This window comes from Stenotrophomonas sp. LC732, assembly GCF_052446685.1.
Taxonomy (GTDB): Bacteria; Pseudomonadota; Gammaproteobacteria; order Xanthomonadales; family Xanthomonadaceae; genus Stenotrophomonas; species Stenotrophomonas muris.
In genome coordinates, this window is sequence record NZ_CP199214.1 from 4,723,011 (window position 1) to 4,777,241 (window position 54,231).

Genomic DNA, 54,231 nt, shown 5'->3' on the forward strand with positions numbered 1-54,231 from the left:
CATGTATCAGATCGCCCGCAATGGCGGTTTCGCTGCCGTGATCGGCGAGAGCGGTGCAGGCAAGTCGACCCTGCGCGAAGACATGGTCGATCGCATCCAGCGCGAGGAGCAGGCTGTCATCGTGATCCAGCCCTATGTGCTGGCCAGCGAGGGCAGCGACAGTGTCGGCAAGACCCTTCGCAGCCACCACATCGCCGAGGCGATCATGGCAGCGGTGTCGCCGCTGGCCAAGCCGAAGAGCAGCCCGGAGGCCCGCTTCCGCCAGCTGCACGAAAGCCTGCGCGATAGCGCCCGCGCTGGCCACAGCCACGTGCTGGTGATCGAAGAGGCGCACAGCCTGCCGTTGCCCACGCTCAAGCACCTCAAGCGCTTCCGTGAATTGAAGGACGGCCTGCGCCCGCTGCTGTCGGTGATCCTGATCGGCCAGCCCGAGCTGGGCGACAAGCTTTCCGAACACAACCCGGAAGTGCGGGAGGTCGTGCAGCGCATTGAAATCATGCACCTGCCCGCGCTCGACGGTGAGCTGGAGAACTACCTCGCGCACCGCTTCCGCCAGCTGAGTGTGCCGCTGGAGAAGATCATGGATCGCTCTGCGATCGAGGCGCTGCGGGTGAAGCTGGTGCCGCCACGCGGTACGGGAACGCTGCTGTATCCGCTGGCGGTCCAGAACACCCTGGCAGCAGCCATGAACCGTGCGGCCAACCTGGGCGTGCCGACCGTCACCGCCGACGTGGTCCGGGGGGTCTGAGCATGGCGATCGCTTCCACCGCCGAAGGCACTCAGTACTTGCGCGGGTTTGCTGTCCAGGTGCTGCGGGATGCGGAGCTGCCGCATCGCCAGGTGACGGTCATGCACCGCGACATCTTCCGCCGCGCAGGCATCGAATGGCGGGACGGCCAGAGCATGGACACCTGCCTGGCCGGCCTGTCCCAGCAGCAGCTGCGCGCCCTTATCGATCAGCTCCGCGATGACGACCAGGACGAGGAGGAATGATGGCCGTGCCCACCCTAAAACGCTGCCTTGGCCAGTTGCGGAATCGCCAGCACCACAGCGCTAAGCATCCTCAGCGGAGGAAAGCCATTGGGGCGCTGGTGCATGCACCTCTGTTCCCAACCGCGTCGCGTGTGGGAACGGTACAGGTCCAGGATCCTGAGACCAGGCGTGATTACACGGTCGAGGTCTGGATTCACAGCGGTGTGATGGTGATTTCGCACGCCACCGACAAGCGCTGGCTGTTGGAACTGGACGAGATCCTCGACCTGGCCATCGCTGCTGGCATCGATAGGGGGGCCGACTGACATGCAGCTGGCCCTGCTACCGCAAGAGCTGTCCCCCGAGGCGGTGCTGGCGGAGCTGCAGGGCCGCCGTGGTGCCGTCAACGGCATCACCGCCCGCGACCTGGTGCACGCCGTCACGCAGCGCTTCAACACCACCGACGAGCGGCGGCTGCGCCAGATCATCGAGAAGCTGCGTCGCGATGGGCATCCCATCTGCGCCCACCCAGCGAACGGCTATCACTTGGCCGCCAGCGCGGAAGAACTGGACCGGTGCTGCGAGTACCTGACCGGTCGCGCCATGACCTCCCTGCAGCAGGTGTGCGCCATGAAGCGCGTAGCCCTGCCGGATCTGTACGGACAACTCGGGCTGACCAAGCCCATCACCGACGAGGACACCAACGATGAACGTTGATCGTAGCTCTGACATGCTTTTCGCTGCCGCCAACACCGCGCGCGAACTGGAAAACGCCGGCATCGACGTGCTGGCCCATTACAGCAACGGGCGCCGCCCGGTGCTGATCATCACCCAGCCGCCGGCTGACATTGAAGGCCATCTCAAGCGCTGGAGCCCCAATGGCAGTGGCGGCCGCGATCGCGTGCTGGCGGCGGAGTACCAGGGCCTGCAGCTGGAATGGACCGAGCGTCCACCGGTGGTCGTCACCATCCGCTCCAGGCGCGACACCTTCGAAAGCCGCGAGGTGGTGCTGTGACCGCGCCGAGCATCCGCCTGCAGGCGGCGTTCGCCTCCGTGCTGGGCACCAGCATCCTCGATTCACGCACGCTGATCGACGGCGTCATGGCCCACGGTTTTGAGTACCGCGGCTACGTTCAGCACGCCCTGACCAAAGCAGTCCAGTGCGGCATGGTCGAGCATGTCGGCGGCCGACTGGCCAGGCGCTACCGCCTGAACCAGGACTGGAAGATCGACCCGAGACAGTTGGCCGCCGCCCAGGCTCAGCACGCAAAGATGGCCAGCAGCGCGCCGAAGCGCTGCGATGGCGAGCGCCGCACACAGGGCGCTCAGCAGTACATCGGCCCGGCGATCAACGAAGGACCGCTGCTGCCTTCGGTCGGCACGCCATGCTTGTCACAGGAGGAGCGCGAGGGCGAGCTGCCGCCGTACCTGGGCGGGCGCATCGTGGATTCCCTGCATTCGCACTTTGACCGAATCCTCGGCGGGGTGGAGTGATGGCTCGCACTGGCCGCCAGCGATACGACCACCTGCGGGCGATGCGGTTTGCCTTGTGGGCCAAGGCGCAGGACCAGCGCTCCCTGACGCCGCTGCGCATCGCGCGTCTGCTCGGCATTTCCCTCGACGCTGCTCGCCGATGGCGAGCCGATTGGTTCACAGCTGTCAGCCCCGTCCACGTCGAGGGCGTCCCTGAGCAGCTTCGCCCCATGTACCTGCATACCGATTCCGCCGTCCAAGGAGGCACCCAATGACCACCAGCACCATTCCCGAAGGCTACCGCGAGGATCGCAAGGGCCGCCTCGTTCAGGAGAACCAGATTGCGGCGATCGATCTTGCCCGCGACCAGCTGGTCGCCGATCTGAGCGATAACGCAAAGAAGCTGCAGCAGCTGCTGATCGACTTCAGGGCCAGCGCCTTCGGCGATATCGCGGCGTTCGTCCAGCTCAGTGCTGAGCAGTACGGCGCCCGCATCGGCGGCGACAAGGGCAACGTCACCCTGATGAGCTACGACGGGCGCTTCAAGATCGTTCGCGCTGTGCAGGATTCGATCCAGTTCGACGAACGTCTGCAGGCGGCCAAGGCTCTGATTGATGAGTGCCTCAACGACTGGACCGAGGGCTCGCGCGCCGAGCTACGCACCCTGGTGAACAACGCTTTCCGCGTCGACAACGATGGCAGTATCAAGACCGGTGAAGTGCTGTCCCTGCGCCGGCTGAAGTTCGACGATCCGCGCTGGACGCAGGCGATGGCGGCGATCAGCGATGCAGTGACCGTGGTGGGCAGCAAGACCTATGTGCGCTTCTACGAGCGCGATGCACAGGGGCAGTACCAGCCCATCAGCCTGGATATTGCGGCGGTGAAGCATGTCTAACCATGCCCTCCACGACGCCTGCTACCTGGCGGTGCTGGCCAGCGACATTGCCGACGCCACCGTGCGTTCCGAGGTCGAGCTGTTCGCCTACGAGCAGCGCGACGAGAACGGCCATCCGATGTTCGACACGCGCCAGGGCGCCAATTCCCCGGCGGACCTGCAGCGCGTCAACAACGCGATCGCCTATATCGAGCGTCGCGGAGCCGCTGCGTTCCCCTGGGACATGAAGCGGCGAATCGACGCGCCAACCCTGGTCCAGTTCTTCGACAAGGAGCATTCCGATGAACGGTGAACAGCGACTTTCCACGTGCTGCCCCAGCTGCGGCGTCGCCGCGCTGTTCGCGAGCCTCGCCACGGTCGAAAACGATCCTGAGCAACTGGTGCTGTATGTGATCTGCCAGGAGCAGGATGGCGGCTGTGGCATCGAGTACTCCTTTATCGAGCGCCTGCAGGCGCCGGGGGTGGCTGCGTGATCGCTTACTGCTGGGCCACCGGCGTGATCGAGTTCGGCGAACACCTGCCGGAAAACGCAATCCTCGTTGCCAGCGGCGATGCCGCGCAGCTGCACAAGGTCGTCAGCGCCCGCGCCCGCCACGGTCAGGGCGAGAGCCAGGGCTGCCTGCTGGTGCCCGGCGTCCCCGAAGCGGCCGACCAGGCCGCGAAGGGGGACGCGCTCGGCCACTGGCTCGCCTGGTGCGCCCAGGTGCCGAAGGGCCTGCGGTGGGGTGGGATGGCCGACGCTCCGGCTCGCCGCGATCCGCTGACCAGGAAGACCCAGGTCATCGCGGTCGTCCGAGACGGCGGCCGGATCGTCGCCGGCTCCCGGCCGGGTATCCGCCGACTGCTCGATTCGCTGGGTGAAGAGGTTCCCGCCTGGCAGACCGCCCTTTCCGCCGCCCAGGCCCAACTGTTGAAGGAGAAGAACTGATGTCTGCGCAAACCAGCCGCTGCCAAGGCATCCGCCGCTATAGGGTGGAGCAGGACTGGGGCGATGCTGAGGTCACCCTCAGTGTCGACCACCGCGTCCTGACCACCGAATTGGCCACGCAGCTGAACAAGTTCTGGACTGGGGCCGAAGAGCGCCTAGAAGCGGCTGATGGTGACGTAGTCATGGCCGTCATCAAGATGGCGGCCGCTGAGTTCCTAGGCTGGGTTCTCGACGTGAACCAGAGCCTCAACGTCGTAGGCATGCAGAAGGAATTCGACGAGTTGGAAGGCTGGTGTGGGGCAAACGGTGCCATTCGCCTTGCTGACTTCGACGGCCGACCGGATCTCGATTCGGAGCTTCTGCGCGTCACGGAGCTGGAGGTCTGATGTTCATCCGGAACGTCACGATGTTCCAGTTCTCACCGGTGATCGACTGGTCGCAGGTGGAGAAGCTGCTGCCGCTGTCCCAGCTGCAGCCGGTGGGGTCGCTGGAACTGTCGTCTCGCGGGTTCATTTCTCCGTATGGGCGTGAGAGCGGAGCGGTGTTGTCGAACCGCTTCGGCGCGTTCCTCTGGCTGGCGATCGGCACGGAGACCAAGATCATTCCGGCCGCGAGCGTCAATGAGATGCTGGAGACCAGGCTGCAGGCGCTGGAAGCGCAGGGCCGGCGTCCAGGTGGCCGCGAGCGGCGGCGTATGAAGGACGACCTGCTGCATGAGCTGCTGCCTCGCGCCCTGGTCAAGTCGGCTCGCGTGGACATGTTCGTGGATACCCAGCGGGGCATTGCATTCGTAGACACCAGCAGCAGCACGGTCGCGAGCGACGCCGTGTCAGAAGTGAGGAGCCTGCTTGGGAGCTTCCCGGCCAGTAGGCTCCGCGCTGCGGTCGCCCCGCGTTCCGTGATGACCGGCTGGGTCGCTGGCGAGCAGCTCCCGGCCGGTCTGTCCTTGGGCGAGGAATGTGAGCTCCGCGACCCGGTCGAAGGCGGTGCCACCATCCGCTGCCAGCACCAGGAACTGCGCTGCGATGAGGTGGAAAAGCATCTTGAGGCAGGGAAGCAGGTCTATCGGCTGGCTTTGGTCATGGAGGACACCCTGTCCTTCGTGATCAGCGACGACCTGGTCATCCGGAAGCTCAAGTTCCTCGACGGCGCCCTTGACTCATTGGCAGAACTGGCCGAGGAGGAGCAACGGCAGGAACTGGACGCCCGCTTCGCGCTGCAGGCCGGCCAGCTCAGCAGGCTGTTCGACGTACTGCAGCTCACCTTCCAACTGGAAGAGGAGGCCTGAGCAATGGCCCGCAGCCGTCCGCCAACCGATCGCCGCAAGCGCACCTTGGCGGCCATCCATGCCGCTGCCAAGGCGCTCGGCCTGGCCGAGGACGTCTACCGCGACCTGGTGCAGCGCGTGTCCGGCCAGAGCGGCCAGCCGCAGCGTAGCGCTGGCAGCTGCGACCAGCGCCAGCTGGACGCGATCGCCAATGAACTGCGCCGCCTGGGTGGCATGCCGGCGCGCGCGGCCCGTGCCGCCGAGCGCTGGGCCGGGCGTCCCAAGGGCGATCTGGCTCCTCAGCTGGCCAAGGTTGAGGCACTCCTCGCCGACGCCGGCCGGCCTTGGGCCTACGCCCACAGCCTGGCATTGCGCATGTGCAAGGTCACCCGCATCGAGTGGTGCAACAAGGAGCAGCTGCAGAAGGTGATCGCCGCTCTCCAGTACGATGCGAACCGTCGCGCACATGCTGTACCGAAGGACGTCCCATGAGCAGGAACCTGATGGAAGCGCGCCGCAGTGAGCTTTTGGCCGATGCCGCCGCCCAGGCGGCTGACGTCGCCAGGGAGCTGGGGCTCGACCAGGACCGCGCCGACCAGGTGGGGGCAGCGGTTGCTGACCGGCTGGCCGAGAACTGGTCCGGCCAGGTGCTTTCGTTCCCCAAGAATCACGCCTTCAAGCTGAGCCAGCGAGAGCGTGAGATACTGGCCGCCCACCGCGACGGGGCCTCCTACGCGGAGCTGGCCAGGAAGTACGACATGACTGAACGTGGCATCCGCAAGCTGATCCGACGCGCCGAGCTGCGCGATCGCGACCTCCGCCAGATGGGGCTTTTCGCTCCCTGAGCCAATTGCACGTAGTGCAATCTCTTTGCGAGGCGGGCTTTCAACTTCCGCCATCTTCCGGGGTCTTCCGGCTAGATATCGCAGCCTCCCCCCTGATATATCTCACCCCTGCACAGCTGGCGTTCCAACATTGCCGGAACATTGCCTGGCCTACCGGGCGGCTTGCGCATTCATCTAGCGGCAGGCGGCATGAAGCAAGGCTGAAAGTGGCTTTTACCGCTCAGCTGGCAGAAAGGGAAAGGGCCGCGCATGGCGCGGCCCCTCCCGGTCTGCAAGGCGCTGCGGGCTCAGACGCCCATGGCCTTCTGCGCCTGGCGGGTCTGTTCCTGCTGCGCGTCCTGCTGCTGGTGCAGCACGTTCGGCGCGCCCTGCACCGCGCCGCTGCTGAGCGCCATGCTCTGCTCGCTGGCGGTGCGGGTTTCCACCGCAACGCGGCTGGCCGCCGGGTCACCGACCGTGCCCTGCACGGCGAACAGGCGCTCACCGTTCGGGCTGGGCACCACCGCGTCGATGCGCTGCAGGCCGGCGGCATGCGCCTCCCTGGTCAGGGCCGCTGCGGCGCTTTCCAGCGCGTGGCGGTCCTTGAAGGTGCCCGCCGGCATCCGCTCCAGGCCTTCGGTGGCCTGCAGGTACATCGGATTGCGCGGGTGCCGCTCGTCGTTCAGCAGCGGGCGCTCGCGGGCCTCCTTGATCGCATCCAGCGTCTTTGCACCGACGATGCCGTCGGCAACCAGCCCGTTGTCCTTCTGCAGCTGGCGTACCGCCGCTTCGGTATTGCGGCCGAAGCGGCCGTCCTCGGCCAGCGGCTTGCCGTCGGCCCCGGCATAGCCGAGGTGGCCCAGCTGCTCCTGCACCTTGCGCACGCCCTCGCTGTGCGCGCCCGGCTTGTACAGCTCGGCGTGCGGGGCGGCAGCGGCCTTGTGTTCGGCCGCAGGCTTGCCCTGGGTCTGCTCATGCGATTGGGTGCGGCTTTCCAGCAGGTCGCGCGCCTTGGACAACGGGTCCGACGCGAACAGCTTCCAGTGCGGGTGGTCCTTCACCTGCTTGAGGTAATCCTCCACCGGCATGGTGTGCACGCCCTTGCTGCCGGTGGACTGGCTGATCAGCAGCTTGTCGGTATTCGGGTCGCGCACCACCATCACGATGTGGTCGATGCCATTCCAGTGCTCGTGGCGGGTCCTGGCCGTATCCAGGCCGATGACCATGCCTTCCTTCAGCGCACCGGGCTTGAGGATGGCGTCGCGCTCGAGCAGCACGCCGGACTGTTCGACGGCCTTGTGCACGATGCCGCCGGAACCGAGGTTGCCCAGGTCGATGCGGTCGGCCTTGCTGAAGACAGCGTGCCCGGCCTTCTGGTTGATCTCGTCCATGGTCCGGTTCTGCAGGGTGCCGACCCAGCCGGAGCAATCGATGTAGCCCTGGTCCACGTTCTTGCCGGTCTTGCCCGGCACGTACAGCGCGTGGCCCGGGATGTTGATGGCGTACTTCACATCGTCGTACTTCACGCCAGCGTCGTACGCGGCGTGCAGTTCGATGCCCGGCTTCGGCGCAGCAGGAGCCGTTGCGGTCGCCGCCAGCGTGGCCGCAGCGGCACCCACTGCGGCGGTCTGCGCAGGTGTGCCTGGAGCCTGGGCCTGGCCCGGTGCCACGGTCTGCGGCGTGATGTGCTTTTCCGGGATGCTGATCGCTGCGTACTTGTGGATGTAGTAGCTGGAGAAGGTCCGCGCCAGGTCGCCGTCGTTCATGCCACGCATTTCGGCCAGGGTGTGGCCGGTCAGCGCCTTGGCATCGGACCCGATCTGGTTGAGCACGTTGCGGCGCATGTTGATCTCTTCGCCATGGCCGTTGCGGACCACGCCGAAGGTGCCGGTGGCGATCGCGGTCTGCACCGAGCCATAGCCGGCGCTGCCCTGCTGGTGGGCCAGGTACAGGTCCAGGCCGGTCGGCGTGTCGCCGCCGGACAGGTACGGGTGGCCGGTGCGCTCATTGCGGCGCGCCATCGAGCCCAGGTTGTCCTGGTACATCTGCGCGGCGGCTTCGGTGTTGCGGGTCGGGTCGAATTCGTGGCCGGTCAGGTGGTATTGGCGGGCCGAGCCGGGCACGAACTGGAACAGGCCTTTGGCGCCGGTCGAGGTGTTGTGGGCGCGCTCGTTGAAGGTGCCGCCGGTCTCGATGTGCGCGAAGCGCATGAAGTCATCGACCGGGATGCCCTTCTGCCGGGCGACCTGCTCGACGATGTCCAGGACTTCCTTTTTGCTGTAGTCATGCTGTGCCATGACGTTTTCCTCGGGGTTGATGGAGCGGCCGATGCCGCGAATCGCCAACCGGACTCATCCGTGAGTCAAGAACATGTCGGTCAACAGGTAACCCGCCTGCGGCGGATGGAAATCAGGGCGCGATGTACTGCTGGGCCTTGCTGTCGAAGCGGTAGTGCACGGTGTCGCCGGCACCCAGCGCGCGGGTCTTGCCCGGGGCTTCGATGGTGGTGCCCTTGAAGGTCACGGTCAGCTGCGGCAGGCCGTTGCCATCGGCCACGAAGGCCAGTTCGCCATCGCTGTCGGTGCACGGCATCACGTTGCCGTCGTCGCAGGCCGCGCTGTTGTCTTCGCCGGTGCGCACCGAGCCGACGTAGCGCCAGACCTTGCTGTCCAGGTCGTCCTCGCTGCGCTTGGGGTTGAACAGCAGCAGGGCGTAGCCGCTGCTGCTGATGCCGCGGTCGAAGCTGCTGGTCGGCACCGCCAGCAGCAGGCGGCCGTCGGCGGTGCGGTGTTCGATCGGCTTGCGCCGGGTATCGACGTCGTCGGCCTTGTCGTAGGCGCCGAGCGCACCGATGGTCCATTCCTGGCCGCGGAACTTCCACGGCTTCTTCGCGTCGCCGCCGGCCAGTACGAAGGTGGCCTCGGCCAGATTGGCGCGGTCGTCGGGGCCGGCCGGCTGCTGTTCGCCCGGCTTGCCGTAATGCTCGCGGGTATCCCAGGAAAAGCCGGTGTAGTAGGTGGTGCCGTCCAGGGTGAAGCGGTGGCCGAACCAGAAGGTCGCCACGCTGCCGTTCTGGACCTCATAGGACGTCGCACCGTCGCCATCCACCTGGTAGATGAAATACATCACGGTCGGCGCGTCGGGCGGGGTGACGGCGGCATCGGGGGAGGGGTTCTGCATCGGGGCAACATCCTGTCGGGGCGCTTTGGCAGCCTGCGCAGGCGCAGGCTGGGAGGACGAGGGGGCCGGATCGGCGGCGCTGCAGGCGGCAGCGGAAAGAGAGACGAGCAGGCATGCCGCGAATGCGCGCAGGGGCCGCAACGGCAGGGTCCAACGTAGCTCGGGGGGGGACTGCATGCGCCTCTCCATGGTCAGCGTTGCCGGGCCAGACGGCCGGCAGGAAGCCGCACCCCATCCACCACGGACGGGAGCGAGGACATGAGCCGGTCGATTCCTTCGACCTCGCATTGAGAACTCATGCCTGCCCATCTTGGCACAGATCCGCAGGCCGTCAAAGAGGGGGGGCGGCAGCCGGGTCTGTGATGTGAAGTGCGTCTCAGATCTTGCCGTCACGCAGGTAGTCGAACAATTCGGCGTCGCCCTTCAGCCCCAGCTTGAGCATGGCGTCGCCCTTCTGCCGGCTGATGGTGCTGACGCTCTTGTGCAGCTGCAGCGAAATCTCCTTCACCGTCATGCCGGTGCCGAGCAGTCGCAGCACCTCCACTTCGCGTGGTGACAACGGCTTGCCGTCGCCCTCGCGCATGCGCCAGCTGCCGGCCGCGTCCACCCGCTCGCGCAGGCTGCGGCTGATGTAGGGCTGGCCGCGGTACACCGACTGGATGGCCTGCGGCAGCTCGTCCATTGACGAACTCTTGTCGACCAGACCGAGCACGCCACTGTCGAGCACCATGCGCAGGATCGCCAGGTTGCTGGAGACGCTGAGCATCAGCACCGGCAGGTCCGGATGCCGGCGGCGGATCATGCCGATCATGGCGAAGCCATCGGCCTGCGGGCTGCCCGGCATGGAGTAGTCGGTGACCAGCAGGTCACAGGGCTGGTTGGCGAGCAGGGTCATCAGCGCCTGCGCGCTGTCGGCCTCGCCGACCACGCGGCCCACGCCGCTCGACTCGATGACGGCGCGGGTACCGATGCGGACCACCGGGTGATCGTCTGCGATGATGATGCGCAAGCTCATGCTCTAGTATGGCCATCGGGCACGCCGGGCCGCGACCATCGCGGTCCCTGGCAGGATTCTAGGAGATCGACGCAGATGCGTAGGTGGGCTGTTCGCGGGCTGCTCCTGCTGCTGGCGGTGCTGGCCCTGCCCGTGGCCCAGGTACAGCCGGCCCCTGGGCTGCTGCCGCTCAGCCCGTTGCAGCGCGAATACCTGGTGGCGCATCCGACCATCGTTGTCGGGCAGTATGACAGCGGTTGGCCGCCCTTCGAGTCCCTCCGTGACGGCCAGCAGGTCGGTCTGGGACCGGACTACCTGTCGCATCTTGCACGCCAGCTCGGCATGAAGGTCGAGGCGCGCCGCTATCCGGACTGGACATCCGTGCTGGATGCGGCATGTCGTGGCGAGATCGACGTGGTGATGAATGTCGGCCTCAGTGCCGACCGCACCCGCTGCATGGTCTATACCGCGGCCTACAGCGAAGCGCCGCTGGCCCTGGTGGGCCGGCCGGACGACCTGCGTGCCTCCGACATGCCCGACCTGGAGGGTCTGCGGGTGGTGATCGAGCAGGATTTCCTGACCGGTCCGCAGGTGCGCGCCCGATTCCCGCGTGCCCGCCAGCTTGTCGTAAACGACACGTTGAGCGCATTGCAGATGGTCAGAGACGACAAGGCCGACGTCTACATCGGCAATGCCTTTGTCGCCACCGAGCTGATTGCCAGCCGGCGCCTGCAGGGCGTGGCGCTGTTGCGGCCCAGCGACCTGCCCCCTGAACGGCTGCACTTCGGCATTCCCAACAGCAAGCAACCCCTGGCTGAAGCCCTGGACCTGGCGCTGGCGGCCACCAGCCAGGCCCAGCGTGATGCCCTCGCACAACGATGGCTGCCACCGCCGCACTGGTCGGCATCGGCGCAGCTGGCGCTGAGCCAGGCCGAGAAGCGCGTGCTGGAGCAGCCGTTGAAGATCGGTTTCGCCCCGAATGCCGCGCCACTGTCGTTCACCGGCGAGGATGGCCGGCCCAGCGGGCTGGCCAGCGAATACCTGCAGCGCCTGATGCAGGCCGGTGCCAACCTGCAGGTCGAGGACAGCCACGACTGGTACGAGGTGCGCGAGAAGGCCCGCCGCGGTGAGCTGCAGGCGGTGATGGGCATTCCTGTCGATTCACGGTACCTGGGCCCGGACTGGGTGTTCAGCCAGCCCTTCATCAGCGTGCCGAACGTGATTGTGGTCAGGAGCGATGGCGAGTCGCTGCTGGGCCTGGCTGACCTGCAGGGCAAGCGCGTGCTGCTGTCCGACCCGGAGCGTGTGCGCGGCTACGTGCTGCAGCAGGCACCGCAGGCGCGGATCATCGCTGCACGCAGCGCCGAACAGTCGCTGCAGCGCCTGCTCGCTGGCGACGCCGATGCGTACATTGGCAACCTTGCCGTGGTCGATCACCTGCTGCGCAGCCGTTTCCCGGGGCGGCTGCAGGTGGCGGCACCGGCCGGCTTCAACGACCAGCTGGTGCTGGCTGTGGACCGCCGCCACGCGGCACTGGCTACCACCTTCGATCGCCTGCTGCTGCAAATGACCCCACGCAAGCGCGAGGCCCTGCGCAATGCCTGGCTGGGGGTGGAGTACCGCAACGGTGTCGACTGGAACAAGGTGCTGCGGTGGGGCGTGCCGGTGCTGCTGGTGCTGCTGACCGCGCTGCTGGTACATGGCGTCGGCCATTGGCGGCTGCGCCGCGAGGTGGCAGGACGTCGCCAGCTGGAGCAGCGTCTGGCCGAGGTGACCGACAACCTGCCTGCAGTGGTCTATCAGGCGCGTCGCGACGCCGATGGCGCGCTCAGCTTCCCGTTCATCGCCGGTGACCTGCCTGCGTTGTTCGGCATTACACGGCAGCAGGCCGAACAGGATGCGAGGGTGTTGCTGGAACGCATCGAGGAAGAGGACCGCGCGCACATCCTGCACTCCATCGAGCAGGCCGCGCGCCAGTTCGCCCCATTGATCCTGGAGTTCCGCCTGCGCAGCGATGGGGAGGGCGTGCGCTGGGTGCGCAGCCAGGCCCACCCCTATGCCGCCGAAGAGGGCGCGGTGATCTGGAGCGGTTACTGGGTGGACGTGAGCGAAGCGCGGATGCAGGCCGATGCCCTGGCGGCGGCGAAGGCGGACGCCGAGCAGGCCGCCGAGGCCAAATCGCGCTTCCTGGCCACGATGAGCCATGAGATCCGCACGCCGATGAGTGGCGTGCTGGGGATGCTGGAGGTGCTGGCGCACTCACCGCTGGACAGCGAACAGCAGCGCATCCTCGGCGTTATCGAGGATTCGGCCCAGATGCTGCGGCAGATCCTCGATGACATCCTCGATTACTCGCGGCTGGAAGCAGGGGCGTTGCGCCTGGAACCGGTGCCGCAACCGCTGCGGCCCCTGCTGGAGAGCGTGTGCCGCCTGCTGTCGGCCCAGGCCAGCGCGCGTGGCCTGGCGCTGCACGTGCAGATCGATCCCGAGCTGGCGCCGGCCCACGAAGTGGACGGCGTGCGGCTGCGCCAGATCGTGTTCAACCTGCTCAGCAATGCCATCAAGTTCACCGCACAGGGCGAGGTGCGCCTGCAGCTGGAGGTGCTGGGGCCGACCAGCGAAGACGGCGTGCAACCGCTGTGCCTGAGCGTTACCGACACCGGCATCGGCATCGCACCGGAACAACTGCAGCACCTGTTCGCGCCCTTTACGCAGGCCGGTGCCTACATCCAGCGTGACCACGGCGGCACTGGCCTGGGCTTGAGCATCTGCCAGCGACTGGTGCAGATGATGCAGGGCGAATTGACCCTGCACAGCACGCTGGGCGAAGGAACCCGCGCCGAAGTGCGGGTATCGCTGGTGGAGGCCGGCAGCGAGGACGCGGCGGCACTGCTGGCCGAGCAGGACCAGTCCGCGCTGCTGCCCGCCGCGCTGCGCCAGGCGCGGGTGCTGGTGATCGAGGACCACCCGACCAACCAGGCGATGATGGCGTGGCGGCTGCAGCAGCTGGGCGTGCCCCATGTGCTGCTGGGCGATGGCCAGCAGGCGCTGGATCGCCTGTCGTCGGAGAGCTTCGACCTGGTGATCACCGACTGCCGCATGCCGGTACTCGATGGATTTGGCTTCACCCGCCTGCTGCGCGAACGCGAGGGCCGTACCGGCCAGCCGCGGCTGACGGTGCTGGCGCTGACCGCCAGCGTGCTGGACGACGATGCGCGCCGCTGCCGCGAGGCCGGCATGGACGAGGTACTGGCCAAGCCGCTGTCGCTGGCCACGCTGCGTGCGGCGCTACTGCGCTGGCTGCCGCAGGCCCAGGGCCAGTCGTTCGAGGTGCCGGTGCCGGAGGTTGCCGCCGACGACGGTGAAGCATTGCCTGATCTGGCCACCCTGCAGCAGCGCTTCGGCTCGCGCGTGGTGGCCGAGCAGCTGCGCGACAGCCTGTTGCAGGCCAGCGAGGGTGACCTGGCCGCCGTGCAGCGCGCCGTGCAGGCTGGCGACCGCCAGGCTGCGGCGCTGCACCTGCATCGCCAGGCCGGCGGGCTCGGGGCGATCGGGGCCACGGCACTGGCCCAGCAGGCCAATGCCCTGGTCGAGCGCCTGCAGGATGCGGCAGAGGCCGATACGGCGCCGTTGTTCGCCACCGTAACGACGTTCGTGGCGCGGCTGCAGCAACAACTGCAGCGCCTGGCTCACTGAGCCGACTGCTGCTGCAGGTAGGCGATCACCAGGGCGCGGCGTTCTGCGCTGGGGAAGGCGTTGTACATGCGGGTGCCCGGCACCAGGTGCGTGGGTGACTGCAGGAAGGTATCCAGCGTCTGTGCGGTCCAGGTGATGTCGGCGCGGCGCATGCCGTCGGAATACCCATAGTCGGGCAGGCTGCCGGCGCGGCGGCCGATCACGCCGTGCAGGTTGGGTCCGAAGCGGTGGATGCCACCGGGCTGCACGGTGTGGCAGCCGGCACACAGTTCGAACGCGCGCTGCATGGCCTGCTGCCGGGCCTGTTCGGGCGTGGCCGGCACCGCGGGCGGGCGCTGGCAGGCCGTGGCAAGCAGGGCCACGGCAACGGCGGTGAGCAGGCGGCAGGCACGCATGGGTGGGCAGGATAGCGGTGCGGTGGAGCGGTCGGGCTGCGACACACGGTCGCAGCCCGGGGCGATCACATGCCCGAGTAGTTCGGGCCGCCGCCGCCCTGCGGGGTCACCCAGACGATGTTCTGGGTCGGATCCTTGATGTCGCAGGTCTTGCAGTGCACGCAGTTCTGCGCGTTGATCTGCAGGCGCGCGTTGTCGGCTTCGCCAACGAACTCGTACACACCGGCCGGGCAATAGCGGGCTTCCGGGCCTGCGTACTCGGCCAGGTTCACCTTCACCGGAATGCTGGGGTCCTTCAGCGTCAGGTGGCTGGGCTGGTTCTCGTCGTGGTTGGTGCTGCTCAGGAACACCGAGCTGAGGCGGTCGAAGGTCAGCACCCCATCCGGCTTCGGGTAGGCGATGCGGGTGTGCTTGGCGGCCGGTTCCAGGCAGGCATGATCCGGCTGCGTGCGGTGCAGGGTCCACGGCGGGTTGCGCACGCCCAGCTTCGGCAGCAGCCACTGCTCGACGCCGGTCATCAGCGTGGCCACGGTCTGGCCCTTCTTGAACCACTGCTTGAAGTTCTTGGCCTGCTGCAGTTCGGTGAACAGCCAGCTGGCTTCGAACGCCTTCGGGTAGGCGCTCAGTTCATCGTGCTGGCGGTCGGCGGCCAGCGCGTCGAACGCGGCGTCGGCGCACAGCATGCCGGTCTTGATCGCGGCATGGCTGCCCTTGATGCGGCTGGCGTTGAGGTAGCCGGCCTCGCAGCCGACCAGTGCACCGCCCGGGAACACCGTCTTCGGCAGCGACAGCAGGCCACCGGCGGTGATCGCACGCGCGCCGTAACCGATGCGGGTACCGCCTTCCAGATGCTTGCGGATGGACGGATGGGTCTTGAAGCGCTGGAACTCTTCGAATGGGCTCAGCCACGGGTTCCTGTAGTCCAGGCCGACCACGTAGCCGATGGCGACCTTGCCGCCGTCGGCGTGGTACAGGAACGCGCCGCCGTAGGTGTCGCTGTCCAGCGGCCAGCCGGCGGCGTGAACCACCAGACCCGGCTCATGCCGGGACGGGTCGATCTGCCACAGCTCCTTGATGCCGATGCCGTAGGCCTGCGGGTCCTTGCCTTCGTCCAGCGTGTAACGCGCGATCAACTGGCGGCCGAGATGGCCGCGCGCGCCTTCGGCGAAGATCGTGTATTTCGCCTGCAGCGCCATGCCGCGCTCGAACGCCGGGCCGATGCTGCCATCCTTCTCGATACCCATGTCGCCGGTGGCCACGCCGATCACTTCACCGTTGTCGCCGTACAGCACCTCGGCTGCGGCGAAGCCGGGGAAGATCGCCACTTCCAGCGCCTCGGCCTGCTGCGCCAGCCAGCGGGTCACTTCGCCCAGGCTGATGATGTAGTTGCCTTCGTTGTGGAAGCACTCCGGCAGCAGCGCGTTGGGCGTGCTGCGCGCGCCGGTTTCGCTGAGGAACAGGAATTCGTCACGGGTGACCTTCTGCTTCAGCGGTGCGCCGCGCTCGGCCCAGTCCGGGAACAGCTCGGTCAGCGCGCGCGGATCCATCACCGCACCAGACAGCACGTGCGCGCCTGGTTCGGACCCCTTCTCCAGCACGCACACCGACAACTCGCGGCCGGCTTCGATCGCGCGCTGGCGCAGGCGGATCGCGGTGGCCAGGCCGGCGGGGCCGGCGCCGACGATCACCACGTCGAATTCCATTACTTCACGCGGGGGCAGGGCGTTGGCTTCAGCGCTCATCGATTGCATGACTCGTGGGTAGGGCCGGCATCGGGGCCACCGGCGGTGCCTGGGAATCGCGCGTGCAGCCACGAGCGAAACGGTTGTTTGAATGTGTCAGGGTACCGGGCCGCGCGTGATCGAGCTAGATCGCCGATGTTCACGTCACGATTGCTGCGGTGCAGCGTAAGGCTGTGGCCCGGGTGGGTGCCGACCCTGGTCGGCACGCTCTGCCCGGATGACCGACAATGGCCGGGTCCTGACTGCGCGTGAGTGCCATGGCTTTGCATCCGTACGATCTGTTCGATGTCCGTTCCCTGCTCAATGAGGAAGAGCGCGCGGTGCAGGAGAGCGTCGCCCGCTTCACCAACGAGCGCGTGCTGCCGATCATCGGCGATGCCTTCGACCAGGCCCGTTTCCCCTCTGAACTGGTGCCGGAGATCGCCTCGCTGGGCCTGCTGGGCGCCACCCTGCCGGCCGAATACGGCGGCGGTGATCTGGGTGCGGTCAGCTATGGCTTGATCTGCCAGGAGCTGGAGCGCGGCGATTCGGGCCTGCGCAGCTTCGTCTCGGTGCAGAGCTCGCTGTGCATGTACCCGATCTATGCCTACGGCAGCGAGGAACAGCGCCAGCAGTGGCTGCCGGCGATGGCGCGCGGCGAACTGATCGGCTGCTTCGGCCTGACCGAGGCGCACGGTGGGTCCGACCCGGCCAGCATGAAGACCCGCGCGGTGCGCGACGGCAGCGACTGGCGCATCAGCGGCAGCAAGATGTGGATCACCAGCGGCCCGGTGGCCGACCTGGCCATCGTCTGGGCGCAGACCGAGGACGGCATCCAGGGCTTCGTGCTGGAGAAGGGCATGGCCGGCTTCACCACGCAGGAGATCAAGCACAAGATGAGCCTGCGCGCGTCGCTGACCGGCGCGCTGTTCTTCGATGACGTGCGCGTGCCCGACAGCCATCGCCTGCCGAACGTGAAGGGCCTGAAGGGGCCGCTGGGCTGCCTGACCCAGGCCCGTTACGGCATCAGCTGGGGCCCGATCGGTGCCGCCGTTGCCTGCCTGGATGAAGCGCTGGGCTATGCCAAGGAGCGCGTGCTGTTCGGCCGCCCGCTGGCGGCCACCCAGAGCGCGCAGATCAAGCTGGCCGAAATGGCCCGCCGCATCACCACCGCGCAGCTGCTGGCGCTGCAGCTGGGCCGCCTGAAGGAAGCCGGGCAGCTGCAGCCGCAGCAGGTCAGCCTGGCCAAATGGAACAACTGCCGCATGGCCATCGACATCGCCCGCGAATGTCGCGATCTGCTGGGTGGGGCCGGCATCACCACCGAACACGTGGCGATCCGGCACGCGCTGAACCTCGAATCGGTGATCACCTATGAAGGCACCGAGACCGTGCACCAGCTGGTGATCGGCCGCGAACTGACCGGCATCAACGCGTTCTGAGTGCACCGGTAGTGCCGGCCGCTGGCCGGCATTGCCGAGTAGGGTGGGCGGCAACGGACGCCTATCCAGAGATGCAAACTGAATGAAGAACAATTCCACTGTAAGACTGCTGTGCCTCCCGCTGCTCTTCCAAGCCTCCGTGCTGCAGATGGCGTGGGCAGGCAACAGGGACGATGCGGCATGGGCAGGCAGCTATTCGCAGGCGAGCGATCTGTGTACCGAACCGGGCAGCGGACGAAGTTGCCGCGATGGGTTCAGGGACAGCCTGTCGATTGTCGAAGAATCACTGGGCTATAGGGTTGAGCTGCACAGTACCCAGTCGATGCAGCACGTCTGCTCCTTCGTGCTGCATATGAAGCCAGAAGGCGGAAAACTGATTCATCAGTCCGAACTGGGCACAGTGGCTATCGAGAAACATGCAGGTGCGCTGAGAGTCTCATCCGGCGGGATCGACCCGACGGTGACGGGCTTGGGCATGTGCGGTGCGCATGCCGATATTGATGGTCTGGAGTTTTCTTCTGTCGGCAATCGCACCCGCCCCGGGCAACGCAAGGGCGCCCACTCCTGATTGATCCAGGCGGAAGGCATCCACGCATGGCGTGGATCTTATCTCTTGCCGATCTGGCACCTTGGGTGCCGAGAGCCCGGCGTGGGCGACCGTGTGGATCCAGGTCTTGCGACCGAGAAGTAGCTTGGGTCCCCACGCCGGATTCTCCCTGAACCGCCCGAACAGTTGGTTGAGTTGGCGCTCGAACTGATAAGACTGGGCAAGCGGGGAGAGCTCTCGACCCTGTCAGCCTAGCGGAGTTCTGTCATGTTTGGGATCGGGATCGATGTGAGCAAAGCCACGCTGGATGTGGCCGTCCATGGAGAGCAGTTTCGCCAATTCAGCAACGACAAGCGCGGCTTTGTGCGCTTGATTCGGTGGCTGAAGACGTGGCCGATCAAGCAGGTCGTTCTTGAGGCAAGCGGGGGCTACGAGCGTGCTGCTCTGGATGTATTGCACGCCGCCGGCCTGCCGATGGTGCGAATCAATCCGGCGCGTGCACGGCGATTTGCCCAAGGCACGGGCCGTGCCGCCAAGACCGATCGGCTCGATGCGACAGTGCTGGCGCAGATGGCCCATTTGTTACCGCTGACCCGCTACGTACCGCCTGCCCCTTGGCAGCAGCGTCTGGCTGAATTTGCGCAATGCCGCAGGCATCTGGTGCAGATGCGGGTCAGTGAGATGCAGCGCTTGCGGCGATTGGTCGATCCGGATCTGATTGCGATGAAGCAACGCCATATAGCCCAGCTATCTGACGACCTGAAGCAACTGGATAAAGCTATTGCCGAGCAGCTTGAGGGACAGCCTGGCTGGAAGAATATCGGTGCGCTCAAAGGCGTCGGCCCCATCCTGATCAGCACACTGGCCTGCGAGTTGCCCGAACTGGGCAGCTTGGGAAGCAAAGCCATAGCATCGCTGGTGGGGTCGGCCCCGATGAACCGCGAAAGTGGCACCTGGCAGGGCCAACGGCGGATCAGTGGTGGGCGCGCAGTGGTACGCGAAGCCCTTTACATGGCGGCCCTGACGGCCATCCGGTACGAGCCAAGACTGCGCGCGTTTTACGCTGGCCTGAAGGCCAAGGGCAAAGCGAGCAAGGTGGCGCTCGTGGCGGTCATGCGCAAAATGCTGGTGATCCTCAACGCCCGTAAGCGGGACGCCGAGGTGGCCCTCGGCTGCCCCTGACAAGACAGTTGCTACTGCGCGGCTGTTGGGTCCGCCTTGAAGCGAGCCGAGCACCGCAGGTCCGGTGGGGGCGAAGAGGCGCGGGTGTCTGAGCGCAGCGAGTTCCGCGCCGTCCCCCGGCGGGCCGAGGAGCGCAGGGTACCGGTGCGCAGCACCGGCTCGCGGATGGCGGCGCGTTTCTTTTGGTTACTTTTCTTTCCGCGCGGAAAGAAAAGTAACGCCCATGAACGCATGCGCGCGCTTCAGCAGTCGGGCGCAAGGGAGAAGCATGGCCTCACGCGCCGCCGGCAAACCCGTGCTGCCGCCACGCCTCGTACATCACCACGGCAACGGTGTTGGAAAGATTGAGGCTGCGGTTGCCCGGCCGCATCGGCAGGCGCAGGCGGCGGCCATCCGGCAGCGCATCGAGCACGTCCTGCGGCAGGCCACGGCTTTCCGGGCCGAACAGGAAGGCATCGCCATCTTCGAACGCCACGCTGTCGTAGCGGACGCTGGCACGCGTACTCAGGGCGAACAACCGCTTCGGTGCGATCCGCGCCAGCGCGGTGTCCAGGTCGGGGTGCACCTGCAGGCGCGAGTACTCGTGGTAGTCCAGGCCGGCGCGCTTGAGCTGCTTGTCTTCCAGTGCGAAGCCGAGCGGCTCGATCAGGTGCAGCTGCGCGCCGGTGTTGGCGCAGAGCCGGATCACATTGCCCGTGTTGGGCGGGATTTCCGGTTGGAACAGGATTACGTGGAACGGGGGCGCGGCATTCATCGGCGCAGTGTACCTGCGACGGCGGCCGCCTCTACGGCGCACGCCCTGCGCTGGGCAGGGCGGCACCGCTTACGGGCGCAGCAGGACCTGGGCGGTTTCGGTGGCCAGGGCCTGCAGGTCTGCAGCGCTCGGACGCACCTGCAGGGCCGGCAGGTTGACGATCATCTGGTTGGCGACGCTGGTGGCAGCGGCAGCCAGGGTGGCGGCGTAGCGCTGGGCTTCCAGTTCGGCGGCCAGGGCGACGCGCTGTTCCAGGCTCGGGCGCACTTCCACCGAGGCCAGGGTGGTGATCGGCATCGCGGCGGCGACCGGGGCGGCGACGTAGCCGTTGCGCTCGGCCAGCTGGTCGGCGCTCGGGCGCACTTCCACGGTGGCCAGGGTCGGGATGCCGCTGGCCTGTTCCCAGGCCTGCTGGGCCAGCTGGTCGGCGGCCGGGCGAACCTGCACGGTGGCCAGGGTCTTGATGGATTCGGAGGCCTGCACCGACGAAACAACCGCGGTGCCGGCGATCAGGGCGATGGCGATGGCAATGGTCTTGGCGTTCATGACGGGGCCTGTTTAGTGTTGGTGATCAGTGGTGTGGTAGTAAGGTAGTACACCAATTCCGGGGATGCAAGAAGAATTTTCGATTTCCTGCATTTGTTCAGTCTTCAGTCAGCTTGAGTCTGAAGCCCTTCCTGGCGCAGGAAGTACCAAGCAATCCCCGTGCCAACTTTTATTAATTGATTTACAAGGGTTTTTTATCAATCGAAAAGTGTCCGGTGGGCGGACACCTGTCCATTCGATATGCCGCGGACACTGTCCGGACGCCTTCAGCTGGCACATGTGACGGTTCACGCCCCCCGGCTGGGGCCGGGCCGGATGGCCTTCAGGGCAAACACCCCCAGTGACTGGCGACCGATTCCTGCCGTTGCCTGCGCAGGCTAGGATCGGGATTCACCTATGTGACCAAGGATCCGGATATGCCTCTCGCCCTTCGCCCGCGCGCCGCATTGCTGGCCGTCGCCCTCAGCACCGCCCTGGGCACGCTTGCGCCCACCTCCGCGCTTGCCGCCAGGCCGGCGGCACCGGCCAAGGTCGATATCCCGTACGAGCAGTTCACCCTGCCCAACGGCCTGCGCGTGATCGTGCATACCGATCGCAAGGCGCCGATTGTCGCGGTCAACGTCTGGTACCACGTGGGCAGCAAGGATGAACCGGCCGGCCGCACCGGCTTCGCGCACCTGTTCGAGCACCTGATGTTCCAGGGCAGCGAGAACCACGACGGCGAATTCTTCGAACCGTTCAAGCAGGTCGGTGCCACCAACCAGAACGGCACCACCAACACCGATCGCACCAACTACTTCGAGAACGTGCCGACCACCGCGCTGGACATGGCGCTGTGGATGGAGTCGGACCGCATGGGCCATCTGGTCGGTGCGATCGACCAGGCTGCGCTGGACGAGCAGCGCGGCGTGGTGCAGAACGAGAAGCGCCAGGGCGAGAACCAGCCCTACGGCCAGGCCTGGGACCAGATCAACAAGGCGCTGTATCCGGTTGGCCACCCGTACCACCACGGCGTGATCGGCTCGATGAACGATCTCAACGCGGCCTCGCTGGATGACGTGAAGACCTGGTTCCGCACCTGGTATGGCCCGAACAACGCGGTGCTGGTGCTGGCCGGCGACATCGACCTGGCCACCGCCAAGGAGAAGGTCGCCAGGTACTTCGGCAGCATCCCGGCTGGCCCGACCATGGCGCAGCCGGCGGTGAACGTGGCCAAGCGCAGTGCCGATACCCGCGAGACGATGACCGACAAGGTGCCGCAGGCGCGCATCTACCGCGCCTGGAACGTGCCGCAGGTCGGCACCGCCGACATCGACCAGTTGCAGCTGTTCTCCGAAGTGCTGGGCGGCGCCAAGTCCTCACGCCTGAGCCAGCGCCTGCAGCACCAGGACAAGCTGGTGGACAGCATCGGCTCGGGCCTGTCGACGTCGCAGCTGGGCTCCAACTTCGTGATCGTGGCGACCGTCAAGCAGGGCCAGGACCCGGCCAAGGTCGAGAAGATCATCGACGAGGAACTGGACCGCCTGATCAAGCAGGGCCCGACCGCGGCCGAGCTGGAGCGCGCCAAGACCGGCGCCCGTGCCGGCTTCATCCGTGGCATCGAGCGCATCGGTGGCTTCGGCGGCAAGGCCGATGCGCTGGCCGAGTGCGCGGTGTTCACCGGCGACCCGGGTTGCTTCCGCACCTCGCTGGCCAACATCGAGAAGGCCAGTGCCGCCGATCTGAGCCGCCTGGGCGCACAGTGGCTGGACAAGGGCAGCCACACCCTGGTGATCGCACCGGGTGAGCGCGTGGCGCTGAAGGAAGAACCGAGCCAGACGCCGAAGCCGTTCACCGTGCCGGCGGTGGACCCGAAGTACAGCACCCTGCCGGAACAGGTGGACCGCAAGGCCGGCGTGCCGCAGACCCGCGAGTTCCCGCAGCTGAAGTTCCCGGCACTGCAGCGCGCCACGCTGAAGAACGGCACCCAGGTGATCCTGGCCGAACGCCACGAGATTCCGGTGGTGCAGTTCAGCTACCAGTTCCCGGGCGGCTTCAGCGCCGACCAGGGTCGCAAGCCCGGCACCGCCAACTTCACCATGAGCCTGATGACCGAAGGCGCCGGCAAGCTCGGTTCGCTGGCCTTCGCCGACGCCGCCGACGCACTGGGCGCCAGCCTGGATGCCTCGGCCGGCCTGGACTCGATGAGCGTGGACCTGTCGGCGCTGAAGGAAAACCTGGCACCGTCGCTGGCGCTGTACCGCGACCTGCTGCGCGAACCGCGTTTCGAGCAGGGCGAGATCGACCGGGTCAAGGCGACCTGGATCGCCGGCATCCAGCAGGAGAAGGTGAACCCGGGTGCGGTGGCCATGCGCGTGCTGCCGCCGCTGCTGTACGGCAAGGGCCACCCGTACGCCATCCCGTTCACCGGCAGCGGCGACGAGGCGGCGATCAACGGCCTCACCCGCGAAGATCTGGTTGATTTCCACCACGACTGGCTGCGCCCGCAGAATGGCACCCTGATCGTGGTCGGTGACACCACCCTGGCCGAGATCGTGCCGCTGCTGGACAAGCAGCTGGGTGACTGGAAGGCGACCGGCGAGGCGCCGCAGGTGAAGGCGGCCACCGATGTCGCGCTGCCGAAGGGCCCGCGCGTGTTCCTGATCGACCAGCCGGGTGCGGTGCAGGCCAACCTGTTCGCCGGCCAGGTGGTGGCGCCGTCCAGCGCCGCCAGTTCGACCCGCTTCGACATTGCCAACGGCGTGATCGGCGGCGACTTCACCTCGCGCCTGAACATGAACCTGCGCGAGGACAAGCACTGGTCGTACGGCGCGCGCAGCAGCGCGACCAGTTCGGTGGGCCAGCGCCCGTGGATGGCCAGTGCGCCGGTGCAGATCGACAAGACCGGCCCGGCACTGGCGGAAATGCGCAAGGAGATCGCCGCATTCGCCGACGGCAGCAAGCCGGCCACCGCTGCCGAAGTCAACCGCATCCGCAACATCCAGACCCTCAGCCTGCCCGGTGCCTACGAGACCGCCAGTGCCGTGGCCGCGACCATCGGTTCGATCGTGCAGTTCAAGCGCCCGGACGACTATGTGCTGCGTCGCAAGGCCGAGATCGAAGCGATGACCCCGGCGCAGGTGCAGCAGGCCGCTGCCGAGATCAAGCCGCAGGCCCTGACCTGGGTGGTGGTGGGCGATCTCAAGCAGACCGAAGCGGCCGTGCGCGCGCTGAACCTGGGCGAGGTGACGGTGATCGACGCCGAGGGCAACCCGGTCAAGAAATAAGGCACGACCCGGCCCGCCTGTGGCGGGCCGGCTCCCCCGGTAGTGCCGGCCGCTGGCCGGCAAACCCTTAAGGGGTCGGAGCCCCCTGCGGGGGATCCGGACCCCTCTGCCGACCTGGGGTCGGATCCCCCGCAGGGGGCTCTGCCCCCGGCCCCGGCTACCCCCGATTCAGGCTGTTCAGGCAGAATCGCCCCATACCCTTCCAGGATCTGCCCATGCGCGTTCTGCTGCTTTCCTCTCTGCTGCTCACCGTCACTGCCTGTACCTGGGTGCCGATCGAACCGGCCGGCAAGGCGACCCGCGTGTTGCCGGCAGGTCCGGTTCCGGCCGGCTGCATCGCCAAGGGCGAGGTGGTGGTCACCGTGAAGAGCAAGGTCGGCTTCTACAACCGCAACCCGCTGCGCGTGCAGGAAGAGCTGGAAACCCTGGCCCGCAACGAGGCCCCGAGTGCCGGCGCCAACGCCGTACAGGCCGCTGCCGCGCCCGCCGATGGCAGCCAGCGGTTCGCCGCGTTCCAGTGCCCGCCGCGCTGAACGCTTCACCATACGGCCAAGCCTGAATTCGTAAAGATGCGGTGAAGGCCCCGGGGGTTATAGAATAGCGCCCCCTTTTGCCTGAGCCTTGGCGCTAACCTCGATGCTCTTCAAGAATGTCTCGATCGCCGGCCTGGCACACGTTGATGCGCCGCATACGCTGACGACCAAGGAAATCAACGAGCGGCTGCAGCCGACGTTGGATCGCCTCGGTATCCGCACCGACGTGCTCGGCGATATCGCCGGCATCCATGCCCGCCGCCTGTGGGACAACGGCGTGCTGGCGTCCGATGCCGCCACCATGGCCGGCCGCAAGGCGCTGGAAGACGCAGGCATCGATGCGACGCAGGTCGGCCTGCTGGTCAACACCTCGGTCAGCCGCGACTACCTGGAGCCGTCCACCGCCTCGATCGTGTCGGGCAACCTCGGCGTCAGCGACGAGTGCATGACCTTCGACGTCGCCAATGCCTGCCTGGCCTTCATCAACGGCATGGATATCGCGGCGCGCATGATCGAGCGTGGCGACATCGACTACGCGCTGGTGGTGGATGGCGAGACCGCCAACCTGGTGTACGAGAAGACCCTGGAGCGCATGACCGCCCCGGACGTCACCGCCGACGACTTCCGCAACGAGCTGGCCGCCCTGACCACCGGTTCGGGCGCCGCCGCGATGGTGATGGCGCGCTCGGAACTGGTGCCGGATGCACCCCGCTACAAGGGTGGCGTGACCCGTTCGGCCACCGAGTGGAACCAGCTGTGCCTGGGCAATCTGGACCGCATGGTCACCGATACCCGCCTGCTGCTGATCGAAGGCATCAAGCTGGCCCAGAAGACCTTCACCGCCGCCAAGATCGCCTTGGGCTGGGCCGTGGAAGAGCTGGACCAGTTCGTGATCCACCAGGTCAGCCAGCCGCACACCGCTGCGTTCATCAAGAACTTCGGCATCGACCCGAAGAAGGTCATGACCATCTTCGGCGAGCACGGCAACATCGGCCCGGCCTCGGTGCCGATCGTGCTGAGCAAGCTCAAGCAGCTGGGCAAGCTGAAGAAGGGCGATCGCATTGCACTTCTGGGCATTGGTTCCGGCCTGAACTGCTCGATGGCCGAAGTGGTCTGGTAAGCAGCCCGCTGCCCGACCTCCTGTAGAGCCGAGCCATGCTCGGCTCACGCGCGCAGCGCGGCTCTTCCGCAGCGGACCGGAGAGCAGCCGAGCATCGGTTCGGCTCCACATTGCGCCGCGACTCTCCCTAGGTGCTCCGCATGCGCGATCTTCCCGGTTACCCCGCCCACCCGCAGCGCTTCGAGGTTCGCCCCGGCCTGTCGATGAACTATCTCGACGAAGGCCCGCGCGATGGCGAAGTGGTGGTGATGGTGCATGGCAACCCGTCGTGGAGCTATTACTGGCGCACGCTGGTGGCCGGCCTGTCGGACACATACCGCTGCATCGTGCCGGACCACATCGGCATGGGCCTGTCGGACAAGCCCGATGACAGCCGCTACGAGTACACGCTGCAGTCGCGCGTTGACGACCTCGATGCGCTGCTGAAGCACCTGGGCATCACCGGCCCGGTGACCCTGGCGGTGCACGACTGGGGCGGCATGATCGGCTTCGGCTGGGCGCTGTCGCACCACGACCAGGTCAAGCGCCTGGTGGTGCTCAACACCGCCGCGTTCCCGATGCCGGCGGCGAAGAAGATGCCGTGGCAGATCGCGCTGGGCCGCCACTGGAAGATCGGCGAGTGGATCATCCGCAGCTTCAACGCGTTCTCGTCCGGTGCCTCGTGGCTGGGCGTGGAGCGGAAGATGCCGGCCGACGTGCGCCGCGCCTACGTGTCGCCGTACAACAGCTGGGCCAACCGCATCAGCACCATCCGTTTCATGCAGGACATCCCGCTGTCGCCGGCCGACAAGGCCTGGTCGCTGCTGGAGCGTGCCGGCAAGGCGCTGCCGTCGTTCGCCGACCGACCGGCCTTCCTCGGCTGGGGCCTGCGCGACTTCGTGTTCGACCACCACTTCCTGAAGGGCTTCCAGGCCGCGTTGCCGCAGGCCCAGGTGCATGCCTTCGAGGACGCCGGGCACTACGTGCTGGAAGACAAGCACGAAGTGCTGGTGCCGGAGATCCGCGCTTTTCTGGACAAGAACCCGATCTGATCGGTGTGCCGACCAACGGTCGGCACCCACCCCTTCCTCTTCCGGTGGGTGCCGACCGTTGGTCGGCACACCCGAAGGGTTCATGAGGTTGCCGGCCAGCGGCCGGCACTACTACGCCGCGACCGGTGCCTGCGGCGGTGAGGACGGGCTGTTGCCGTTGTCGTCCGGGTGATCGTCGTCATTGTCGGCGTCATCGCGCCAGCGCCAGTCGGCCAGCGTCAGCGGGTCCAGGCCGTAGGCGATGCGTGCCTTGTCGCACTGCGGGCTGGCCTTGCCGTACTCCCACGATGCATCCACCTCACGGCACACGCTGGGCCGGTTGGGGTGGATGGTGCAGCGTGAGTACACGCCGATCTGCGCGTCCAGCGCCACGCAGCGCACCGGCTTGGAGTGGGTGCCGCGCATGCACAGGCGGTGCGGGTCCAGCACCTCGGTCAGCTGGTGCGGCACGCCGCCGGGGGTGACCTCGTCCGATTCCATCCAGTGGAAGGCCACGCGGTATTGGGTGCAGCAGGCGCCGCAGGTCATGCAGGGATGTTGCATGGGCAAGCCGCCTCGGGCGGCAGTCGGAATCAGGAACGAGGGTGCGGATTTTCCACGAAGTGGGCCGCCGCGCAAGAAATTCCGTAAGCGGCGACAATGAACGGATGAACCGACCCTGCAACATTGCCGCGCGCCTGCCTGAACTGGCGCGTGAACGCCCTGACCAGATCGCCATCCGCTGCCCGGGCCGCCGGGGCGCCGGCAACGGCATGGCCGCCTACGATGTCACCCTGGATTACCGCCAGTTGGACGCCCGCAGTGATGCCATGGCCGCCGGCCTGGCCGGCTATGGGATCGGCCGCGGAGTGCGCACGGTGGTGATGGTGCGGCCGTCGCCGGAGTTCTTCCTGCTGATGTTCGCGTTGTTCAAGCTGGGCGCGGTGCCGGTGCTGGTCGATCCGGGCATCGACAAGCGCGCGCTGAAACAGTGCCTGGACGAGGCGCAGCCGCAGGCCTTCATCGGCATTCCGTTGGCGCACGTGGCGCGGCTGGCGCTGCGCTGGGCGCCGTCGGCGACCCGCCTGGTCACCGTTGGCCGCCGCCTCGGCTGGGGCGGTACCAGCCTGGCTGCGCTGGAGCGCGCCGGCGCCAAGGGCGGGGCGATGCTGGCCGATACCGATGGCGAGGACATGGCGGCGATCCTGTTCACCAGCGGCTCCACCGGTGTGCCCAAGGGCGTGGTCTACCGCCACCGCCACTTCGTGGGCCAGATCCAGCTGCTGGGCAGCGCGTTCGGCATGGAAGCGGGCGGCGTGGACCTGCCGACCTTCCCGCCCTTTGCCTTGTTCGACCCGGCGCTGGGCCTGACCTCGGTGATCCCGGACATGGACCCGACCCGGCCGGCGCAGGCCGATCCGGCACGCCTGCACGATGCCATCCAGCGCTTCGGCGTGACCCAGCTGTTCGGCTCGCCGGCATTGATGCGGGTGCTGGCCCGGCATGGCCGGCCGTTGCCGACGGTGACCCGGGTGACCTCGGCCGGTGCGCCGGTGCCGCCGGACGTGGTCGCCACCATCCGCAGCCTGCTGCCCGCCGATGCGCAGTTCTGGACCCCGTACGGCGCCACCGAGTGCCTGCCGGTGGCGGTGGTCGAGGGGCGTGAGCTGGAGCGTACCCGCGCGGCCACCGAGGCCGGCGCCGGCACCTGCGTGGGCAGCGTGGTGGCCCCCAACGAGGTGCGCATCATCGCCATCGACGACGCCCCGCTGGCCGACTGGTCGCAGGCGCGCGTGCTGGCGGTTGGCGAAGTGGGAGAAATCACGGTGGCTGGCCCGACCGCCACCGACAGCTACTTCAACCGCCCGCAGGCCACGGCCGCCGCGAAGATCCGCGAGACGCTGGCCGATGGCAGCACCCGCATCGTCCATCGCATGGGTGACGTGGGCTACTTCGATGCGCAGGGCCGGCTGTGGTTCTGCGGGCGCAAGACCCATCGCGTGGAAACCGCACAAGGGCCGCTGTACACCGAACAGGTCGAGCCGGTGTTCAATACCGTGCCCGGCGTGGCACGCACGGCACTGGTCGGCGTTGGCCCGGCGGGTGCGCAGGTACCGGTGCTGTGCGTGGAACTGCAGCGTGGCCAGAGCGACAGCCCGGCGTTGCAGGAAGCGCTGCGTGCGCATGCCGCAGCGCGCACGCCTGAGGCCGGCCTGCAGCACTTCCTGATGCATCCCGCGTTCCCCGTCGATATCCGTCACAACGCCAAGATCGGCCGCGAGAAGCTCGCCGTCTGGGCCAGCGCCGAACTGGAGAAGCGCGCATGAAGATCCTGGTCACCGGTGGTGGTGGTTTCCTTGGCCAGGCGCTGTGCCGCGGGCTGGTCGAACGTGGCCACCAGGTGCTGGCGTTCAACCGCAGCCACTACCCGGAACTGCAGGCCATGGGCGTGGGCCAGATCCGCGGCGATCTGGCCGATGCGCAGGCAGTGCTGCACGCGGTGGCCGGCGTCGATGCGGTGTTCCACAACGGCGCCAAGGCCGGCGCCTGGGGCAGCTATGACAGCTACCACCAGGCCAACGTGGTCGGCACCGACAATGTCATTGCGGCATGCCGCGCGCACGGCATCAACCGGCTGGTCTACACCTCAACGCCCAGCGTGACCCACCGCGCCACGCATCCGGTGGAAGGCCTGGGGGCTGACGAGGTGCCGTACGGCGAGGACTTCCAGGCACCGTATGCGGCGACCAAGGCGATCGCCGAACAGCGCGTGCTGGCCGCCAACGATGTATCGCTGGCGACGGTGGCACTGCGCCCGCGCCTGATCTGGGGCCCGGGTGACCAGCAGCTGGTGCCACGCCTGGCCGAGCGTGCACGTCAGGGTCGCCTGCGCTTGGTCGGCGACGGCAACAACAAGGTCGATACCACCTACATCGACAACGCCGCGCTCGCGCATTTCCTCGCTTTCGAGGCATTGGCGCCGGGTGCCGCGTGTGCGGGCAAGGCCTACTTCATTTCCAACGGCGAACCGCTGCCCATGCGCGAGCTGGTCAACCGGCTGCTGGCCGCTGTTGGCGCGCCGACGGTGGACAAGGCGATCAGTTTCAAGACCGCCTATCGCATCGGCGCGGTCTGCGAACGGCTGTGGCCGCTGCTGCGCCTGCGTGGCGAGCCGCCGCTCACCCGCTTCCTGGCCGAGCAGCTGTGCACGCCGCACTGGTACAGCATGGAGCCGGCCCGCCGCGATTTCGGCTATGTGCCGCAGGTCAGCATCGAAGAAGGGCTGCGCAGGCTGAAGGCTTCATCTGCTGCATAGATCGCCGTCACTGGTTGCACACCGCAGGATCTGGAGGATGGACCCACGCCATCCAAGGCTCGACCACCCGCGAGGAGCGCCATGCTGCATTACGCCATCATTTTCTTTGTCATCGCCATCATCGCCGCCGTTCTGGGCTTTTCCGGCATTGCCGGCGCCGCAACGAACATCGCCTGGATCCTGTTCGTGGTGTTCCTGATCCTTGCGGTGATCTCGATGTTCCGCAAGCGCGGCTAGCCGGTAGTGCCGGCCGCTGGCCGGCATCGCTTTTGCGCAGAGTCGAGCCATGCTCGGCTCTGCGGGCGATCACAACGCTACGCGGCGCTGTGCAATCCGCGATCGGCTTCGTGACGCTCCAGTGCCAGTTCGATCAGGCGCGTAAGCAACGTCGTGTAATCGACTCCGCTGGCACCCCACAATTTCGGGTACATGCTGATGCGGGTGAAGCCCGGCAGCGTGTTGACCTCGTTGATGACGATCCCGCCGCCAGCAGTAAGGAATACGTCCACGCGCGCCATGCCGGCACACTCCAGCGCCTGGTAGGCCTGCAGTGCGATCTGCTGGATGCGCGCCTGGGTTGCGGCATCGATATCCGCAGGTACCACCACCTCGGCGCCAGTTTCGTTGATGTACTTGGTGTCGTAGGCGTAGAACTCGTCGTGCACCACCACCTCGCCGCACAGGCTGGCCTGCGGGTGCGCGTTGCCCAGTACCGCGCACTCGATCTCGCGGCCGACCACCGCCGATTCCACCAGCACCTTGTGGTCGTAGCGCAGCGCCAATGCCAGTGCCTCGGCGAAGCCCGCTGCGTCCTTGACCTTGCTCACGCCCACCGACGAACCCTGGTTGGCCGGCTTCACGAACAGCGGCAGGCCGAGCTGTGCGATCACCGCATCGACATCGACCGTTGCCGCCTGGTGGCGACGGATGCACAGCCACGGTGCCACCTGCAGGCCAGCGTCGCGCAACAGGCGCTTGGTCACGTCCTTGTCCATCGCCACTGCCGAACCCAGTACCGGCGAGCCGACGAAGGGCAGGTTGGCCATGCGCAGCAGGCCCTGCAGCGCACCGTCTTCGCCCAGCGGCCCATGCACGATCGGCAGCACCACATCGATCTGGCCCAGCGCGCTGGCCGGATCGGACGGCTGCAGCTGTGCCAGTTCCGCACCCGGGCGCACCGCCAGCGACTGGCCCGAGCGATGCAGCGCGATGCGCGACGGATCATCGGCGTTGATCAGGAAGGTGTCCGGCTGGTTCAGATGCCACTGGCCCTGCTTGTCGATGCCGACCAGCACCGGCTCGAAGCGCTCGCGATCAAGCGCATCGAGAATGTTCTTCGCCGACTGCAGTGAAACCTCGTGCTCGGAGGATTTGCCCCCGAAGATGATGCCGACCCGGGTCCGTGCCATGGTGTTGCGATGTCCTGTGCGGTGCGTGGCCGTACAGCATGAACCTTCCGTTGCCACGCAGGTGAGGCACAGATGAACCGCCGGGCTGCCGGCTCGGGTAGCGGCCAACCTTGGTTGTCCCCCCAGACATCCAGCGCCGACCAAGGTCGGCATCCCCCAACACGAGATCCGATCAGCATTGGGGTCAGAGCCCGTTGCGGAGCAACGGGATCCGACCCCGGATAGTCCGACAGATCGCAGCAAACTGTCGAAGGCGGGGTGGATCCGGTTGCGGGGGCGTGAGCCGCATGGATGCGGCGACCGAGCTTACATGGACGTACTTGCAGCGTCCCCCGCAATCGGACCCACCCCGCCATCCCACGGATCGCCAGCTTTTGATGTTGATCTTGCCGGCCAGCGGCCGGCACTACCGCGGGTGCCGGGCGGCAGCCCGGCGCAAGCCCCCCACCCACGCAGGTAGAATGCGCACATGGCTCTTTCCCTGCTCAAGTCCCTCAAGCCGGTCGCTGGCCGCGCCCTGCAGATCGCCCTGAACCGCGCGCTGGCGCTGGATCCGGATACCCGCCATGCACTGGCCAGCCTCGATGGCCGGCACATCGACCTGACCCTGGAAGCGCCGTCGCTGGCGATGCGCATCAGCGTCGACGGCGACCAGTTGCGGGTCGGCCCGGTGGATGCGCAGGAAGCCGACCTGGCCGTGCGCAGCAGCCTGGCCGGTGTGCTGGCGCAGCTGCCGCTGCTGGCCAACGCACGGCGCGGCGAGTCCAACAACAAGGGCCGTGTACGCGTGGCCGGTGACGCCGAACTGGCGCGACGCCTGCAGCAGCTGGCCAAGGGCTTCGATCCAGACTGGCAGCAGCCGTTCGTCAGCGTGTTCGGCGAGGTACTGGGCGTGCAGGTGGCCAACACCCTGCGCAGCGCCCTGCAGCACGCGCGCCAGGGTGCGATCGACCTGGCCCACAGCGCTGCCGAGTTCATCACCGAGGAATCGCGCGACGTGGTACCGCGCGCCGAACTGGATGCCTTCCACGATGATGTGGACGTACTGCGTGATGACGTCGAGCGCCTTGGCGCGCGCGTCCAGCGCCTGCGGGGTGCCGCATGAAGGCCGTGCTGCGGGCAAGCCGCATCGGCCGGGTGATCCTGCGCTACCGCCTGGACGACCTGCTGCACGGCACGCCGGCTGAGCGCTGGCTGCGCCTGGCCAAACCGTTCGTGCCGCGTGCTTCGGCCGACATCGCTGTACAGTCGCGCGGTGCGCGCCTGCGCCTGGCGCTGCAGGATCTCGGCCCGATCTTCGTCAAGTTCGGCCAGATCCTGTCCACCCGCCGCGACCTGGTGCCGCCGGACGTGGCCAACGAACTGACCCTGCTGCAGGACCGGGTCAAGCCGTTCGACGGCGATACCGCGCGCCGCATCGTCGAGGAAGCACTCGGCCTGCCGGTCAGCGAGGCATTCGCCAGCTTCGATACCGAACCGCTGGCCTCGGCCTCGATCGCACAGGTGCATGCGGCCACGCTGGCCGATGGCCGCCAGGTGGTGGTCAAGGTGCTGCGCCCGGGCATCGAGAAGCAGATCGACGCCGACATCGCCCTGCTCAACTCGCTGGCCGCCCTGGTCGAGCGTACCCATCCGCGTGCCGACAAGATCCGTCCGCGCGAAGTGGTGGCCGAAGTCGAGAACACCCTGGCCGCTGAGCTGGACCTGCAGCGCGAAGGCGCCAATGCCAGCGTGCTGCGCCGCTTCTGGGAAAACAGCGACGACCTGTACGTGCCGGAAGTGATCTGGAGCCACACCGCCGAGCGCGCGCTGACCCTGGAGCGCGTGTGGGGCATTCCGTCCGATGACATCGCTGCACTGGACAAGGCCGGCATCGACCGCAAGGCGCTGGCCGCCAAGGGCGTGCGGGTGTTCTACACCCAGGTGTTCCGCGACAACTTCTTCCATGCCGATGCGCACGCCGGCAACATCTGGGTCGATACCGATCCGTCGCGTCGCGCCAACCCGCGCTTCATCGCGCTGGACTTCGGCATCATGGGCCAGCTGTCGCAGGAAGATCAGTACTACCTGGCCGAGAACTTCATGGCCATCTTCAACCGCGATTATCGCCGCATCGCCGAACTGCACGTGCAGGCGCGCTGGATGCCGGACAACGTGCGCATCGATGATCTGGAAGCGGCCGTGCGTTCGGTGTGCGAGCCGTACTTCACCCGCCCGCTGTCGCAGATCTCGCTGGCCGAAGTGCTGATGAAGCTGTTCCGCGTGGCGCAGCGCTACCAGCTGACCCTGCAGCCGCAGCTGATCCTGCTGCAGAAGACCCTGCTGAACATCGAAGGTGTCGGGCGCCAGCTGGATCCGCAGATCGACATCTGGGCGGTGGCCAAGCCGGTGCTGGCGAAGATCCTGCGCGAGCGCTACAGCCCGCGTCGGGTCGTGCGCGAGATCGGCAAGCGCTTGCCGGAAATCATGACCCACGCGCCGGACATGCCGCGCCTGGTGCACGCCTGGCTGACCCAGCAGGTGGAGGGCCGCCATGAGCTGGCGATGCGCTCGCGCGATCTGGTCGCGCTCGATGCCAGCGTGCAGCGCCTGCAGAAACGCGCGGTCGGTGCGATCACCGGCGTCGGTCTGCTGGCCATCGCCGCACTGGTGTACGTGCTGCAGCCGCCAGGCTGGTACTGGGGCGACCTGCCGATGTGGAGCTGGGTGTCCGGTGCCGTCGGCGCGCTGGCGCTGGCGCGCGCGTGGTGGCGCTGAAGCCTGTTGATCGAGGGTCGGCGGCGTCACGCGCCGCCGACCAGCCACGGCTCTACCAGTGGTAGCCCAGGCCCAGGTGCGACTGCACGCTCTGGAAGCGGTCCAGGCGCGTCCTGTGCCAGGTCTTGCCAATGCCCATGTCCAGCACCAGATGCTCCCCCAGCGGCTGGCTGCGGCGCAGGAAGGCACGACGTGCATCGTGTTCGCGCAGCAGCAGCGGATCGGAATCGGCGGTGTAGCCGGACGTACCGCTGCCCAGCCACAGCTGGGTCGAACCACCGCCCTGCGCATCCTTCAGGCGCAGTGACAGCGTGGTGCCATGGCCGTCGGGCCCATTGGACTGGCGATGCCGCTCGTGGCGCAGTGAGGTGGTCACGCGCGGGAAGTAGTGCGAGGCACCTACCGACCAGCCACTCACGTATGCGCCGGCATGGTACTGGGCGTACTTGCCGCCCACGCTCAGCACGGTCTGCGGTGCCACCTTCCACTGGAAGTCCTGGTTGAGCTGGCGGTTGACGAATACCGGGTCATCGTTGGAGGCGGTGAAGGCGGTGCGGGTCGAAAAGCGTTGACTCCAGCGCTGGTGCAGGGAGCCCTGCACCCGATTGCCGCTGAAGCGCTTGCTGCCGTAGTCGCGTTCACCATGGGCCAGGCCCAGATGCCAGCGGCTGTCACCGCTGCGACCGGCCACATCCACGGTCTGTACGTCGCGCTTGCCAAAGCCATCGGTGTAGTCGGCATGATCCAGCTGCACCGAGACCCGGTCGATGCCGGCATGGGCGCTGGACACAGCCAGCAGCAGGACGCACGGCAGTGCGCCACGGATGATCAATCGCATGGGGTTACTCCAGGGGTTGGGAATGCAGCGACTGCAGCAGCCGGTAGCGACCGGGCGGCAGGTTTCGTTCCACGGTGATGCGCGGGCCGAACTGGCTGCCCGGGGCGACGATGCGACCGGGCAGGATGATCACGCCGACGCCCAGCGCGGCACCTTCGCCGATCCAGGCGCCGAGCTTGTCGCGCTGGCTGTCGATGACGGTGTCGCCGATGTGGACGGTGACCGTTGCGCCATCCAGGCGATGGTTGCTGGTACGCACCAGCGCGCCCAGGTAGGCACGGGCGTCGACGCGGCTGTCGGCGATGAAGCACTGCGGGCCGATGCAGGCGCCGTCGCCGATCAGTGCGTTCTTCAGTTCACTGGCAAAGCCGATGCGCACACCGTCACCGATGTGCAGCGGACCGCGCAGCAGTGCGTTGTTGCCGATCAGGCAGTCGCGGCCGATCGATACCGGCCCGTGCAGCTGGGCGCCGTCGCAGATGCGGCTGCCAGCGCCGATCCGTACCTCGCCCCGCACGATCGCACGCGGCGAAACCTGGGCGCTGGAATCGACGTGGGGTGGCAGCGTCGATAGCGCGTCGGCCATGGCGGCGAGGTCATTCCACCACATGCGGATACCTGGTCGGCTTGTCGCGTGCCGGCTCGCGGCCGGTAAACAGCCCGGCCACGCCATGCATCAGCCAGATCGCATAGGCGAGCAGCACGTACAGCATCGAGAACGCGGCGGCAGGGACCAGCGACGCGCGGCGGTGGTGGATCGCACTGATCACCGCCAGCAACATGACGATGCCGATCCAGAACAACGGCATCACCGACAGGGCGAGGCCACCCGGCCCATGCAGCTGGGCCGCACCGAACCAGACCTGCAGCGTCAGCACGATGCCGGCAAGGGCAAGCAGCATCATCGGCAGGATGCTGAACACGCCGAAGCGGGTCAGCAGCAGGCCGCGATGCAGGCGCATGCATACCGCATAGCCGACGATCCAGCGTCGCCAGCGCCGCCATTCCTCCACCAGCGTGTTGCATTCCTGCGGGTAGACCACGCAGCGCACGCTCTGGCGGACACGGTAGCCCTGCGCGACCAGCGACCAGGACATGTCCAGGTCTTCGACGCGGGTGCGGTCGGAGAAGCCGACCTTGCGCAGCACCGAGGTGCGGAACAGGCCACACGAGCCGGAGACGATGAACGGTGCGCCGCCCAGCCACTGCTGGAAGCTGCGCTTGATGACGATCATCGGCAGCTTCAGGCTGGCGCGCACATGCGGCAGGAAGCCGGCACCCTGCAGGCTGGACGAGGGTACGCCACCGACCGCATCGGCACCGCGCTCGATCTCGTCCAGCAGGTGGCCCAGGCCATGGCCGCGCGGATCGATGTGGGTGTCGGCGTCGGTCAGGAACACCTGCTCGGCGGTGGCGTGCCGCAGGCCATGCATCAGCGCGCCGCCCTTGCCGGTGTTGGCCTGGTGCACGGCCACGAGGCGCCCGGGCCAGCGCGCCTGCAGCGCATCAAGTACCTGGGCGGTGTTGTCGGTCGAACCGTCGTTCACGCAGATCACCCGTGCCACGTAGGGGTTCTGCAGCAGGCCGGTCAACGAGCGCTCCAGGCACGGCGCTTCGTTGTAGGCCGGCACGATCGCATCGATGCTGTACAGGCGCGTGCTGGGGCGACGCGAGGCCTGCACGCACACACGCACCAGGATGAAGGCACACATGGCCAGGAACAGCAGCGTTTTCATCACAGCACCAGCCGGTAGGGCACGAAGCCCTCACTGGGGCCGATGCCGATCTGCTGGCCGCGGAACTGCGCGTGGCAGCGCAGGTGGTCCTCCTGCATGTAGTGGCGATCGCCCTGGCTGGCATGCTCGCGCAATGCGTGGATCTTCAGGTCCAGTTGTGCGCTGATGTCCTCGAACACCTGCGGTGCGAACTGCGGCAGGGTGCTGGGGCTCTCGTAGCAGAGGATCTGCGGGATGCTGCGGCAGGCGATGATTGACGCTTCATGGACGGTGCGATGGTCCTGATGGTGGTCTTCGCCGCACATCGTGTAGACGCGATGCGGTGCGATCTGCGCGCAGGCCTGCTCGATCACCGCGACGATGTCGTTGCGGCAGGCAGGAAAGCGCGTATCCGGGAAATCCTGCTGGATCACCTCGGTCACACCCAGGCGGCGCAACGCGCGGTGGGATTCGTCGCTGCGGTCGATGCCGGCATGGCAGCCACGGCCACCACGGCTGAGCACCAGCGCATGGATGCGTGCACCGTCGCGGGCCAGCTTGGCCAGGCTGCCGCCGCAACCGAGTTCGATGTCGTCGGGGTGGGCGCCGATTGCCAGAATGTCGAGAACCATGGCCGTGTCCTTGCGGAAACCAATGAGGGCCGCGGGCCGGTGGACCATCCCGCGTGAAGAAGGCGGGAACTATCGCAACCCCATCGGAGTACAGGCTTAAGACAAGTACGAAATGTGGCCGGACAGGCCACAATGTTCACCCTTGCTGTGGCAAATGAAAGAAGCAATGACGATGCAGCTTTCGGAATTGAAGAACGAACTGGCACGCTTCGGTGCTGAAAACGACGCGCATGAAACCGAGCGCGCCCGGCGCATGCTCAACATCACGCCGGACACCGGTGAATTCCTGTCGGTGCTGGTGCGTTTCGGCAATGCGCGCCGGGTGCTGGAGATCGGCACCTCCAACGGTTATTCCACGCTGTGGATTGCCGAAGCCGCAGCCGCCATCGACGGCCACGTGACCACACTGGAATACGCCGCGGACAAGGTGGCGATGGCGCGTGACACCTTCGCGCGCAGTGGCCTTGCCGATCGCATCACGCTGGTCCACGGCGATGCCGGGCAGTGGCTGGCACAGGCCGCCGATGCCAGCATTGACCTGCTGTTCCTCGATTCGGACCGCGAACAGTACGCCGGCTGGTGGCCGCAGCTGCGCCGTGTGCTGCGGCGGGGCGGCCTGCTGGTGGTGGACAACGCCACCTCGCACGCCGCGCAGATGGAACCGTTGCGCGCGTTGCTGGATGCCGATCCGGACTTCGGCACCAGCCTGGTGCCGGTGGGCAACGGCGAGCTTCTGGCCGTGCGCAACGCTTGACCGCCGCGCCACCAACCCGGGGTCAGATCCCTTTCCGCAGGAAAAGGGATCTGACCCCGATCAGGGCGCCCGTATAATCCTGCGGTGAGCACCGAACCTGACACCCTCGCCGCGGTCGAGACCGAAACCGCGCCCCTGCAGCTGCTGCACCTGGACGAGCGCCTGGCCGTGGTCAACAAGCCCGCCGGGCTGATGGTCCACGACAGCAAGCTGGCCCGTGGCGAAGATGATTTCCTGGCCGACCGCCTGCGCGAGCAGCTGGGCCGCCCGATCTTCCTCGTGCACCGCCTGGACCGGGCCACCAGCGGCTGCCTGCTGCTGGCCTTCGACCGCGAGACCGCCAGTGCGCTGGGCAAGGCGTTGATGGGGGGTGAAGTGGCCAAGGACTACCTGACGGTCTGCCGGGGCTGGCCGGCCGAGCTGTCCTGGCGGGTGGACCATGACCTGGACGGCGGGCCGGGCAAGCCGGTGAAGAAGCCGGCGGTCACCGACTTCCAGCGCCTGGCCACCGGCGAGCTGTCGGTGCCGGTGGGTGAGTTCAGCAGTTCGCGCTACGCGCTGCTGCGCTGCCAGCCGCAGACCGGGCGCTTCCGGCAGATCCGCCGGCACCTCAAGCACCTGTCGCACCACATGATCGGCGACACCAGCCACGGCGATGGCCGCCACAACCGCATCTTCCGCATGCAGGGCGTGCACCGCATGCTGCTGCACGCCGAGCGCCTGCGCTTCCCGCACCCGGACGGTGGCAGCGTGGATGTCAGTGCGCCGCTGGATCGCGAGTTCCAGAAGGCGCTGGACCTGTTCGGCTGGCAGGTGGACGACGCCTGATGCTGCTGCGGTAAGCCGAGCGTGGGCTCGGCTCTACAGCCAGCGGCCGGGCGTGGCCCGGCGCACCCCGTTATTTCTTTTCCGGCTCGTTGACGATCGCTTCCAGGTCCTTCTGCAGATCCGCGAACAGCGGCTGCATGCGCGCCTGGATCGCCACCATCACGTTCTGCATCAGCGCCGGGGTCTTGTCCAGCAGGCTCTGGCCGGCCGCGCTCTCGTAGAACTCGGCCATTGCCAGCACGTCTTCCTTGCTGAAGGTCTTCTTGTACAGGTCCACGTACATGGGCCGCAGCTGTTGCCACGACATCGCCTGGCGCAGGGTCTGGCTGGTCCGGGCCTGGATCCGCTTCAGCTGTTCCTGCTGCTGGGCGGTGAGCTGGCGCTGCGCGGCCACCTGCTGGAACTGCTGCTGCTGCATGGCTTCGATCTGAGGCACCATGGTGTCGATCATGCTCTGCGCGCGCGAGGCCGACAGCAGGCGGTTGATGTCGCCGTCGGTCGGCGGGGCGGCCAGGGCCGGAACGCTGGCCACGGCCAGCGCCAGCAGCAGGGCGGCGCGGCGCAGCAGGGACGGCAGGGCGGGTGTGGAGCGGGTCATGCGGGGCTTCCTGCGGTACATGGGACCGCCAGCATACCCGCAGCCCAGGCGAAGGCGGCGTGTTCGGTGCCTGATCGGCGGCATACGGGGCGCGATGGCGTACTTCACCACGTGCCTGCCGCTACAATGCGCGGATGGGCAGTGGACCGGTCACCATCAGCGCGCAGCTTGAAATCCCCGACGGCGAGATCGTCGAGCGGTTCGTGCGCGCCAGTGGCGCCGGCGGCCAGAACGTCAACAAGGTGTCCACCGCGGTGGAACTGCGTTTCGACGTGGCCAACTCGCCCTCGTTGCCCGAACCGTTGCGCGCGCGCCTGCTGGCGCGGCGTGACCGGCGCATGACCGGCGAAGGCGTGCTGGTCATCGACGCGCAACGATTCCGCACCCAGGATCGCAATCGCGAGGATGCGCGCGAGCGGCTGGCGGCCTTCATCCAGGCCGGGCTGAGCGTGCCCAAACCGCGCAAGGCCACCAAGCCGACCCTCGGGTCGAAACTGCGTCGTCTGGACGCCAAACGCGGGCGCGCGCAGATCAAGCGCGGGCGCTCATCACGTGACTGGGAGTGATTGCTTGAACAACCCGACTTCGTTGCTGCCGGCCGTGCCGCCGCAGATGCCACAGGTCAAACCCAACGCCTTCCTGCGCTGGCTGGCGCGCTGCACCCTTCGCATGGGCGGCTGGAAGGTGACCGGCACCCTGCCGGACATCCCCAGGCTGGTCTTCATCATCGCCCCGCATTCGTCCAACTGGGACGGGCTGTGGGGCATGGCGGCCAAGATCGCGCTGGGCATGAAGGTGAAGGTGCTGGGCAAGGCCTCGCTGTTCTGGTGGCCGCTGGGCCCGCTGCTGCACAAGCTGGGCGTGATCCCGCTCGATCGCAGCTCGCCGCAGGGCACCGTCGGCCAGGCCGTGGACCTGCTGCGCAACAACGAGAAGATGTGGTTCGCCATCACGCCCGAGGGCACCCGCAAGGCCGTGAAGGACTGGAAGGCCGGCTTCCTGAAGATTGCCCGGATGGCTGACGTACCGATCCTGACCGCGTATTTCCACTATCCGGAAAAGACCATCGGCATCGGTCCGCTGTTCACCCCGAGCGGCGACGATGTGGCCGACATGGCTGCCATCCGCGAGTTCTACCGGCCCTGGATCGGCAAGACCCGCGGCACGGTCTGAGCCGGTTGCAGGCCGCCGCATAGACGCCACGTCCGGCACATGCCGGGCGAGCGCGACAGGAGTAGGGTGGAGGGCTGGTATCCATACCGTCTGCCCAAGGAGCGTTTTACATGTCGCGTACCGTAGTCCTGGCCGCCGCCATCAGCCTGGCGCTGGCGGCCTGTTCCGGCAAGGAGTCCACCCCCGTGTCCGATGCCCAGAAGACCCCGGCCCAGCAGCCGGCCGAAGCCTCCACCAATCCGCTGCTGAGTGCCAGCACGCTGCCGTTCCAGGCCCCGCCGTTCGACAAGATCAAGGACAGCGACTACCTGCCGGCCTTCGAAGAGGGCATGCGCCAGCACCTGGCCGACGTGCGCAGGATCGCCGACAGCAGCGAGCCGGCCACCTTCGACAACACCATCGTGGCGATGGAGCGCAGCGGCGAGACCCTGACCCGCGTGTCGCGCATCTTCTTCGGCCTGGTCCAGGCCGATACCAACGATGCGCGCCAGAAGATCCAGGAAGAAGTGGCGCCGAAGCTGGCCGCGCACCAGGACGAGATCAACCTCGACCCGAAGCTGTTCGCACGCGTGAAGTCGCTGTACGACCAGCGTGACACGCTGGAGCTGGACCCGGTGCAGAAGCGCCTGGTCGAGCACTACTACGATGGCCTGGTGCGCGCCGGTGCGCAGCTGTCCGACGCTGACAAGGCGACCCTGCGCAAGCTCAACGTGGAAGAGACCACCCTCTCCACCCAGTTCCATACCCGCCTGGTGGCCGCCACCGCCGCTGCGGCCGTTGTCGTTGACGACAAGGCCAAGCTGGTCGGCCTGGACGAGGGCGCTATCAACAACGCTGCCGCCGCCGCCAAGGACCGCAAGCTGGATGGCAAGTTCCTGCTGCCGCTGCAGAACACCACCCAGCAGCCGGTGCTCGGCTCGCTGAGCGACCGCGACCAGCGCGCCGCCGTGCTGAAGGCCTCGGAAACCCGCGCCGAGCGTGGCGATGCCAACGACACCCGGCAGACCGTGCAGCGCCTGGCCCAGCTGCGTGCGCAGAAGGCCAAGCTGCTCGGCTTTGACACCTTCGCCGACTACCAGCTGGGCGACCAGATGGCCAAGACCCCGGCTGCCGCGCTCAAGCTGCTGACCGACACCGTGCCGGCCGCCACTGCCAAGGCGCGTGCCGAAGCCGGCGAGATCCAGAAGGTGATCGACGCGCAGAAGGGCGGATTCCAGGTGGCCGCTTCGGACTGGGACTTCTACGCCGAGCAGGTGCGCAAGGCCAAGTACGATCTGGACGAGTCGCAGATCAAGCCGTACTTCGAACTGGACAACGTGCTGCAGAACGGCGTCTTCTACGCCGCCACCCAGCTGTACGGCATCACCTTCAAGCCGCGCACCGACATTCCGACCTACAACCCGGACATGAAGGTGTACGAAGTGTTCGACAAGGACGGCACCTCGCTGGCGCTGTTCTACACCGACTACTTCAAGCGTGACAGCAAGTCCGGTGGCGCCTGGATGGACGTGTTCGTCGAACAGGACGGCCTGACCGGTGCCAAGCCGGTGGTCTACAACGTCTGCAACTTCACCAAGCCGGCCGCCGGCCAGCCTGCGCTGATCAGCTTCGACGACGTCACCACCATGTTCCATGAGTTCGGCCATGCGCTGCACGGCATGTTCTCGAACGTGAAGTACCCGTCGATCGCCGGCACCGCGACCTCGCGCGACTTCGTCGAGTTCCCGTCGCAGTTCAACGAGCACTGGGCGCTGGACCCGAAGGTGTTCGCCAACTACGCCAAGCACTACAAGACCGGCGAGGCGATGCCGCAGGAGCTGGTCGACAAGATCCTCAAGGCACGCAGCTTCAACCAGGGCTACGCGACGACCGAGTACCTGTCGGCCGCGCTGCTGGACCTGGCCTGGCACACGCAGAAGGCCGACGCGCCGCTGCAGGATGTCGGCGCCTTTGAAGCCAGCGCGCTGAAGAAGTTCAAGGTCGACCTGCCGCAGGTGCCGCCGCGTTACCGCACCACCTACTTCGACCACATCTGGGGTGGTGGCTACTCGGCCGGTTACTACGCCTACTTCTGGGCCGAAGTGCTCGACCACGATGCCTACCAGTGGTTCACCGAGCACGGTGGCCTGACGGCGGCCAATGGCCAGGAGTTCCGCGACAAGATCCTCTCGCGCGGCAACAGCGTGGAACTGTCGACCCTGTACCGCGATTTCCGCGGCAAGGACCCGTCGGTGGAACCGCTGCTGAAGTTCCGCGGGTTGAAGTAAGAAAGCGAAAACGGCGGGGGCAACCCCGCCGTTTTTCTTTCTGTAGCGTCGAGCCATGCTCGACGTTCTTCTGTAGAGCCGAGCCCACGCTCGGCTGATGGTTCCTGGAAAGGCAGCCGAGCATGGGCTCGGCTCTACAAACAGCGTTACGTTCCCACGTGCACCCGGTTGGCCTGCTCGGCCAGGCCCAGGTGATCCAGCGCGATATCCAGCGCCAGCACGTAACTCTGCGCGCCGTAGCCGGCGGCGATGCCCAGGCGCTGGCCGACACCAGCCGGCAGGCACGGCTCGGCTACCGCGCCGTCGTCATGCACTTCCACATAGGCGTTGTGCAGGTACGGCAGCAGGCGCTGCAGGCGCAGGCTGTTGGCACACGCGCCCGGGTCGAGCAGGGTCACCTCGCCGCGGCTGTGGTCGGCCACGCGCAGGGCGTCCAGCAGTTCCTGTTCCGAACCACAGGCACGGATCGCCACGCTGGTGCCGGCGTCGATCGCACGATGCACCAGTGACTTCAGGACCGGTGCCGGCAGCGGCATCGCGGTGCGGATCAGGGCGCCGGCCGCTTCCGGGCCACGGATGATGAAGATCGACATGGCTCAGCCCTCCTGTGCCAGGCGGCGGCCGACAATGGCCAGCGACAACGGGTAGCCGGCCTGCTGGCTGCGCTGGTCGACCACCACGGCGGCGGGACCGTGCTGCAGGCGCAGGCGTGCCTCCAGACCGGGTTCGCTGGGGGCCTGCAGTTCGATGTACTGCGCCGGCAGCCGTTCCAGCGCCGCCTGCAGCGCGCCACCTTCGGCCTGCCATTGCGCCTCGTCAGCGGTACCGACATCCAGCAGTACCCAGTCGGCCGAGCGCGCCTGCGGCTGGCACAGGCACTGGCGTACCTCGGACAGGCTGGCGCAGTCGCTGCACAGCACGCGATGGCCGGCCAGCTGCGTCGGCAGTTGGGGACGCGGTGCCGACGAAGAGGCGTGGCGGATCACCAGGAGGGTCATACAACACCTTGCGGAATGCGCCCTGCGGCGCGGTGGGCACACGATGCGCGTGCCGCCCGTAAAGGTGCGATGCCCGCCGCCGGTCCCGCGCGTAAAACCTGCGTAACCCTTCCTGTAGAGCCGAGCCTGCGCTCGGCCGCTCTGCGCCCCAGTCGGGCAACCTCGACGCTGCAAGGAACAAGCCGAGCGTGGGCTCGGCTCTACCGGATCGCGTCGCGGGAACCTCTCCCGCCTGGATGTGGTCTGATGCAGCTACCACCCACCCGGAGCCTGTCATGGATGCTGCTGCCCGTCCTCCCTTGTCCGAACGCGCGCTGGTCTGGCTGAAGAAGGAAGCATTGCCGCTGCTGGTGATGCTCGGCCTGCTCGCCGCCGCCCGCGATACCCTCGCCAACCACTACGTGGTGCCGAGTGGCTCGATGCAGCCGACCCTGCAGCCGGGCGACCGGGTGGTGGTGGACATGCGCGCCTACGGCCTGCGCCTGCCGTTCACCGGCAAGGAACTGATGGCCACCGGCGTCCCGCAGCGCGGTGAAGTGGCGGTGTTCGATTCACCGGCCGACGGCACCCGCCTGATCAAGCGCGTGGCGGCGGTGGCCGGTGACCACGTGCAGATGCGCGAGGGCCATCTGAGCATCAACGGCCAGCCGCTGCAGATCGCCGATCTGCAGGACGTGGAAGCCTTCGGCGAGCGCCGTGCCCGCCTCGACCTGGACATGGGCGGCGGTCCGGACATCGCCGATCTGGTGGTGCCGGCCGGCAAGGTGCTGGTGCTGGGTGACCACCGCGGCAACAGCTTCGACGGCCGCTTCTTCGGCTTCGTCGACGCCGACAAGGTCTACGGCCGTGCGGTGGCGGTGTACTACCGCCGCGGCGACGGTTTCGAGTGGCAGCGCCTGTAAGCTGAATTGATACTTCTTGGGTATCAATCCTGACTTATCAGGTTATGGATCGACTGAATCGACAGGCCTAGTCTGAGGCCCGTTCCCTCCCATGCCCGGCCGCCCCACCGGCCCTTCGATCCCATGACTGGCGAAACCGCGGCGGCCGTCGAGCGCCGCCCCCCCACTGTCGATCCCATCGCCGAGACCCGCATCCAGCAGGGCACGCCGGCCTTCCGCCGCACCGCGCTGGCACTGTTCCTGGCCGGCTTCTCCACCTTCGGCCTGCTGTACACCGTGCAGCCGCTGCTGCCCGAGTTCAGCCGCCACTTCGGCGTGTCCGCCGCAGGCAGCGCGATGTCGTTGTCGCTGACCACCGGCACGCTGGCGGTGGCGATGCTGTTGGCCGGCCTGCTGTCCGATGCGGTCGGCCGCCGCCCGTTGATGATTGCCGCGCTGCTGGCCTCGGCCATGCTGTCGCTGAGCACGGCGCTGGTGGACGACTGGACCACGCTGCTGGTGCTGCGCACCCTGCTTGGCCTGGCGCTGAGCGGCGTGCCGGCAGTGGCGATGACCTACCTGGTCGAGGAGATGGACAGCCGCGCGCTGGGCCTGGCGATGGGCCTGTACATCGGCGGCAACGCCATCGGTGGCATGAGCGGGCGCCTGCTGGCCGGCATCATCGCCGATCACTGGGGCTGGCGCTGGGGCATCGGCGTGGTCTCGATCATCGCCGTGGCCAGCACCGTGCTGCTGTGGCTGCAGCTGCCGCCGTCGCGCCATTTCAGCGCGCGACGCGATGGCCTGCGCGAGTTGCCGTCGCGCTGGCGCACGCTGTTCGCCGACCGGGGCCTGCCGTGGCTGTTCGCCACCTCGTTCGTGCTGATGGGCGTGTTCGTCACCCTCTACAACTACCTGGGCTATCACCTGCTGGCGCCGCCGTACCACCTCAGCCAGACCGTGGTCGGGCTGATCTTCAGCGTCTACCTGGTGGGCACCTTCAGTTCGGCGTGGATGGGCCAGCAGGCTACGCGGTACGGGCGCGGCCGCATCCTGTCGATCTCGTTCGCGCTGATCGGCGCCGGCATCGCGCTGCTGGCGATGCCGTGGCTGAGCACGATGGCACTGGGCATCGCGCTGGTGACCTTCGGCTTCTTCGGTGGCCACTCGGTGGCCAGCAGCTGGGTCGGCAGCCGTGCCGGTACGATGCGCGCGGAAGCGTCGGCGCTGTACCTGTTCGCCTACTACCTGGGCTCCAGCGTGCTGGGCGGGGTGGGTGGCCTGGCCTACGCGGCCTGGGACTGGCTGGGCGTGTGCGCGTTCGCTGCCGTGCTGACCCTGATCGGGGGCGGCATCGTCTGGGCGCTGCAGCAGCGCGCGCCGCAGCCGGTCACGGCCTGACGCCAGCCTCGCGTTCCGCACGGGCGCGGCGTTGCTCTGGTAGATGCCGACCTTGGTCGGCGCTCTGGCACGGCAGCCAACCAAGGTTGGCGTCTACCAAACCTAGGTGGGTGGCACTTCACCCTTCGGCGAACGCCCCGCGCAACAGCCCGGCGAAGTTGCGGATCAGCGGCGTCACCCCCTCGCGGTGCCATGCCAGCTGCACCTCCGAATGCGCACCGGCATCGGCCAGCGCCACGAAGCGCGCGCCTTCCACGCGGATGTGATCGCAGGACGAGGGCAGGATCGCCGCACCCAGGCCTGCAGCCGCAAGACTGATCAATGTCGATGCCTCACCGGCTTCCTGCACGATGCGCGGCGTGAACCCGGCGGCCGCGCACAGCGCGATCATGTGGTCATGGATGCCCGCGCCCGCGCTGCGGCGAAATGCCACGAACGGCTCCTGCGCGAAGTCGCGTAGCGACAACGTGCCCTGCTTCGACAGCCTGCGCAGGGCAGGGTGGTCGGCATGCACGATCAACGCCAGTGGATCGACGAACAGGCTGTGCGCCACCAGCTCCGGCGGCAATGCGCGCTTGCGGATGATGCCCACGTCCAGTGAACCGTCGAGCAGCGCATCGATCTGCTGCAGCGTGTTCATCTCGCTCAGCTGCAGCCGCACCTGTGGGTACTGCTGGCGGTAGCGCAGGATCGAACGCGGAATCTGCGGCGACAGCGGCGTGGCCCGGGTCAGGCCGATACGCAGTTCGCCCTGCTCGCCGCGCTGCGCGCGCTGTACCTCGTCCACCGCGGTTTCCACCTGCTGCACGATGGCCCGTGCGCGCTCCTGCAGCAGCTCACCCGCAGGCGTCAGCTGCACACGACGATGGCTGCGCACGAACAGGCGCGCCCCGATCAGGTCTTCCAGCTGGCGGATCTGCTGGCTGAGCGGCGGTTGCGACATGCCCAGCCGCTCCGCCGCCTGGCCGAAGTGCAGCGTATCGGCAACGGCGAGGAAGTAACGCAGGTGGCGGAGTTCGATGGACATGCGCCCAGTCTATGCATCGCCAGCCACAAATGGGGTCAGATCCGTTTTCCTGCGGAAAACGGATCTGACCCCGGTCACCCGTCATCCACGCATGGCGTGGATCTACCGTGTCGACCAAGGTCGACACCCACCAACAGCAGCGACCAACTGTCAGAGGCGGGGCGGTGTGGGTGGGCAGGACCGTTGGCGCCATGGATGGCGCCATCGAGCCCCCAAGGAGGGGTTCACGGCGTGTCCTGCCCACCCACACCGCCCCGCCATCTACGGATAGCAGGCTTTTGCTGTTGCTTTGGCTTCAGCAGGTGCAGGGCGCAGCCCTGCCGAACACCCCTCACCGCTCCGAATGCCCGCTCTGGTCGTAATCGCGCGGACTGAACAACTCCGGCTGGATCAGCTCGATGAACGCGCGCGCCTGCGCCGACAGCGCCTTGCCCCGGCGCACGATCACCCCGTAACTGCGCTCGGGGAACCAGCGCTTCATCGACCGCGCCGCCAACCGCTCGCGGTCGGCCTCGTTCAGGCACAGCGCCGGCACGATGGAAATGCCCATGCCCATCGCCACGTACTGCTTGATCACCTCCCAGCCGCCCACTTCCAGTGCCACGGTGTAGGCGATGCGGTGGCGCTGGAACACCTGGTCAACCAGCCGGTAGGTGATCTGCCGCTTCGGCGGCAGCACCAGCGGATAGCGCGCGATGTCAGCCAGCTCCAGCTCGCCGCCACTGGCCAGCGGATGGTCGTGCGGCGCGATCAGCACCTGCTCGAAGCGGTAGGCCGGGGCGTAGGTCAGGTCGGCCGGTACATCGGTCATCGAACCGATCGCCAGGTCGGCGGCGTCCTCGCGCAGCAGGTCGGTGCCATCGGCGCTGATCGCGTTGTGCAGGGTCAGGCGCACGTCCGGGTGGTGCAGGCGGAAGCGCTCGACGATCTTCGGCAGCAGGTACAGGATGGTCGAGCTGTTGGCGGCGATGTTCAGCTCGCCCGCGTCCAGGCCGCGCACCTTGTCGCGGAAGCGCGCCTCCAGCCCGTCCAGGTTCTCCACCAGCGGCTGCGCCATCTCGTACAGCAGCTGGCCCTCGCGGCTGGGTACCAGGCGGCGCCCACTGCGCTCGAACAACGGCACCCCCAGTTCCCGTTCCAGGGCCTGCAACTGCAGGCTGATGGCCGGCTGGCTGACGAAAAGTGCCTCAGCCGCCCGTGAGACCGAGCCCAGGCGCACCGTCTGGCAGAACGCACGCAATGGCTTCAGCCGGTCGGATTTGTAGGAAAAACGCGGACTTGGCGGGGTGCGTGTGCTCATCGTGTCACGAGTATTAGCACAACTTATGTAGAACATTGCAAAAACTGTTTTGCCAAATACTCCGGCCCAGCGGCACCGTGGAGACGTTCCCCCACCGCTGGAGTCGCCCCATGTCCGCCGTCGCTTCCGCTGTTCCCACCCCTGCCAGCAAGGCTACCCCCGGCATCGCCCTGGCGACCCGCGTGGCCGGCCAGGACACCGTGCTGCCGGCGCCGCTGCTGGCCCTGCTGGTGTCGCTGCACCGTGCGGTGGAACCGGGCCGGCAGGCACGGCTGCAGGCGCGCCGCGAGCGCCAGGCGTTCTTCGACCAGGGCGGCCTGCCGGACTTCCGCGAGGACACCGCTGCGATCCGTAGCGGCGACTGGCGCGTTGCGCCGCTGCCGGCCGCGCTGCAGGACCGCCGCGTCGAGATCACCGGCCCGACCGATCCGAAGATGGTCATCAACGCGCTGAACTCCGGCGCCAAGGTGTTCATGGCCGACTTCGAGGATTCGACCTCGCCGACCTGGCGCAACCTGCTGGCCGGGCAGCGGTCGCTGGCCGCCGCGGTGCGTGGCGATCTCGACTACACCGCCCCCAATGGCAAGCACTACACGCTGCGCCCGTATGACGAGCAGGCGGTGCTGATCGTGCGCCCGCGTGGCTGGCACCTGGACGAAAAGCACGTGCGCATCGATGGCCAGTTCATCGCCGGCGGCCTGTTCGACGCGGCGGTGTTCGCCTTCCACAACGCCCGCACCCTGCAGGCGAAGGACCGCGGCCCGTACTTCTACCTGCCCAAGCTGCAGAGCATGGAAGAGGCGGCGCTGTGGGAAACCGCGCTGTCGCACATCGAAGGCATGCTCGGCCTGCCGCACGGCCAGATCAAGGTAACCGTGCTGATCGAAACGCTGCCGGCGGTGTTCGAGATGGATGAGATCCTGCACGCGCTGCGTGACCGTATCGTCGGCCTGAACTGTGGGCGCTGGGACTACATCTTCTCGTACCTGAAGACCTTCCGGCGCCACGCCGACCGCGTGCTGCCCGAGCGCGGCCAGGTGACCATGACCCAGCCGTTCCTGAAGGCCTATTCGGAACTGCTGATCCAGACCTGCCATCGCCGTGGTGCACATGCGATGGGTGGCATGGCCGCGCAGATTCCGATCAACAACGATGCCGCCGCCAACGAACAGGCGATGGCCCGCGTGCGCGCTGACAAGCTGCGCGAAGTGACCGCCGGCCACGACGGCACCTGGGTCGCGCATCCGGCGCTGATTCCGGTGGCGATGGCGATCTTCGACGAACACATGCCCGGTGCGAACCAGCACAGCGTGCTGCGCCAGGATGTGTGCGTCGGCCGCGACGAACTGATCGCACGGCCGCCCGGCACCATCACCCGCGCCGGCTTCGAAGGCAACGTGGAAGTCTGCGTGCGCTACCTGGCGGCATGGCTGGATGGCAACGGCTGCGTGCCGATCCACCACCTGATGGAGGACGCGGCCACCGCCGAGATCAGCCGCAGCCAGTTGTGGCAGTGGCTGCATACGCCGGGCCAGCAGCTGGACGATGGCACCGCCATCGACCTGGCACTGCTGGATGCCACGCTGGCACAGCTGCCGGCACGGCTGGGTGACACCGCCACGCTGCCCGGTGGCGCACGCATCGGCGAGGCCATCGCCCTGCTCGGCGAACTGAGCCGCAGCGACGAACTGACCGATTTCCTGACCCTGCCGGCCTACGCGCGCATCGACTGATCGCCGCCCGCGATTCCCGGCGTTTCCCTCCCCGCTGCACGCACGAACCGAACTGGAGAAAGACATGAGCAAGCTGCCCACTGCCGAACAGATCCAGCACGACTGGGATACCAACCCGCGCTGGGAAGGCATCCAGCGCAACTACAGTGCCGCCGACGTGGTGCGCCTGCGCGGCACCGTCCACATCGAGCACTCGCTGGCCCGCCTGGGTGCGGAGAAGCTGTGGGCATCGCTGCATGAGCGCGAGTTCGTCAACGCGCTGGGTGCATTGACCGGCAACCAGGCCATGCAGCAGGTCAAGGCGGGCCTGAAGGCGATCTACCTGTCCGGTTGGCAGGTGGCGGCCGACGCCAACCTGGCCGGGCAGATGTATCCGGACCAGTCGCTGTACCCGGCCGATTCGGTGCCGGCAGTGGTCAAGCGCATCAACAACACGCTGCTGCGCGCCGACCAGCTGCACCACGCCGAAGGCAAGGACGACATCGACTTCCTGCAGCCGATCGTCGCCGATGCGGAGGCCGGTTTCGGCGGCGTGCTCAATGCGTTCGAGCTGATGAAGGCGATGATCGAGGCCGGTGCCGCCGGCGTGCATTTCGAAGACCAGCTGGCGTCGGTGAAGAAGTGCGGGCACATGGGCGGCAAGGTGCTGGTGCCGACCCGCGAGGCGATCGAGAAGCTCAATGCCGCGCGGCTGGCCGCCGATGTGCTGGGTGTGCCGACCCTGCTGGTGGCGCGCACCGATGCCGAAGCGGCTGATCTGCTGACCAGCGACATCGACGGCAACGACAAGCCGTTCACCACCGGCGAGCGCACCGTCGAAGGCTTCTACAAGACCCGCAACGGCCTGGACCAGGCGATCAGCCGTGGCCTGGCCTACGCGCCCTACGCCGACCTGGTGTGGTGCGAGACCGGCAAGCCGGACCTGGAATTCGCACGCAGGTTCGCCGAGGCGATCCACGCGAAGTTCCCGGGCAAGCTGCTGGCCTACAACTGCTCGCCCAGCTTCAACTGGAAGAAGAACCTGGACGACGCCACCATTGCGAAGTTCCAGCGCGAACTGGGCAGCTACGGCTACAAGTTCCAGTTCATCACCCTGGCCGGGTTCCATGCGTTGAACTACGGCATGTTCAATCTGGCCCACGGCTACGCACGCCGCCAGATGAGCGCGTTCGTCGAGTTGCAGGAAGCCGAGTTCGAAGCGGCCGAGCGCGGCTTCACTGCGGTCAAGCACCAGCGCGAGGTCGGTACCGGCTACTTCGATGCGGTGACCCAGGCGATCCAGCAGGGCCAGTCGTCGACCACCGCGCTGACCGGCTCGACCGAGGAAGAACAGTTCCATGGCGGGCGCAGCGAACGCGCGGCGTGATGCGGCGCGCCGCGTGATCCGGTGGTGCCGGCCGCTGGCCGGCAACCCATCGATGTTTCCGAAGCCCATGCAGTTGCCGGCCAGCGGCCGGCACTACCGGGCTCCGGGTGATCAGGGTGGCCAGGGAAGGGCCAGACAACGCCGGCCGGTCGGGGGACCTGCCGGCGTTGTTGTATCGATGCAAGGGCGCAGCACGCGCGGAGCGTCAATCAGGCGCACCCCGGTGCCGGCAACTTGGCCGAAACCCTGTGAAACCCGGCATCGGATTGATCCAGCAGGAGTTTTGCCCGGACACCCGTGACCAGAACGGGCCATCACCGATCTTCACATCAATCAAGATCGGCAGAAGGGTCAAAATGAGATAGGGCGCACACTTTAAAGCGGTGCTATGCTCCGCGGCTCACCAGGGGACGCTGGCGGCGGGTGCAGGGAATGACCGGCAGGGGTGCGGCCGAGAACAGTGATGTGACGACAGGTATCGCCCGGGTGGCGATGGCCGAGATCGTGCACGCTCTGTTGTCCGATGCCGAGGTGGCATTGTTCGCCAGATTCGCCCGCGCATGCAAGCTCCGTGCCGGACAGTGGCTGTTCCAGCGTGGCCACCGCGGCGAGCGCATGTATGTGATCCTCGAAGGCCAGATCGAACTGGACTTCGGCGAGGACCTGGTGATCAAGACGCTCGGGCAGCACGAGTTCTTCGGAGAACTGGGCCTGCTGGTCGGCGACCACCTGCGCAGCGCCAGCGCGCGCGCGCTGGTCGACTGCGATGTGCTGGAGCTGGGCCCGGCCGATTTCCATCGGCTGGTCGAATCCGATCCCGGCCTGGTGGCCTATTTCCTGCGCCGCACGATCATGCGCGTGCTGGCCAACGAACAGGCACTGATCGCACAGCTGCGCCGGCGCAACCACGATCTGGAAACCGCGCTGGACAATCTGTACATCACTACCCATCAGTTGACCCACACCCGTGAGCTGGTGCGTACCGATGAACTGACCGGGCTGCACAACCGGCGAGGCCTCACCCTGTACCTGCAGGAGTGCCGCGAGCGGGCCGAGGGGCCGCCGCAGGCGCTGCTGCTGATCGATTGCGACCGCTTCAAGCAGATCAACGACCGCCACGGCCACCAGGCCGGCGACCGCGTGCTGCAGAGCATGGGCAACATCCTGCGCTCGATGGCCGGCGAGCAGGACCTGGCCTGCCGGCTTGGTGGCGATGAGTTCTGCCTGATCCTGCGCCGTGGCAACCGCGAGATCGTGCAGCACGCGGCCGAGTTCATCATCAGTGCGGTGCATGGTCTGCTCGAGCGCAGCCATGGCACGCCGCATGTGAGCCTGGTCAGCATCGGCGCCTGCCTGCTGGCGCCGGAGGCAGGCTGGAGCGAGTGGTATGCCTGCGCGGATCGTGCGCTGTACCAGGCCAAGCGCGATGGCGGCAACTGCCTGCGCTGGGCGGATGATCCGGACGGCCAATAGGGAGAGGCAGGCGATGAATGGCGACAACGGAACGTCAGCCCCGCATAGCCCACAGCTGCGCGCCCTGCTGTTCACCGATCTGTGTGATTCGCTGCAGCTGGTCGAGCGGATCGGCGATGTGGCGGCGGCAAGCCTGTTCCAGGAACACGATCGCCTGGTACTGGTGCTGCAGCAGCGCTGGAACGGCCAGCTGATCGATCGCTCCGATGGCTTGTTCATGCTGTTCGAGCGCGTCGTCGACGCACTGGGCTTCGCCCTGGACTACCAGCGCGAACTGCACGCGCTGGGCCAGCAGCGCGCGATTGAACTGCGCGCGCGCGCCGGCCTGCACGTGGGCGACGTGCTGACCTGGGAGAACAGTGCCGAGGCGGTCCGTGCCGGTGCCAAGTCGATGGAGGTGGAAGGCCTGGCCAAGCCGATGGCGGCGCGCCTGATGATGCTGGCCCGCCCCGGCCAGATCCTGCTGTCGGCGGTGGCCGAATCGCTGACCCGCCGTGCCACCGATGCACTGGGCGAGCGTGGCACGCGCCTGCTGTGGAAATCGCACGGGCGCTGGCGCTTCAAGGGCGTGCCGGTGGTGCAGGAAGTGATCGAAGTGGGCGAGATCGGTTCGGCGCCGCTGCGCATGCCGCGCGCCAACGCCAAGGCGCGCCGCGACCTGCCGCTGTGGCGGCAACCGCTGGTGCTGGCCGCCGAAGGCCTGATCCTTGCCGCGGCCGTGCTGGGCGGCTGGCTGCTGCTGCGGTCGGAGCCGGCCATTGCCTTCGCCGAACGCGACTGGGTGGTGCTTGGCGATGTCGACAACCTCACCGGCGATCCGATCTTCGATGACTCGATGCGGCACGCGATCCGGATCGCGCTGGAACAGTCGCGCTACGTGAACGTGCTGTCGGAAGGCAAGATCCGCGAAAGCCTGGAAATGGCGCGGCTCTCGGGCGATACCCGGCTCAACCGCGATACGGCGGTCGATGTGGCGGTGCGGGAGGGCGCGCGCGCGGTGCTGCTGCCGACCGTGCGGCA

The 54,231-nt window shown here is 67.2% G+C and carries 56 protein-coding genes (2 of these 56 running past the window's edge); 38 read left to right on the top strand and 18 right to left on the bottom strand.

The window, feature by feature from the left end; translation table 11 throughout:
- From ACT6SE_RS22185 to ACT6SE_RS22250, 14 genes are all read left to right on the top strand, one after another.
- Nucleotides 1-748 carry the 3' portion of an ExeA family protein gene (locus ACT6SE_RS22185; protein ID WP_046428374.1) on the top strand. The gene continues 428 nt to the left of window position 1, outside the view, so only the last 748 of its 1,176 coding nucleotides appear in the window; its start codon lies off the left edge, out of view; its stop codon occupies nucleotides 746-748.
- Nucleotides 749-750: 2 nt separating this feature from the next.
- Nucleotides 751-993: a hypothetical protein gene (locus tag ACT6SE_RS22190; RefSeq protein WP_046428377.1), complete on the top strand. Its 243-nt coding sequence runs from the start codon at nucleotides 751-753 to the stop codon at nucleotides 991-993.
- On the top strand, nucleotides 993-1,298 hold the full coding sequence (locus ACT6SE_RS22195) for a hypothetical protein (RefSeq protein WP_152665600.1): 306 nt from the start codon (nucleotides 993-995) through the stop codon (nucleotides 1,296-1,298). Before ACT6SE_RS22190 ends, ACT6SE_RS22195 begins: the two co-directional genes overlap by 1 nt.
- Nucleotide 1,299: 1 nt before the next feature.
- A complete protein-coding gene (locus tag ACT6SE_RS22200; protein WP_046428381.1) occupies nucleotides 1,300-1,689 on the top strand; it encodes a hypothetical protein in 390 nt (129 codons plus the stop codon).
- Nucleotides 1,679-1,987 carry a hypothetical protein gene (locus tag ACT6SE_RS22205; RefSeq protein ID WP_152665601.1) on the top strand — a complete coding sequence of 103 codons (309 nt, stop codon included), beginning with the start codon at nucleotides 1,679-1,681 and terminating at the stop codon, nucleotides 1,985-1,987. Before ACT6SE_RS22200 ends, ACT6SE_RS22205 begins: the two co-directional genes overlap by 11 nt.
- On the top strand, nucleotides 1,984-2,466 hold the full coding sequence (locus ACT6SE_RS22210) for a hypothetical protein (protein ID WP_032960487.1): 483 nt from the start codon (nucleotides 1,984-1,986) through the stop codon (nucleotides 2,464-2,466). The genes ACT6SE_RS22205 and ACT6SE_RS22210 overlap by 4 nt, the downstream gene beginning before the upstream one ends.
- A 250-nt stretch (nucleotides 2,467-2,716) precedes the next feature.
- Nucleotides 2,717-3,340 (top strand): DUF3164 family protein, encoded by a 624-nt coding sequence (locus tag ACT6SE_RS22215; protein WP_046428389.1) that lies wholly within the window; start codon nucleotides 2,717-2,719, stop codon nucleotides 3,338-3,340.
- Nucleotides 3,333-3,632 carry a hypothetical protein gene (locus tag ACT6SE_RS22220; protein ID WP_046428392.1) on the top strand — a complete coding sequence of 100 codons (300 nt, stop codon included), beginning with the start codon at nucleotides 3,333-3,335 and terminating at the stop codon, nucleotides 3,630-3,632. Before ACT6SE_RS22215 ends, ACT6SE_RS22220 begins: the two co-directional genes overlap by 8 nt.
- Nucleotides 3,622-3,813: a hypothetical protein gene (locus ACT6SE_RS22225; protein WP_046428395.1), complete on the top strand. Its 192-nt coding sequence runs from the start codon at nucleotides 3,622-3,624 to the stop codon at nucleotides 3,811-3,813. The genes ACT6SE_RS22220 and ACT6SE_RS22225 overlap by 11 nt, the downstream gene beginning before the upstream one ends.
- Nucleotides 3,810-4,268, top strand: coding sequence for a hypothetical protein (locus tag ACT6SE_RS22230; RefSeq protein ID WP_414616901.1), 459 nt, complete (start codon nucleotides 3,810-3,812; stop codon nucleotides 4,266-4,268). Before ACT6SE_RS22225 ends, ACT6SE_RS22230 begins: the two co-directional genes overlap by 4 nt.
- Nucleotides 4,268-4,654, top strand: a complete 387-nt coding sequence (locus ACT6SE_RS22235) for a DUF2528 family protein (protein WP_052728150.1) — start codon at nucleotides 4,268-4,270, stop codon at nucleotides 4,652-4,654. The genes ACT6SE_RS22230 and ACT6SE_RS22235 overlap by 1 nt, the downstream gene beginning before the upstream one ends.
- Nucleotides 4,654-5,556 carry a recombination-associated protein RdgC gene (locus ACT6SE_RS22240; RefSeq protein WP_046428400.1) on the top strand — a complete coding sequence of 301 codons (903 nt, stop codon included), beginning with the start codon at nucleotides 4,654-4,656 and terminating at the stop codon, nucleotides 5,554-5,556. Before ACT6SE_RS22235 ends, ACT6SE_RS22240 begins: the two co-directional genes overlap by 1 nt.
- 3 nt (nucleotides 5,557-5,559) lie before the next feature.
- A complete protein-coding gene (locus ACT6SE_RS22245) occupies nucleotides 5,560-6,027 on the top strand; it encodes a regulatory protein GemA (protein WP_046428405.1) in 468 nt (155 codons plus the stop codon).
- Nucleotides 6,024-6,380 (top strand): Mor transcription activator family protein, encoded by a 357-nt coding sequence (locus tag ACT6SE_RS22250; RefSeq protein ID WP_046428407.1) that lies wholly within the window; start codon nucleotides 6,024-6,026, stop codon nucleotides 6,378-6,380. The genes ACT6SE_RS22245 and ACT6SE_RS22250 overlap by 4 nt, the downstream gene beginning before the upstream one ends.
- Nucleotides 6,381-6,667: 287 nt before the next feature.
- Here ACT6SE_RS22250 and ACT6SE_RS22255 read toward each other — a convergent pair whose 3' ends face one another.
- From ACT6SE_RS22255 to ACT6SE_RS22265, 3 genes are all read right to left on the bottom strand, one after another.
- Complete coding sequence (locus tag ACT6SE_RS22255; protein ID WP_032959398.1) at nucleotides 6,668-8,656, bottom strand: peptidoglycan-binding protein; 1,989 nt, start codon at nucleotides 8,654-8,656, stop codon at nucleotides 6,668-6,670.
- A gap of 112 nt (nucleotides 8,657-8,768) precedes the next feature.
- A complete protein-coding gene (locus ACT6SE_RS22260; RefSeq protein WP_014645535.1) occupies nucleotides 8,769-9,539 on the bottom strand; it encodes a hypothetical protein in 771 nt (256 codons plus the stop codon).
- A gap of 376 nt (nucleotides 9,540-9,915) precedes the next feature.
- Nucleotides 9,916-10,554, bottom strand: a complete 639-nt coding sequence (locus ACT6SE_RS22265; RefSeq protein ID WP_014035550.1) for a response regulator transcription factor — start codon at nucleotides 10,552-10,554, stop codon at nucleotides 9,916-9,918.
- Between the two features lie 75 nt (nucleotides 10,555-10,629).
- Between ACT6SE_RS22265 and ACT6SE_RS22270 the strand changes: the two genes are divergently transcribed.
- Nucleotides 10,630-14,229: an ATP-binding protein gene (locus ACT6SE_RS22270; RefSeq protein WP_444811071.1), complete on the top strand. Its 3,600-nt coding sequence runs from the start codon at nucleotides 10,630-10,632 to the stop codon at nucleotides 14,227-14,229.
- On the opposite strand, the gene ACT6SE_RS22275 is transcribed toward ACT6SE_RS22270, so the two are convergent.
- Nucleotides 14,223-14,624 (bottom strand): c-type cytochrome, encoded by a 402-nt coding sequence (locus ACT6SE_RS22275; protein ID WP_014645538.1) that lies wholly within the window; start codon nucleotides 14,622-14,624, stop codon nucleotides 14,223-14,225. The genes ACT6SE_RS22270 and ACT6SE_RS22275 overlap by 7 nt on opposite strands.
- A gap of 65 nt (nucleotides 14,625-14,689) precedes the next feature.
- Complete coding sequence (locus ACT6SE_RS22280; RefSeq protein WP_041862952.1) at nucleotides 14,690-16,366, bottom strand: electron transfer flavoprotein-ubiquinone oxidoreductase; 1,677 nt, start codon at nucleotides 16,364-16,366, stop codon at nucleotides 14,690-14,692.
- A gap of 257 nt (nucleotides 16,367-16,623) precedes the next feature.
- Between ACT6SE_RS22280 and ACT6SE_RS22285 the strand changes: the two genes are divergently transcribed.
- The 3 genes from ACT6SE_RS22285 to ACT6SE_RS22295 all read left to right on the top strand — a co-directional run bounded on the left by ACT6SE_RS22285 (nucleotide 16,624) and on the right by ACT6SE_RS22295 (nucleotide 19,516).
- Complete coding sequence (locus tag ACT6SE_RS22285) at nucleotides 16,624-17,787, top strand: acyl-CoA dehydrogenase family protein (protein WP_046427898.1); 1,164 nt, start codon at nucleotides 16,624-16,626, stop codon at nucleotides 17,785-17,787.
- An 82-nt stretch (nucleotides 17,788-17,869) separates the two neighbouring features.
- Complete coding sequence (locus tag ACT6SE_RS22290) at nucleotides 17,870-18,355, top strand: hypothetical protein (protein ID WP_049420677.1); 486 nt, start codon at nucleotides 17,870-17,872, stop codon at nucleotides 18,353-18,355.
- Nucleotides 18,356-18,601: 246 nt separating this feature from the next.
- The gene (locus ACT6SE_RS22295; RefSeq protein ID WP_088375452.1) at nucleotides 18,602-19,516 is read left to right on the top strand and encodes an IS110-like element ISStma6 family transposase; all 915 of its coding nucleotides are present in this window, start codon (nucleotides 18,602-18,604) and stop codon (nucleotides 19,514-19,516) included.
- Between the two features lie 274 nt (nucleotides 19,517-19,790).
- On the opposite strand, the gene ACT6SE_RS22300 is transcribed toward ACT6SE_RS22295, so the two are convergent.
- Nucleotides 19,791-20,270 (bottom strand): tRNA (cytidine(34)-2'-O)-methyltransferase, encoded by a 480-nt coding sequence (locus ACT6SE_RS22300; RefSeq protein ID WP_046427945.1) that lies wholly within the window; start codon nucleotides 20,268-20,270, stop codon nucleotides 19,791-19,793.
- Nucleotides 20,271-20,339: 69 nt separating this feature from the next.
- On the bottom strand, nucleotides 20,340-20,816 hold the full coding sequence (locus tag ACT6SE_RS22305) for a hypothetical protein (protein WP_046427949.1): 477 nt from the start codon (nucleotides 20,814-20,816) through the stop codon (nucleotides 20,340-20,342).
- A gap of 416 nt (nucleotides 20,817-21,232) precedes the next feature.
- On the opposite strand from ACT6SE_RS22305, the gene ACT6SE_RS22310 reads away from it, so the two are divergent.
- From ACT6SE_RS22310 to ACT6SE_RS22325, 4 genes are all read left to right on the top strand, one after another.
- Entirely contained in the window at nucleotides 21,233-24,082 is a 2,850-nt protein-coding gene (locus tag ACT6SE_RS22310; protein ID WP_046427952.1) for a M16 family metallopeptidase, read from the top strand.
- A 215-nt stretch (nucleotides 24,083-24,297) separates the two neighbouring features.
- Nucleotides 24,298-24,615, top strand: a complete 318-nt coding sequence (locus ACT6SE_RS22315; RefSeq protein WP_005407628.1) for a DUF4156 domain-containing protein — start codon at nucleotides 24,298-24,300, stop codon at nucleotides 24,613-24,615.
- A 103-nt stretch (nucleotides 24,616-24,718) separates the two neighbouring features.
- Nucleotides 24,719-25,735: a 3-oxoacyl-ACP synthase III gene (locus ACT6SE_RS22320; protein WP_014035559.1), complete on the top strand. Its 1,017-nt coding sequence runs from the start codon at nucleotides 24,719-24,721 to the stop codon at nucleotides 25,733-25,735.
- Nucleotides 25,736-25,875: 140 nt separating this feature from the next.
- Nucleotides 25,876-26,766, top strand: coding sequence for an alpha/beta fold hydrolase (locus ACT6SE_RS22325; protein WP_046427956.1), 891 nt, complete (start codon nucleotides 25,876-25,878; stop codon nucleotides 26,764-26,766).
- A 111-nt stretch (nucleotides 26,767-26,877) separates the two neighbouring features.
- On the opposite strand, the gene ACT6SE_RS22330 is transcribed toward ACT6SE_RS22325, so the two are convergent.
- Nucleotides 26,878-27,309, bottom strand: coding sequence for a YkgJ family cysteine cluster protein (locus ACT6SE_RS22330; RefSeq protein ID WP_029380125.1), 432 nt, complete (start codon nucleotides 27,307-27,309; stop codon nucleotides 26,878-26,880).
- A 104-nt stretch (nucleotides 27,310-27,413) separates the two neighbouring features.
- On the opposite strand from ACT6SE_RS22330, the gene oleC reads away from it, so the two are divergent.
- From oleC to ACT6SE_RS22345, 3 genes are all read left to right on the top strand, one after another.
- Nucleotides 27,414-29,072, top strand: a complete 1,659-nt coding sequence (gene oleC / locus ACT6SE_RS22335) for an olefin beta-lactone synthetase (protein ID WP_041862955.1) — start codon at nucleotides 27,414-27,416, stop codon at nucleotides 29,070-29,072.
- Nucleotides 29,069-30,061 (top strand): 2-alkyl-3-oxoalkanoate reductase, encoded by a 993-nt coding sequence (oleD, locus tag ACT6SE_RS22340; protein ID WP_014645546.1) that lies wholly within the window; start codon nucleotides 29,069-29,071, stop codon nucleotides 30,059-30,061. Before oleC ends, oleD begins: the two co-directional genes overlap by 4 nt.
- Nucleotides 30,062-30,142: 81 nt before the next feature.
- Nucleotides 30,143-30,298, top strand: coding sequence for a DUF1328 domain-containing protein (locus ACT6SE_RS22345; RefSeq protein ID WP_005407633.1), 156 nt, complete (start codon nucleotides 30,143-30,145; stop codon nucleotides 30,296-30,298).
- A gap of 77 nt (nucleotides 30,299-30,375) precedes the next feature.
- On the opposite strand, the gene ddlA is transcribed toward ACT6SE_RS22345, so the two are convergent.
- Complete coding sequence (ddlA, locus tag ACT6SE_RS22350) at nucleotides 30,376-31,470, bottom strand: D-alanine--D-alanine ligase (protein ID WP_046427963.1); 1,095 nt, start codon at nucleotides 31,468-31,470, stop codon at nucleotides 30,376-30,378.
- A gap of 469 nt (nucleotides 31,471-31,939) precedes the next feature.
- On the opposite strand from ddlA, the gene ACT6SE_RS22355 reads away from it, so the two are divergent.
- Together ACT6SE_RS22355 and ubiB are read left to right on the top strand one after the other, a co-directional pair.
- Entirely contained in the window at nucleotides 31,940-32,575 is a 636-nt protein-coding gene (locus ACT6SE_RS22355; protein ID WP_005420772.1) for a ubiquinone biosynthesis accessory factor UbiJ, read from the top strand.
- The gene (gene ubiB / locus ACT6SE_RS22360) at nucleotides 32,572-34,227 is read left to right on the top strand and encodes a ubiquinone biosynthesis regulatory protein kinase UbiB (protein ID WP_014645548.1); all 1,656 of its coding nucleotides are present in this window, start codon (nucleotides 32,572-32,574) and stop codon (nucleotides 34,225-34,227) included. Before ACT6SE_RS22355 ends, ubiB begins: the two co-directional genes overlap by 4 nt.
- A 52-nt stretch (nucleotides 34,228-34,279) precedes the next feature.
- Here ubiB and ACT6SE_RS22365 read toward each other — a convergent pair whose 3' ends face one another.
- Genes ACT6SE_RS22365 through ACT6SE_RS22380 form a run of 4 tightly spaced genes read right to left on the bottom strand, consistent with a single transcriptional unit; the run spans nucleotide 34,280 to nucleotide 37,412 of the window.
- On the bottom strand, nucleotides 34,280-35,065 hold the full coding sequence (locus ACT6SE_RS22365) for a YaiO family outer membrane beta-barrel protein (protein WP_014645549.1): 786 nt from the start codon (nucleotides 35,063-35,065) through the stop codon (nucleotides 34,280-34,282).
- A gap of 4 nt (nucleotides 35,066-35,069) precedes the next feature.
- On the bottom strand, nucleotides 35,070-35,675 hold the full coding sequence (locus ACT6SE_RS22370) for an acetyltransferase (protein WP_032962223.1): 606 nt from the start codon (nucleotides 35,673-35,675) through the stop codon (nucleotides 35,070-35,072).
- Nucleotides 35,662-36,801 (bottom strand): glycosyltransferase, encoded by a 1,140-nt coding sequence (locus ACT6SE_RS22375; RefSeq protein ID WP_014645551.1) that lies wholly within the window; start codon nucleotides 36,799-36,801, stop codon nucleotides 35,662-35,664. The genes ACT6SE_RS22370 and ACT6SE_RS22375 overlap by 14 nt, the downstream gene beginning before the upstream one ends.
- A complete protein-coding gene (locus tag ACT6SE_RS22380; protein ID WP_014645552.1) occupies nucleotides 36,801-37,412 on the bottom strand; it encodes a PIG-L deacetylase family protein in 612 nt (203 codons plus the stop codon). Before ACT6SE_RS22380 ends, ACT6SE_RS22375 begins: the two co-directional genes overlap by 1 nt.
- Nucleotides 37,413-37,578: 166 nt before the next feature.
- Between ACT6SE_RS22380 and ACT6SE_RS22385 the strand changes: the two genes are divergently transcribed.
- Together ACT6SE_RS22385 and ACT6SE_RS22390 are read left to right on the top strand one after the other, a co-directional pair.
- Nucleotides 37,579-38,166 carry an O-methyltransferase gene (locus tag ACT6SE_RS22385; RefSeq protein ID WP_014645553.1) on the top strand — a complete coding sequence of 196 codons (588 nt, stop codon included), beginning with the start codon at nucleotides 37,579-37,581 and terminating at the stop codon, nucleotides 38,164-38,166.
- An 84-nt stretch (nucleotides 38,167-38,250) separates the two neighbouring features.
- Entirely contained in the window at nucleotides 38,251-38,994 is a 744-nt protein-coding gene (locus tag ACT6SE_RS22390) for a pseudouridine synthase (protein ID WP_014645554.1), read from the top strand.
- A 70-nt stretch (nucleotides 38,995-39,064) separates the two neighbouring features.
- On the opposite strand, the gene ACT6SE_RS22395 is transcribed toward ACT6SE_RS22390, so the two are convergent.
- Nucleotides 39,065-39,613 carry a DUF2059 domain-containing protein gene (locus ACT6SE_RS22395; RefSeq protein WP_401730180.1) on the bottom strand — a complete coding sequence of 183 codons (549 nt, stop codon included), beginning with the start codon at nucleotides 39,611-39,613 and terminating at the stop codon, nucleotides 39,065-39,067.
- Between the two features lie 113 nt (nucleotides 39,614-39,726).
- Here ACT6SE_RS22395 and arfB point away from each other — a divergent pair, with 113 nt between their 5' ends.
- The 3 genes from arfB (at nucleotide 39,727) to dcp (ending at nucleotide 43,032) form a co-directional block, all read left to right on the top strand.
- The gene (gene arfB / locus ACT6SE_RS22400) at nucleotides 39,727-40,158 is read left to right on the top strand and encodes an alternative ribosome rescue aminoacyl-tRNA hydrolase ArfB (RefSeq protein ID WP_005420755.1); all 432 of its coding nucleotides are present in this window, start codon (nucleotides 39,727-39,729) and stop codon (nucleotides 40,156-40,158) included.
- A gap of 4 nt (nucleotides 40,159-40,162) precedes the next feature.
- Nucleotides 40,163-40,765: a lysophospholipid acyltransferase family protein gene (locus tag ACT6SE_RS22405; RefSeq protein WP_014645556.1), complete on the top strand. Its 603-nt coding sequence runs from the start codon at nucleotides 40,163-40,165 to the stop codon at nucleotides 40,763-40,765.
- A gap of 110 nt (nucleotides 40,766-40,875) precedes the next feature.
- On the top strand, nucleotides 40,876-43,032 hold the full coding sequence (dcp, locus tag ACT6SE_RS22410; RefSeq protein ID WP_014645557.1) for a peptidyl-dipeptidase Dcp: 2,157 nt from the start codon (nucleotides 40,876-40,878) through the stop codon (nucleotides 43,030-43,032).
- 146 nt (nucleotides 43,033-43,178) lie between these two features.
- Here the strand turns inward: dcp and ACT6SE_RS22415 are convergent, their stop codons facing one another.
- Nucleotides 43,179-43,625, bottom strand: a complete 447-nt coding sequence (locus ACT6SE_RS22415) for a 3-dehydroquinate dehydratase (protein WP_004153636.1) — start codon at nucleotides 43,623-43,625, stop codon at nucleotides 43,179-43,181.
- A gap of 3 nt (nucleotides 43,626-43,628) precedes the next feature.
- A complete protein-coding gene (locus ACT6SE_RS22420; RefSeq protein WP_014645558.1) occupies nucleotides 43,629-44,030 on the bottom strand; it encodes a hypothetical protein in 402 nt (133 codons plus the stop codon).
- A gap of 275 nt (nucleotides 44,031-44,305) precedes the next feature.
- Here ACT6SE_RS22420 and lepB point away from each other — a divergent pair, with 275 nt between their 5' ends.
- The gene (gene lepB / locus ACT6SE_RS22425; RefSeq protein WP_014645559.1) at nucleotides 44,306-44,932 is read left to right on the top strand and encodes a signal peptidase I; all 627 of its coding nucleotides are present in this window, start codon (nucleotides 44,306-44,308) and stop codon (nucleotides 44,930-44,932) included.
- 123 nt (nucleotides 44,933-45,055) lie between these two features.
- Nucleotides 45,056-46,312 (top strand): MFS transporter, encoded by a 1,257-nt coding sequence (locus tag ACT6SE_RS22430; RefSeq protein ID WP_014645560.1) that lies wholly within the window; start codon nucleotides 45,056-45,058, stop codon nucleotides 46,310-46,312.
- 118 nt (nucleotides 46,313-46,430) lie between these two features.
- Here ACT6SE_RS22430 and ACT6SE_RS22435 read toward each other — a convergent pair whose 3' ends face one another.
- Complete coding sequence (locus ACT6SE_RS22435; protein WP_014645561.1) at nucleotides 46,431-47,339, bottom strand: LysR family transcriptional regulator; 909 nt, start codon at nucleotides 47,337-47,339, stop codon at nucleotides 46,431-46,433.
- Nucleotides 47,340-47,670: 331 nt separating this feature from the next.
- Nucleotides 47,671-48,639 carry a LysR family transcriptional regulator gene (locus ACT6SE_RS22440; RefSeq protein ID WP_046427979.1) on the bottom strand — a complete coding sequence of 323 codons (969 nt, stop codon included), beginning with the start codon at nucleotides 48,637-48,639 and terminating at the stop codon, nucleotides 47,671-47,673.
- Between the two features lie 110 nt (nucleotides 48,640-48,749).
- Here ACT6SE_RS22440 and aceB point away from each other — a divergent pair, with 110 nt between their 5' ends.
- From aceB to ACT6SE_RS22460, 4 genes are all read left to right on the top strand, one after another.
- A complete protein-coding gene (gene aceB, locus ACT6SE_RS22445; RefSeq protein WP_046427982.1) occupies nucleotides 48,750-50,372 on the top strand; it encodes a malate synthase A in 1,623 nt (540 codons plus the stop codon).
- Nucleotides 50,373-50,436: 64 nt separating this feature from the next.
- On the top strand, nucleotides 50,437-51,738 hold the full coding sequence (gene aceA / locus ACT6SE_RS22450; RefSeq protein ID WP_019337654.1) for an isocitrate lyase: 1,302 nt from the start codon (nucleotides 50,437-50,439) through the stop codon (nucleotides 51,736-51,738).
- A 432-nt stretch (nucleotides 51,739-52,170) separates the two neighbouring features.
- Nucleotides 52,171-53,211 (top strand): GGDEF domain-containing protein, encoded by a 1,041-nt coding sequence (locus tag ACT6SE_RS22455; RefSeq protein ID WP_046427986.1) that lies wholly within the window; start codon nucleotides 52,171-52,173, stop codon nucleotides 53,209-53,211.
- Nucleotides 53,212-53,224: 13 nt separating this feature from the next.
- On the top strand, nucleotides 53,225-54,231 hold the beginning of the coding sequence (locus tag ACT6SE_RS22460) for a putative peptide modification system cyclase (RefSeq protein WP_046427990.1). The gene runs 1,483 nt beyond the window's last position; 1,007 of the gene's 2,490 nt are visible here — the first part of the coding sequence; its start codon is at nucleotides 53,225-53,227; its stop codon lies beyond the right edge, outside the window.

Excerpts from the sequence above, each read along its gene's own strand:
- ACT6SE_RS22190 (WP_046428377.1), top strand. The coding sequence starts at position 751 with ATGGCGATCGCTTCCACCGCCGAAGGCACTCAGTACTTGCGCGGGTTT.
- ACT6SE_RS22195 (WP_152665600.1), top strand. The coding sequence starts at position 993 with ATGGCCGTGCCCACCCTAAAACGCTGCCTTGGCCAGTTGCGGAATCGC.
- ACT6SE_RS22200 (WP_046428381.1), top strand. The coding sequence starts at position 1,300 with ATGCAGCTGGCCCTGCTACCGCAAGAGCTGTCCCCCGAGGCGGTGCTG.
- ACT6SE_RS22205 (WP_152665601.1), top strand. The coding sequence starts at position 1,679 with ATGAACGTTGATCGTAGCTCTGACATGCTTTTCGCTGCCGCCAACACC.
- ACT6SE_RS22215 (WP_046428389.1), top strand. The coding sequence starts at position 2,717 with ATGACCACCAGCACCATTCCCGAAGGCTACCGCGAGGATCGCAAGGGC.
- ACT6SE_RS22220 (WP_046428392.1), top strand. The coding sequence starts at position 3,333 with ATGTCTAACCATGCCCTCCACGACGCCTGCTACCTGGCGGTGCTGGCC.
- ACT6SE_RS22225 (WP_046428395.1), top strand. The coding sequence starts at position 3,622 with ATGAACGGTGAACAGCGACTTTCCACGTGCTGCCCCAGCTGCGGCGTC.
- ACT6SE_RS22235 (WP_052728150.1), top strand. The coding sequence starts at position 4,268 with ATGTCTGCGCAAACCAGCCGCTGCCAAGGCATCCGCCGCTATAGGGTG.
- ACT6SE_RS22240 (WP_046428400.1), top strand. The coding sequence starts at position 4,654 with ATGTTCATCCGGAACGTCACGATGTTCCAGTTCTCACCGGTGATCGAC.
- ACT6SE_RS22245 (WP_046428405.1), top strand. The coding sequence starts at position 5,560 with ATGGCCCGCAGCCGTCCGCCAACCGATCGCCGCAAGCGCACCTTGGCG.
- ACT6SE_RS22250 (WP_046428407.1), top strand. The coding sequence starts at position 6,024 with ATGAGCAGGAACCTGATGGAAGCGCGCCGCAGTGAGCTTTTGGCCGAT.
- ACT6SE_RS22255 (WP_032959398.1), bottom strand. The coding sequence starts at position 8,656 with ATGGCACAGCATGACTACAGCAAAAAGGAAGTCCTGGACATCGTCGAG.
- ACT6SE_RS22260 (WP_014645535.1), bottom strand. The coding sequence starts at position 9,539 with ATGCAGAACCCCTCCCCCGATGCCGCCGTCACCCCGCCCGACGCGCCG.
- ACT6SE_RS22265 (WP_014035550.1), bottom strand. The coding sequence starts at position 10,554 with ATGAGCTTGCGCATCATCATCGCAGACGATCACCCGGTGGTCCGCATC.
- ACT6SE_RS22270 (WP_444811071.1), top strand. The coding sequence starts at position 10,630 with ATGCGTAGGTGGGCTGTTCGCGGGCTGCTCCTGCTGCTGGCGGTGCTG.
- ACT6SE_RS22275 (WP_014645538.1), bottom strand. The coding sequence starts at position 14,624 with ATGCGTGCCTGCCGCCTGCTCACCGCCGTTGCCGTGGCCCTGCTTGCC.
- ACT6SE_RS22280 (WP_041862952.1), bottom strand. The coding sequence starts at position 16,366 with ATGAGCGCTGAAGCCAACGCCCTGCCCCCGCGTGAAGTAATGGAATTC.
- ACT6SE_RS22285 (WP_046427898.1), top strand. The coding sequence starts at position 16,624 with ATGGCTTTGCATCCGTACGATCTGTTCGATGTCCGTTCCCTGCTCAAT.
- ACT6SE_RS22290 (WP_049420677.1), top strand. The coding sequence starts at position 17,870 with ATGAAGAACAATTCCACTGTAAGACTGCTGTGCCTCCCGCTGCTCTTC.
- ACT6SE_RS22295 (WP_088375452.1), top strand. The coding sequence starts at position 18,602 with ATGTTTGGGATCGGGATCGATGTGAGCAAAGCCACGCTGGATGTGGCC.
- ACT6SE_RS22300 (WP_046427945.1), bottom strand. The coding sequence starts at position 20,270 with ATGAATGCCGCGCCCCCGTTCCACGTAATCCTGTTCCAACCGGAAATC.
- ACT6SE_RS22305 (WP_046427949.1), bottom strand. The coding sequence starts at position 20,816 with ATGAACGCCAAGACCATTGCCATCGCCATCGCCCTGATCGCCGGCACC.
- ACT6SE_RS22310 (WP_046427952.1), top strand. The coding sequence starts at position 21,233 with ATGCCTCTCGCCCTTCGCCCGCGCGCCGCATTGCTGGCCGTCGCCCTC.
- ACT6SE_RS22315 (WP_005407628.1), top strand. The coding sequence starts at position 24,298 with ATGCGCGTTCTGCTGCTTTCCTCTCTGCTGCTCACCGTCACTGCCTGT.
- ACT6SE_RS22320 (WP_014035559.1), top strand. The coding sequence starts at position 24,719 with ATGCTCTTCAAGAATGTCTCGATCGCCGGCCTGGCACACGTTGATGCG.
- ACT6SE_RS22325 (WP_046427956.1), top strand. The coding sequence starts at position 25,876 with ATGCGCGATCTTCCCGGTTACCCCGCCCACCCGCAGCGCTTCGAGGTT.
- ACT6SE_RS22330 (WP_029380125.1), bottom strand. The coding sequence starts at position 27,309 with ATGCAACATCCCTGCATGACCTGCGGCGCCTGCTGCACCCAATACCGC.
- oleC (WP_041862955.1), top strand. The coding sequence starts at position 27,414 with ATGAACCGACCCTGCAACATTGCCGCGCGCCTGCCTGAACTGGCGCGT.
- oleD (WP_014645546.1), top strand. The coding sequence starts at position 29,069 with ATGAAGATCCTGGTCACCGGTGGTGGTGGTTTCCTTGGCCAGGCGCTG.
- ACT6SE_RS22345 (WP_005407633.1), top strand. The coding sequence starts at position 30,143 with ATGCTGCATTACGCCATCATTTTCTTTGTCATCGCCATCATCGCCGCC.
- ddlA (WP_046427963.1), bottom strand. The coding sequence starts at position 31,470 with ATGGCACGGACCCGGGTCGGCATCATCTTCGGGGGCAAATCCTCCGAG.
- ACT6SE_RS22355 (WP_005420772.1), top strand. The coding sequence starts at position 31,940 with ATGGCTCTTTCCCTGCTCAAGTCCCTCAAGCCGGTCGCTGGCCGCGCC.
- ubiB (WP_014645548.1), top strand. The coding sequence starts at position 32,572 with ATGAAGGCCGTGCTGCGGGCAAGCCGCATCGGCCGGGTGATCCTGCGC.
- ACT6SE_RS22365 (WP_014645549.1), bottom strand. The coding sequence starts at position 35,065 with ATGCGATTGATCATCCGTGGCGCACTGCCGTGCGTCCTGCTGCTGGCT.
- ACT6SE_RS22370 (WP_032962223.1), bottom strand. The coding sequence starts at position 35,675 with ATGTGGTGGAATGACCTCGCCGCCATGGCCGACGCGCTATCGACGCTG.
- ACT6SE_RS22375 (WP_014645551.1), bottom strand. The coding sequence starts at position 36,801 with ATGAAAACGCTGCTGTTCCTGGCCATGTGTGCCTTCATCCTGGTGCGT.
- ACT6SE_RS22380 (WP_014645552.1), bottom strand. The coding sequence starts at position 37,412 with ATGGTTCTCGACATTCTGGCAATCGGCGCCCACCCCGACGACATCGAA.
- ACT6SE_RS22385 (WP_014645553.1), top strand. The coding sequence starts at position 37,579 with ATGACGATGCAGCTTTCGGAATTGAAGAACGAACTGGCACGCTTCGGT.
- ACT6SE_RS22395 (WP_401730180.1), bottom strand. The coding sequence starts at position 39,613 with ATGTACCGCAGGAAGCCCCGCATGACCCGCTCCACACCCGCCCTGCCG.
- arfB (WP_005420755.1), top strand. The coding sequence starts at position 39,727 with ATGGGCAGTGGACCGGTCACCATCAGCGCGCAGCTTGAAATCCCCGAC.
- dcp (WP_014645557.1), top strand. The coding sequence starts at position 40,876 with ATGTCGCGTACCGTAGTCCTGGCCGCCGCCATCAGCCTGGCGCTGGCG.
- ACT6SE_RS22415 (WP_004153636.1), bottom strand. The coding sequence starts at position 43,625 with ATGTCGATCTTCATCATCCGTGGCCCGGAAGCGGCCGGCGCCCTGATC.
- ACT6SE_RS22420 (WP_014645558.1), bottom strand. The coding sequence starts at position 44,030 with ATGACCCTCCTGGTGATCCGCCACGCCTCTTCGTCGGCACCGCGTCCC.
- lepB (WP_014645559.1), top strand. The coding sequence starts at position 44,306 with ATGGATGCTGCTGCCCGTCCTCCCTTGTCCGAACGCGCGCTGGTCTGG.
- ACT6SE_RS22430 (WP_014645560.1), top strand. The coding sequence starts at position 45,056 with ATGACTGGCGAAACCGCGGCGGCCGTCGAGCGCCGCCCCCCCACTGTC.
- ACT6SE_RS22435 (WP_014645561.1), bottom strand. The coding sequence starts at position 47,339 with ATGTCCATCGAACTCCGCCACCTGCGTTACTTCCTCGCCGTTGCCGAT.
- ACT6SE_RS22440 (WP_046427979.1), bottom strand. The coding sequence starts at position 48,639 with ATGAGCACACGCACCCCGCCAAGTCCGCGTTTTTCCTACAAATCCGAC.
- aceB (WP_046427982.1), top strand. The coding sequence starts at position 48,750 with ATGTCCGCCGTCGCTTCCGCTGTTCCCACCCCTGCCAGCAAGGCTACC.
- aceA (WP_019337654.1), top strand. The coding sequence starts at position 50,437 with ATGAGCAAGCTGCCCACTGCCGAACAGATCCAGCACGACTGGGATACC.
- ACT6SE_RS22455 (WP_046427986.1), top strand. The coding sequence starts at position 52,171 with ATGACCGGCAGGGGTGCGGCCGAGAACAGTGATGTGACGACAGGTATC.